At 32.2% G+C, this 40,378-nt stretch carries 45 protein-coding genes and 2 tRNA genes; 42 read left to right on the top strand and 5 right to left on the bottom strand.

From position 1 onward, the window contains the following. The first annotated feature begins 278 nt into the window (after positions 1 to 278). Positions 279 to 1,208, top strand: a complete 930-nt coding sequence (gene cysK / locus Q0F04_RS03915) for a cysteine synthase A (RefSeq protein WP_295750389.1) — start codon at positions 279 to 281, stop codon at positions 1,206 to 1,208. A 20-nt stretch (positions 1,209 to 1,228) separates the two neighbouring features. On the opposite strand, the gene metA is transcribed toward cysK, so the two are convergent. The 3 genes from metA to Q0F04_RS03930 all read right to left on the bottom strand — a co-directional run bounded on the left by metA (position 1,229) and on the right by Q0F04_RS03930 (position 4,062). Next, a complete protein-coding gene (metA, locus tag Q0F04_RS03920; RefSeq protein ID WP_295750390.1) occupies positions 1,229 to 2,209 on the bottom strand; it encodes a homoserine O-succinyltransferase in 981 nt (326 codons plus the stop codon). A gap of 79 nt (positions 2,210 to 2,288) precedes the next feature. Then, positions 2,289 to 3,566, bottom strand: coding sequence for a PLP-dependent transferase (locus Q0F04_RS03925; protein ID WP_117571368.1), 1,278 nt, complete (start codon positions 3,564 to 3,566; stop codon positions 2,289 to 2,291). Between the two features lie 67 nt (positions 3,567 to 3,633). Further along, positions 3,634 to 4,062 carry an Rrf2 family transcriptional regulator gene (locus Q0F04_RS03930; RefSeq protein WP_295750393.1) on the bottom strand — a complete coding sequence of 143 codons (429 nt, stop codon included), beginning with the start codon at positions 4,060 to 4,062 and terminating at the stop codon, positions 3,634 to 3,636. Between the two features lie 78 nt (positions 4,063 to 4,140). Here Q0F04_RS03930 and Q0F04_RS03935 point away from each other — a divergent pair, with 78 nt between their 5' ends. Then, entirely contained in the window at positions 4,141 to 4,953 is an 813-nt protein-coding gene (locus Q0F04_RS03935; protein WP_295750396.1) for an HAD family hydrolase, read from the top strand. Here the strand turns inward: Q0F04_RS03935 and Q0F04_RS03940 are convergent. Next, positions 4,931 to 5,452, bottom strand: coding sequence for a DUF308 domain-containing protein (locus Q0F04_RS03940; protein WP_295750399.1), 522 nt, complete (start codon positions 5,450 to 5,452; stop codon positions 4,931 to 4,933). The genes Q0F04_RS03935 and Q0F04_RS03940 overlap by 23 nt on opposite strands. 62 nt (positions 5,453 to 5,514) lie before the next feature. Here Q0F04_RS03940 and Q0F04_RS03945 point away from each other — a divergent pair, with 62 nt between their 5' ends. Beyond that, positions 5,515 to 6,060, top strand: coding sequence for a DJ-1/PfpI family protein (locus Q0F04_RS03945; protein WP_295750402.1), 546 nt, complete (start codon positions 5,515 to 5,517; stop codon positions 6,058 to 6,060). A 35-nt stretch (positions 6,061 to 6,095) separates the two neighbouring features. Here the strand turns inward: Q0F04_RS03945 and uraA are convergent, their stop codons facing one another. Next, positions 6,096 to 7,349 (bottom strand): uracil permease, encoded by a 1,254-nt coding sequence (gene uraA, locus Q0F04_RS03950; RefSeq protein ID WP_295750405.1) that lies wholly within the window; start codon positions 7,347 to 7,349, stop codon positions 6,096 to 6,098. A gap of 91 nt (positions 7,350 to 7,440) precedes the next feature. On the opposite strand from uraA, the gene Q0F04_RS03955 reads away from it, so the two are divergent. The 39 genes from Q0F04_RS03955 to Q0F04_RS04145 all read left to right on the top strand — a co-directional run bounded on the left by Q0F04_RS03955 (position 7,441) and on the right by Q0F04_RS04145 (position 40,022). Further along, a tRNA-Arg gene (locus tag Q0F04_RS03955) sits at positions 7,441 to 7,517 on the top strand. A 12-nt stretch (positions 7,518 to 7,529) separates the two neighbouring features. Further along, the gene (locus Q0F04_RS03960; protein WP_295750408.1) at positions 7,530 to 8,156 is read left to right on the top strand and encodes an HAD family phosphatase; all 627 of its coding nucleotides are present in this window, start codon (positions 7,530 to 7,532) and stop codon (positions 8,154 to 8,156) included. A gap of 97 nt (positions 8,157 to 8,253) precedes the next feature. After that, positions 8,254 to 8,329 (top strand) — tRNA-Arg (locus Q0F04_RS03965). A gap of 316 nt (positions 8,330 to 8,645) precedes the next feature. Further along, the gene (locus Q0F04_RS03970) at positions 8,646 to 9,464 is read left to right on the top strand and encodes an AAA family ATPase (protein ID WP_295750410.1); all 819 of its coding nucleotides are present in this window, start codon (positions 8,646 to 8,648) and stop codon (positions 9,462 to 9,464) included. Positions 9,465 to 9,476: 12 nt separating this feature from the next. After that, on the top strand, positions 9,477 to 9,782 hold the full coding sequence (locus Q0F04_RS03975) for a single-stranded DNA-binding protein (RefSeq protein ID WP_227991393.1): 306 nt from the start codon (positions 9,477 to 9,479) through the stop codon (positions 9,780 to 9,782). After that, positions 9,775 to 9,984: a Lar family restriction alleviation protein gene (locus Q0F04_RS03980; RefSeq protein WP_186999562.1), complete on the top strand. Its 210-nt coding sequence runs from the start codon at positions 9,775 to 9,777 to the stop codon at positions 9,982 to 9,984. The genes Q0F04_RS03975 and Q0F04_RS03980 overlap by 8 nt, the downstream gene beginning before the upstream one ends. A 6-nt stretch (positions 9,985 to 9,990) precedes the next feature. Continuing rightward, positions 9,991 to 10,980, top strand: a complete 990-nt coding sequence (locus Q0F04_RS03985) for a ParB/RepB/Spo0J family partition protein (protein WP_295750414.1) — start codon at positions 9,991 to 9,993, stop codon at positions 10,978 to 10,980. A gap of 260 nt (positions 10,981 to 11,240) precedes the next feature. Continuing rightward, positions 11,241 to 11,924, top strand: a complete 684-nt coding sequence (locus Q0F04_RS03990) for a hypothetical protein (protein ID WP_295750416.1) — start codon at positions 11,241 to 11,243, stop codon at positions 11,922 to 11,924. An 89-nt stretch (positions 11,925 to 12,013) separates the two neighbouring features. Further along, positions 12,014 to 15,031 (top strand): SpaA isopeptide-forming pilin-related protein, encoded by a 3,018-nt coding sequence (locus Q0F04_RS03995; RefSeq protein ID WP_295750419.1) that lies wholly within the window; start codon positions 12,014 to 12,016, stop codon positions 15,029 to 15,031. A 5-nt stretch (positions 15,032 to 15,036) separates the two neighbouring features. Continuing rightward, positions 15,037 to 15,786, top strand: a complete 750-nt coding sequence (locus Q0F04_RS04000) for a class B sortase (protein WP_295750422.1) — start codon at positions 15,037 to 15,039, stop codon at positions 15,784 to 15,786. A gap of 59 nt (positions 15,787 to 15,845) precedes the next feature. After that, a complete protein-coding gene (locus Q0F04_RS04005) occupies positions 15,846 to 16,460 on the top strand; it encodes a class I SAM-dependent methyltransferase (RefSeq protein WP_295750424.1) in 615 nt (204 codons plus the stop codon). 254 nt (positions 16,461 to 16,714) lie between these two features. After that, positions 16,715 to 16,939: a DUF3791 domain-containing protein gene (locus Q0F04_RS04010; RefSeq protein WP_295750426.1), complete on the top strand. Its 225-nt coding sequence runs from the start codon at positions 16,715 to 16,717 to the stop codon at positions 16,937 to 16,939. Beyond that, complete coding sequence (locus Q0F04_RS04015) at positions 16,932 to 17,498, top strand: DUF3990 domain-containing protein (RefSeq protein WP_295750430.1); 567 nt, start codon at positions 16,932 to 16,934, stop codon at positions 17,496 to 17,498. Before Q0F04_RS04010 ends, Q0F04_RS04015 begins: the two co-directional genes overlap by 8 nt. Continuing rightward, complete coding sequence (locus Q0F04_RS04020) at positions 17,486 to 17,716, top strand: hypothetical protein (protein ID WP_295750433.1); 231 nt, start codon at positions 17,486 to 17,488, stop codon at positions 17,714 to 17,716. Before Q0F04_RS04015 ends, Q0F04_RS04020 begins: the two co-directional genes overlap by 13 nt. A 72-nt stretch (positions 17,717 to 17,788) precedes the next feature. Further along, a complete protein-coding gene (locus tag Q0F04_RS04025) occupies positions 17,789 to 18,130 on the top strand; it encodes a hypothetical protein (protein WP_295750435.1) in 342 nt (113 codons plus the stop codon). A gap of 298 nt (positions 18,131 to 18,428) precedes the next feature. Further along, complete coding sequence (locus tag Q0F04_RS04030) at positions 18,429 to 20,108, top strand: ArdC-like ssDNA-binding domain-containing protein (RefSeq protein WP_295750438.1); 1,680 nt, start codon at positions 18,429 to 18,431, stop codon at positions 20,106 to 20,108. Continuing rightward, positions 20,105 to 21,046: a DUF3991 and TOPRIM domain-containing protein gene (locus tag Q0F04_RS04035; RefSeq protein ID WP_295750441.1), complete on the top strand. Its 942-nt coding sequence runs from the start codon at positions 20,105 to 20,107 to the stop codon at positions 21,044 to 21,046. Before Q0F04_RS04030 ends, Q0F04_RS04035 begins: the two co-directional genes overlap by 4 nt. A 125-nt stretch (positions 21,047 to 21,171) precedes the next feature. Then, positions 21,172 to 21,465 carry a type II toxin-antitoxin system RelB/DinJ family antitoxin gene (locus Q0F04_RS04040; RefSeq protein ID WP_117992559.1) on the top strand — a complete coding sequence of 98 codons (294 nt, stop codon included), beginning with the start codon at positions 21,172 to 21,174 and terminating at the stop codon, positions 21,463 to 21,465. Further along, positions 21,455 to 21,769 carry a type II toxin-antitoxin system RelE/ParE family toxin gene (locus Q0F04_RS04045; protein ID WP_295750444.1) on the top strand — a complete coding sequence of 105 codons (315 nt, stop codon included), beginning with the start codon at positions 21,455 to 21,457 and terminating at the stop codon, positions 21,767 to 21,769. Before Q0F04_RS04040 ends, Q0F04_RS04045 begins: the two co-directional genes overlap by 11 nt. A 66-nt stretch (positions 21,770 to 21,835) precedes the next feature. After that, the gene (locus Q0F04_RS04050) at positions 21,836 to 22,384 is read left to right on the top strand and encodes a hypothetical protein (protein WP_186999249.1); all 549 of its coding nucleotides are present in this window, start codon (positions 21,836 to 21,838) and stop codon (positions 22,382 to 22,384) included. Further along, positions 22,368 to 22,697, top strand: coding sequence for a hypothetical protein (locus Q0F04_RS04055; RefSeq protein ID WP_295750446.1), 330 nt, complete (start codon positions 22,368 to 22,370; stop codon positions 22,695 to 22,697). Before Q0F04_RS04050 ends, Q0F04_RS04055 begins: the two co-directional genes overlap by 17 nt. 86 nt (positions 22,698 to 22,783) lie before the next feature. Continuing rightward, on the top strand, positions 22,784 to 23,482 hold the full coding sequence (locus tag Q0F04_RS04060) for a DUF5688 family protein (protein WP_295750448.1): 699 nt from the start codon (positions 22,784 to 22,786) through the stop codon (positions 23,480 to 23,482). A 17-nt stretch (positions 23,483 to 23,499) separates the two neighbouring features. Then, positions 23,500 to 23,709, top strand: coding sequence for a hypothetical protein (locus tag Q0F04_RS04065; protein ID WP_117924936.1), 210 nt, complete (start codon positions 23,500 to 23,502; stop codon positions 23,707 to 23,709). 216 nt (positions 23,710 to 23,925) lie between these two features. Next, positions 23,926 to 24,285, top strand: coding sequence for a hypothetical protein (locus Q0F04_RS04070; protein ID WP_295750451.1), 360 nt, complete (start codon positions 23,926 to 23,928; stop codon positions 24,283 to 24,285). Then, the gene (locus tag Q0F04_RS04075; protein WP_295750454.1) at positions 24,258 to 25,595 is read left to right on the top strand and encodes a relaxase/mobilization nuclease domain-containing protein; all 1,338 of its coding nucleotides are present in this window, start codon (positions 24,258 to 24,260) and stop codon (positions 25,593 to 25,595) included. Before Q0F04_RS04070 ends, Q0F04_RS04075 begins: the two co-directional genes overlap by 28 nt. Next, entirely contained in the window at positions 25,592 to 26,314 is a 723-nt protein-coding gene (locus Q0F04_RS04080) for a PcfB family protein (protein ID WP_117992567.1), read from the top strand. Before Q0F04_RS04075 ends, Q0F04_RS04080 begins: the two co-directional genes overlap by 4 nt. A 5-nt stretch (positions 26,315 to 26,319) precedes the next feature. Beyond that, positions 26,320 to 26,526: a hypothetical protein gene (locus tag Q0F04_RS04085; protein ID WP_117924928.1), complete on the top strand. Its 207-nt coding sequence runs from the start codon at positions 26,320 to 26,322 to the stop codon at positions 26,524 to 26,526. Continuing rightward, on the top strand, positions 26,513 to 28,300 hold the full coding sequence (locus Q0F04_RS04090; RefSeq protein ID WP_295750459.1) for a VirD4-like conjugal transfer protein, CD1115 family: 1,788 nt from the start codon (positions 26,513 to 26,515) through the stop codon (positions 28,298 to 28,300). The genes Q0F04_RS04085 and Q0F04_RS04090 overlap by 14 nt, the downstream gene beginning before the upstream one ends. Continuing rightward, positions 28,293 to 28,583: a glutamyl-tRNA amidotransferase gene (locus tag Q0F04_RS04095; protein ID WP_295750462.1), complete on the top strand. Its 291-nt coding sequence runs from the start codon at positions 28,293 to 28,295 to the stop codon at positions 28,581 to 28,583. Before Q0F04_RS04090 ends, Q0F04_RS04095 begins: the two co-directional genes overlap by 8 nt. 14 nt (positions 28,584 to 28,597) lie before the next feature. After that, positions 28,598 to 29,428, top strand: coding sequence for a hypothetical protein (locus Q0F04_RS04100; RefSeq protein WP_117924922.1), 831 nt, complete (start codon positions 28,598 to 28,600; stop codon positions 29,426 to 29,428). A 164-nt stretch (positions 29,429 to 29,592) separates the two neighbouring features. Beyond that, a complete protein-coding gene (locus tag Q0F04_RS04105) occupies positions 29,593 to 30,708 on the top strand; it encodes an ATP-binding protein (protein WP_117924920.1) in 1,116 nt (371 codons plus the stop codon). Further along, complete coding sequence (locus Q0F04_RS04110; RefSeq protein ID WP_295644688.1) at positions 30,698 to 31,477, top strand: hypothetical protein; 780 nt, start codon at positions 30,698 to 30,700, stop codon at positions 31,475 to 31,477. The genes Q0F04_RS04105 and Q0F04_RS04110 overlap by 11 nt, the downstream gene beginning before the upstream one ends. Positions 31,478 to 31,519: 42 nt before the next feature. After that, on the top strand, positions 31,520 to 31,753 hold the full coding sequence (locus tag Q0F04_RS04115) for a hypothetical protein (RefSeq protein ID WP_117992571.1): 234 nt from the start codon (positions 31,520 to 31,522) through the stop codon (positions 31,751 to 31,753). After that, positions 31,740 to 32,168 (top strand): PrgI family protein, encoded by a 429-nt coding sequence (locus tag Q0F04_RS04120; protein WP_117992572.1) that lies wholly within the window; start codon positions 31,740 to 31,742, stop codon positions 32,166 to 32,168. Before Q0F04_RS04115 ends, Q0F04_RS04120 begins: the two co-directional genes overlap by 14 nt. Beyond that, positions 32,110 to 34,446 carry a VirB4-like conjugal transfer ATPase, CD1110 family gene (locus Q0F04_RS04125; RefSeq protein WP_295750468.1) on the top strand — a complete coding sequence of 779 codons (2,337 nt, stop codon included), beginning with the start codon at positions 32,110 to 32,112 and terminating at the stop codon, positions 34,444 to 34,446. Before Q0F04_RS04120 ends, Q0F04_RS04125 begins: the two co-directional genes overlap by 59 nt. Positions 34,447 to 34,607: 161 nt before the next feature. Beyond that, a complete protein-coding gene (locus tag Q0F04_RS04130; protein WP_295750471.1) occupies positions 34,608 to 36,089 on the top strand; it encodes a lysozyme family protein in 1,482 nt (493 codons plus the stop codon). A 768-nt stretch (positions 36,090 to 36,857) separates the two neighbouring features. Beyond that, positions 36,858 to 37,199 (top strand): hypothetical protein, encoded by a 342-nt coding sequence (locus Q0F04_RS04135; protein WP_295750474.1) that lies wholly within the window; start codon positions 36,858 to 36,860, stop codon positions 37,197 to 37,199. 55 nt (positions 37,200 to 37,254) lie between these two features. Next, positions 37,255 to 39,375, top strand: coding sequence for a hypothetical protein (locus Q0F04_RS04140; protein WP_295750477.1), 2,121 nt, complete (start codon positions 37,255 to 37,257; stop codon positions 39,373 to 39,375). Positions 39,376 to 39,377: 2 nt separating this feature from the next. After that, on the top strand, positions 39,378 to 40,022 hold the full coding sequence (locus tag Q0F04_RS04145; RefSeq protein WP_177852035.1) for a putative bacteriocin export ABC transporter: 645 nt from the start codon (positions 39,378 to 39,380) through the stop codon (positions 40,020 to 40,022). Positions 40,023 to 40,378 lie beyond the last annotated feature (356 nt).

The following is a 40,378-nucleotide window of genomic DNA, read 5'->3' on the forward strand; positions in this document are numbered from 1 at the left end:
TAAAAAAATACCCGTTGTGACAGCACAACGGGATGTTTATTTGTATAGATGTATAAATATTGCGGGAAGTTGACGATGAAGAGGATGGAGTTTCATATTTCATTCAAAAAAATTTGTGATGGATAAATTTCCATCACTTTTTTGTTGACTTTGAAAAAACAAACTCCTATAATACCTATAAAGTTACTAGGAATAGTAAGCGGAGGTACTGATTATGAAGCGATGTTGTAGCTCTTTAAATGAATAATATTGAATTTGTTTAATAGGAGGAAAAGAAAATGACAGTATATAAAGCGATTTCAGATTTAATTGGGAATACACCATTAGTAGAATTAACACATATCGAAGAAAAAGAAGGTTTAGAAGCTAGAGTTGTTGCGAAAGTAGAATTCTTTAATCCAGCTGGAAGTGTAAAGGATCGTATCGCAAAGAAAATGATTGAAGATGCAGAGAAAAAAGGCTTGATTAAACCTGGTGCTACATTGATTGAACCAACAAGTGGAAATACAGGTATTGGTATTGCGTCAGTTGCAGCAGCTAAAGGCTACAAAGCCATTATGACAATGCCAGAAACAATGAGTGTAGAGCGTCGTAATTTATTAAAGGCATATGGCGCAAAGGTTGTTTTGACAGATGGTAAAGCAGGTATGAAGGGGGCTATCGCAAAAGCACAGGAATTGGCTGCAGCTACACCAAATAGCTTTATTCCAAGTCAATTTGAAAATCCATCAAACCCTCAGGCTCATTATGAATCAACGGGTCCTGAAATTTGGAAGGATACAGAAGGAAAAGTTGATATTTTTGTTGCAGGTGTTGGAACGGGTGGTACTGTAAGTGGTACAGGTAAGTATTTGAAGGATCAAAATCCAAATGTGAAAGTGGTTGCGGTTGAACCTGCAACAAGTCCAGTACTTTCTGAGGGTCATGCAGGTCCTCATGGTATTCAAGGTATTGGTGCTGGTTTTGTTCCGAATACTTTGGATACTAGTGTATATGATGAAGTGTTTACAGTCACAAATGAACAAGCCTATGAAACAGGTCGCTTAATTGCACATAATGAAGGTATGTTAGTGGGTATTTCAAGTGGTGCTGCTACATATGCGGCTATTCAAATCGCAAAACGCTCAGAAAACAAGGGTAAGACAATTGTCGTATTATTACCAGATACAGGTGAGCGTTATTTATCCACTCCTATGTTTGCAGAATAAAAAATACGAAGTAAAATAAATTACTTCGTAAATGTCTTGGCATAGCCATGATCTTCTCTAGAACCCGTACCAATGGGTTCTTTTATTTTTCCAATTTCTTCAATTTCAAATGGCGTTAATTGATATACATAGTTTAGCCAGTTTCGATATAGAAGATTGGCGTGGCTTCTCCATTTTAAAATAGGTTCTTTTTCTGGATCATCATCCGGGAAATAGTTGAATGGGATATGGATGGGTTTATTGGCTTTTAAATCTCTAAAGTATTCATCTTTTAATGTTTCTTTTCCATATTCTAAATGACCTAGAATAAAAATTTGACGATAGTCCTTTGTGACAATGATGTTTGATCCAATCTCATCATTTTTAGATAGGATGGATAAGCATTTCACTTTTCTAACAGCCTCTTCATCAATGGCCGTATGTCTTGAGTGAGGGGTATAGTGAATTTCATCGAAGCCATTGGTTAAAAAGTCATATTCATCGACTAATTGTTCTGGGAAGATGCCGAATACTTTTTCTGGCAAGATATGTTTTTGAACTCCATAATGATAATACAGTCCAGCTTGGGCTCCCCAACAAATATGTAGCGTGGAATAGACATGTGTTTTAGACCATTCCATGATTTCTTCAAGTTCACTCCAATAATCGACATCTTCATATTCTAGATGTTCTACAGGAGCTCCTGTAATAATCATTCCGTCGTAATAATTATCTTTTAATTTTTCAAAGTATGTATAGAATTTGACTAAATGATCCTGACTTGTATTTTTAGAAACATGGTTTTTAACCATCATAAAATCGATATTAACTTGTAGTGCACTTTTAGAAATGAGTCGTAAGATTTGGGTTTCTGTTTCTATTTTTTTTGGCATTAGATTTAAAATTACGATTTTTAATGGACGAATTCTTTGACGATGGGCACTTTTATCTTCAATCGCAAAGATTTTTTCACTTTCTAATATGTCTTTTGCGGGTAAATCATCGGGTATGTTGATTGGCATATATGAACAACTCCTTTTTTTGTATATCTACTATTATACGCGAAAAAAAACAGAATGGAAATTTCCATTCTGTAAAAGACTAAGCTTTCATGGCGTCTAGAGCTTGTTGTAAATCATCAATGATGTCTTGTGCATCTTCAAGACCTACAGAGAAACGAATTAAATCTGGTGCAACACCAGCTTCTTTTAGTTGTTCTTCACTCATCTGACGGTGTGTGTGGCTTGCTGGGTGTAATAGACAAGTTTTAGCATCTGCAACATGGGTTACGATAGAAGCTAATTTTAAGCTGTCCATAAATTTTTCAGTTTGATCACGATCTGCCTTTAATCCAAATGACAATACACCACAAGTTCCATTTGGACAATATTTCTTAGCTAGTTCATGATGTGGATCACTTTCAAGATCGGCATATTTTACCCATGCCACATCTTCATTGGCTTCTAAGTATTTGGCTACAGCTAGTGCATTTGCACAATGTGCCTTCATACGTACAGCTAATGATTCTAGTCCTAAGTTTAGATAATATGCGTTTTGAGGTGCTTGAATCGAACCTAAATCACGCATCAATTGGCTTGTAGCTTTTGTGATATAGGCTAATTTACCGAATTTTTCAGCATATACAATTCCATGATACGATTCATCGGGTGTAGTTAGTCCTGGATATTTTTCTGCGTGTTCTAACCAGTTGAAGTTACCACTATCTACAATGGCCCCACCTACACAAGATGCATGTCCATCCATGTATTTTGTGGTAGAGTGAGTAACGATATCAGCTCCCCATTGGATTGGTTGACACATAATTGGTGTAGCGAATGTGTTATCGATAATTAATGGAACTCCATTCGCATGAGCCACTTTCGCAAATTTTTCAATATCGAAAATACGTACTGTTGGATTTGTGATTGTTTCTCCGAATACACATTTTGTGTTTGGCTTGAATTCTTTTTGAAGATCTTCTGCACTGATTTCTGGGTCAACAAATGTACAATCGATACCCATTTTCTTCATTGTCACACCAAATAGGTTGTAAGTTCCACCATAGATGGCACTAGAAGCAATTAAGTGATCTCCGGCTTCACAAATGTTGAATACCGCAAAGAAGTTAGCAGCTTGTCCACTTGATGTAAGCATTGCGGCAATTCCACCTTCTAAAGCAGCAATCTTACTTGCGACAATATCGTTTGTTGGGTTTTGAAGGCGTGAATAGAAATATCCACTGTCTTCTAAATCAAATAATCTTCCCATTTGAAGACTTGAGTCATATTTAAAAGTTGTACTTTGATAAATTGGAACTTCTCTTGGCTCGCCATTTTTTGGCTCATAACCAGCATGTAAACATTTAGTTTCTGTTTTCATAATTTATTACCCTCCGCTTTTCTAATCATTATTTTAAGCTTTTCTTTATAAAAAGTAAAAGAAAAGCTTAGATTACATAATCAAAGCTTTGTTCATGATTTAAAATGTCTTGTAGAGTGATTCCTTTTAGATAAGTTTCTATGACTTGATTCAATCCTTCGTAAATATAAAGTGTTGTGCAATCTTCTTTTCTTGGACATACATTGATTTCGGAATCTAGGCAGGCAACACATGATAAATTTCCTTCGGTTGCGACTAGTACATCATATACACAAATTTCATTTGTACTCTTTGCGAGTCTATATCCCCCTTGAAAGCCACGATTAGATTGTACCATCCCACCTTTAGTAAGAATGGGTACAATTTGTTCCAAATATTTTTTTGAAATATTTTGTCTTTCGGCAATGTCCTTTAGTGTAATAAATCCTGAATCATTATGCTGTGCTAAATCAATGAGCAAACGAAGTGCATAACGTCCTTTCGTTGATATTTTCATTTAAAAGTTCCCCTTTTCCGTATTCTATATTACTATAATAATATATATTTAGTAGGTTTTCTAGCAAAGAGGTAAAAAATGGTTAAAATTGTCGTTTTTGATTTAGACGGAACACTATATGATTCACATAAACATATTGATAAAGATACAGTTCATAAAATCATTGAACTTGAACAAAAGGGAATTTTAGTTGGAATTGTGACAGGAAGGTTTTATGAAGAATTAGGTGAAGTTATCGAAAAACTAAAATTAAGAGGATACAATGGCTTTGTGGCAAGTTCAAATGGTTTAGAAATCTATGATTTTTCAGATGGGGAAACAAAGAGTTTTACTCGTTTATCCAAGGATGAAGTAAAAGATATAGTAAAAGAAGCTAAGAAGTATCATTTGATTAGTTATGTCTGGCAAAATGGTGGATACACGATGTTTGGGGTTTCTGTTATGAATATTATTAAGAAGATATTTTCACTTATTCCCTTGAATTCGCATTATATAAAATCATTACAAAAAACGAAATTTGAAGCGGATGTTGTATTAAATGAAGCATTCTATGATAAGGTTTGTTTTGCAGGAATTCAAATTGATAAGTTAAAAAAACAACATCCTGAATATCGCTTTTATGATGTGGGAAGTTTTGGAACCGAACTGTGTAAGAAAGATGTGGGTAAGCTTGAAGCCATTCGATATATATGCCAAAAGAAGCATGTATCTATTTCTAGTGTAATGGCATTTGGAGATAATGGAAATGATGTAGATTTATTAGCGTCTTGTGGATATGGGGTTGCGATGAAAAATGGGAGTGCGCAGGCAAAAAAAGCCGCTAAATATATGAGCGACTATACAAATAATGAAAAGGGTGTACTTCAATTTATGAATTCGTTTTTTGAATAAAATATTGATCTAAAAAGATAAGAATTCCATTTAAAATTAAGAAGGACCCGGTTAATGAGAAAATAAAGTCTAAAGATTGAATGGGTTTCATAAGTAATACAATGCCAATGACTAGAATGAATATAGCTCCTGCAAGATTGACTTTCCATTGTTCAAATCCATTATCTTTTAAGAGTAATACTTTTTGAAAATGAGCTAGGGAATTAATAATTAATATAATTCCTACAAGCATAGGTAAAATACTGATAAATTTCTTAGGATCAAAACTCATATATAGGCCTGCGGATAATAGGAACAGGCTTAATATAAGTGTTGTGAGCGTTGTGCTATTTCTTTTCTTAAAATATGTATATAGAAATAGAATCGCAATGATTAAAAAGATCAATCCAATCACACGTGTAATTGTTGTTAATATGGATACGTTAAATATGCATAAGATTAAGCCAGATAAAATGCATAGAATGGCAGATGAGATGGCTTCTGTTTTTGTTTCTTTCATGAAATCACAACCTTTCACAATTATTATACTCTGTTGTATACTTATTTTAAGAGGTGATGAACGTGAAAGTTGCAGTTTTATTAGAAAATGGTTTTGAAGAATTAGAAGCGATGGGTCCAATTGCCCTACTTAGACGTGGTGGACTTGATGTGGATATGATTGGTGTCAACAATGAAGAACAAGTTACAGGTCGTTTTGGCGTAACTTACTCAAGTGTATTTCCAATGAATACGTATGACTTTAGTAATGTGGATTGTTTAGTATTACCGGGTGGTCCACATTATCAAAAGCTAGAAAAGAATGAGAAAGTATTAAAACTAGCTCATGAGTTTGCCGAAAATAAGGTGTTGGCAGCTATTTGTGCTTCTCCAACAATCTTAGGTCACGAAGGTATCTTAAAGGGTAAGAAATATACTTGTTTTAAAGATATGGATGAAGACTTTGGTGGGGAATACCAATATGAATATGCCGTTACAGATGGAAACATTATTACGGGTGTAAGTGCAGCTGCAAGTATTGAATTTGCGTTTGCGATTTTAGAAAAGCTTTGTGGTAAAGAACATACAGATAAAGTAAAAGCATCGATTTATTATGATGCAAGACATTAAAAAAATTGTCATCGTGAATGATGACAATTTTTATTTTATTCTTCTTCGTTTAATAAATGGAATTTTTCAAAGATATAGAATAGTAATGACATGATCATGCCTGTGATACAAGCTAGTACCATTCCGGATAAGGAAATGTTTCCTAAGTGAATGGTTACTCCACTTAATCCAACAACGAATACAACGGATGTTAAGATCATGTTTACGCTTTTTCCATAGTCAACCTTTTGGTCTACTAGAATTCTTAATCCACTTGTACCAATCATACCGTATAGTAAGAAGCTGATTCCACCAATAACTGGATTTGGGATTGTTTGAATCAAGGCAGATAATGGACCAATGAATGAACAGATGATGGATAGAATGGCAGCTCCGGCAATAACTTGTACGCTGTATACGCCAGTGATAGCCATAACTCCAATGTTTTCACCATAAGTTGTGGTTGGAACAGATCCAATTAAACCGGAAATCATTGTTGAGAAGTTATCTGCGAATAAAGAGCGGTGTAGTCCTGGATCTTCAATTAAGTTTCTTCCTACAACTTCACCTGTAACAATTTGGTGACCAATGTGTTCCGATGCGATAACTAATAATACGGGAAGCATCATTAGAATGGCGTCAATACTGAATTTTGGTGCTTGGAAGTTTGGAATTGAGATAAAGCTTGCCTGAAGGACTGGAGTAAAGTCAACAATACCTACGGCAACGGCAGTTAAATATCCTGTAACTACGGCAATCAAGATTGGGATGACGCTTAAGAATTTTTTGAAGCATACACTTCCAATTACAGCCATACCAAGTGTAACCGCAAAAACAATTACGTTTTTAGGGTCGATGTTATCGCCTAGAATTCCAGCTGTACTTGCAGCAGATGAAGATAGTTCTAGACCGATTAGTGCAACAACGGGTCCCATTGCAGCAGATGGTAGCACGATATCAATCCATTTTGTTCCAAATTTCTTGATGATCAATGCCAATAAACATCCACAAAAACCTACCGCAACGAATCCACCGCATGCGTATGGGTAACCAAATTTTGCGATAATGATATTTGCGGGAGCAATAAAGGCGAAGCTACTTCCTAAATAGGCAGGTGCTTTTCCTTTTGTGATAAAAATAAACAACAATGTTCCGATACCGTTCATGAATAGTACGATAGCTGGGTTAATACCGAATAAGAATGGTACTAATACACTGGCTCCAAACATTGCGAACATGTGTTGAATACTTAATGGTATCAGCAGATTTGCGGGTACTTTTTCTTCAACTTGAATAATTCGTTTTGCCATGAAAAATTTTCTCCTCCTAAAATGTACATTAACTTTTATACCACATTTTAATGGATTATGAAACTAATTTAGGCTATAATTATCAAGTGATGCGCCTGTAGCTCAACTGGATAGAGTATCAGATTCCGATTCTGGCGGTTGCAGGTTCGAGCCCTGTCAGGCGCGCCATTTAGGTGAAATATGGAAACAATACTTTTTGATTTAGATGATACATTAATTGAATCGATGCACGTATGGGAAGATGCCATCATTTATTTATTTAAAAAGATGGATTTGGATATGAGTATGGAAGAGGCCCGTCAAATCTTTTTTACAATGAAATTTTCAGAGGTTTTAACATACATCAAAGAAAGATTTCATACTAAACAAGATGAGGCTTGGATGTTTAATGAAGTAAATGAAGATATCATGAATCAATATGCGTATCATATTGAGGCAAAGAAGGGTGCTTTGGATTTTATTAAAAAGTGTGCTTCAAAAAATAAAAAAATGGCTGTATTAACATCCAATACAAGAGTATTGTCTGAAAAAGTACTAGATCGACTTGGAATGTTGGAATATATGGAAAATGTATATTCTGCGGATGAATTAAAGATGTCAAAAAGAGAAGTGGATATCTATGAGTATGTATTGAAAGATTTAAATACAACTGCAGAAAGTGCAATTGTATTTGAGGATTCGATGTATGCGATTAATACAGCTCGATCATTAAATATTGAGTGTATTGGTTTAGTAAATCCAAACAATCAAAAGGTGTTTGAAGAAAACCATGTAAAAACAATCGTTGATTTTACAGAATTGTGTTAAAATCATGATGTGTCCCAGTAGCTCAGTTGGATAGAGCATTCGCCTCCTAAGAGTTAAAAGTGAATGGCTAGAACTGTAAAAATTGAATAGAAAATATGCCTCCGTAGCTCAGTGGATAGAGCGTCGGTTTCCTAAACCGCAGGTCGAAGGTTCGACTCCTTTCGGGGGCACCATTTATTTATTAAACAAAGGGTTTTCAATACTTTGTAACCCATGTAACTAAGCGATAGAGTCTGTTGATTTTGTCGCTTTTTTCTTATCGGAAATTGGATGAATTTTACTGGTTTCTCAGAAAATAGAAAATAGCTTGATTCAAATATTTTGACTGCTTCCAGCTAATAAAAGTAGGCTCTCAGCTAATGTGCATCTTTTAAGAACACTTGATGAGTGGCCAAACATAAGAGTATTAGAAATATAAAACAAGACAATATGAACAAACTCCTTTTACATAGCCAGGAAATCCTGGTATATGAGAAAGGAGTTTTTATTATGCCAAAATGTAAAGTAATCGCAGTCACAAATCAAAAAGGTGGTGTCGGCAAAACTACAACTACAGAGAATGTGGCCATTGGTTTGGCTCGAAATGGATGCAATGTATTGATTGTGGATTTTGATCCTCAGGGCGATCTTACAAGCTGTCTTGGATGGAAAAACAATGATTCATTGGAACATTCTGTTTCATCTATGCTTGATGATTATATCAACGACAATGATATTAATTATGAATCGTTAATATTACATCATGAAGAACATGTGGATTTAATTCCGGCAAACATTGAATTAGCTGATTTTGAAATGCGTTTAGTAAGTGTGATCAACAGAGAACAGACTTTAAGTAATTGTATTGAGCCATTGAGAAATCAATATGATTACATCTTTATTGATTGTCCACCATCTTTAGGAATGTTAACTGTAAATGCTTTATCAGCTGCTGATGAAGTACTGATACCAGTACAGACGCAGTATCTTCCAGCAAAAGGAATGACTAAATTATTACAGACAGTTGGAAAAGTTCAACGTAAGATTAATAGTAATCTAAAAATCACCGGTATTGTGATGACGCTTGCGGATTTAAACACGAATCTAACAAAGAGTACGATTGAAACGATTCGAGAAAGTTTCGGAAAGAATATTCGTGTGTTTGATACAATCATTCCAAAAGCAACGAAAGCGAGTGAAGCAAGTATTTCCGGTAAGAGTATCTATGCGTATGCCAAAGACTCTAAAGTAGCTTTAGCTTATGCAAATCTTACAAAGGAATTAATCAACAATCAAAAAGTAAAGTACAAAGAAGAATTAAATAGATAGGAGAAAAAGAAAATGACAAACAATTATGTTTTATTGAATGGAAAACTCTCAAGAGATATTGAAGTTTCTAAAAATGATAAGGGCAATTCTTTTGTGAAGTTTTGTTTAATCTGTACAAGGGACGGTAATAGTTCGTATTCGGATTACGTTAACTGTATCGCATTTGGAGAAATTGCGAATGCCATCTGTAGAAAAGGAGAAAAGGATACAGCTTATCACATTGAAGGAAATATCCGAACAAACTCATATGAGAAAAATGGTAAAAAGAATTATTCCACAAATGTGGTCGTAGAATCTTTTAGATTGCTGGATGCCTAGAATCAAACGATGTCCATTTTGTCATTCAACTGCCCATGTAGTAATTGATTGGAACAGTAAAAGAATCAATGGATATTATGGTCAGTATGTTATCTGTACGTTATGCTCTAAAAGAACGAAAACTGAGCCAACATCAGATCAAGCGATTGAAGAATGGAATCATCATGTATTAAAAAAGAATATACAACTCACTTTATTTTAAAAGGAGGTGGCAAACTTGCCAAAATTAGACTTAGGATTGCCAAGCTATGACTCCTTATTTTCTACAGAAGAAGAAAGACAGGAAGCCAATACCGAAAAGGTAATGACAATCCCTATAAACAAAATTAAAGATTTTGAAGGACACCCATTTCATGTAACTATGGATGAAGATATGGCGAAGTTGATTGATTCAATCAAAGAAAACGATATGCTGATGCCTGCACTTGTACGACCTAAACCAGATGGAACTTATGAAATGATATCTGGTCACAGGCGTAGATTTGCCATGTCACAGCTAGGAAAAACCGAAATGAATGTTATCATACGAGATTTGGATGATGACCAGGCAACGATTCTGATGGTTGATTCAAATATTCAACGTGAAAACATTTATCCCAGCGAAAGAGGTTATGCCTATAAGATGCGCTTAGAAGCCATGAAACATCAAGGTAAAAAAGTGGATATTAATGTTGATGATGTTCATGTTGAATATGATAAGCCAACTTCGGCCCAACTTGGGCCGAAGTTAACAGGAACAAGAACTAATGAGATACTTGCTGAACAATTAGGCATAAGTAAGAATCAGATAAAACGATTTATTCGTTTAACCTATCTTGTTGAACCATTGCAGGAAATGGTTGATGGACGTAATGAGAATGAGATAAAAATTGCATTTAATCCCGCTGTTGAATTGTCATATTTAACGGAATCAGAACAATTTGATTTGGTGAATGCGATTATTGAAAATCAAAGGACTCCATCATTAGCTCAATGTCAGGAATTCAAGAGATTAAGCCATGATGGTGAGCTTACTGCAGACTTTATTGAAGATACGCTTTCTGAGGAAAAACCAAATCAAAGAGAAAAGCTATCTTTTCAAATGAAGGAAATTGATAAATATTTTCCCAAGGACTTTACACCAGGCAAAAAGAAGGATTTGATGATCCACTTGCTGGAAAGCTGGGCAAAGAAAAGATCACGCGAACAAGAGCGATAATTGAATGTAGAAATTGCTTTGTTCGTACTTGTGATTGTTCCAAACTGTTGGAGGGGCAGTTTGTCTTTGCGTGGTGAGGTGTGACTTTTACCTCCCCTAAAACCCCTCCTACCTACCGAAAGAATCTTATTACCTACCGAAAAAGAAAAAATGTTTGTTATATAGATAGAATTAATATTTGTATGTTGGTAAATAAAATTTATATTGAGTATTTTTAAATAAAGAGATGTTATTAAGAAATACAAATGGAGGTAAATCAAATGAAGAAGTTAATTATTTCTGTGATTAGTACTGTGATGATGATTGGAGCAGGAGCAGCAATTAGATCAGATCAAGATATTTCTGTTCCTACAGTGGAAAAGCCTTCTAAGGAAACAACGAGTGTTGAAAAGAAGAAATTTAAAGTTAATAAACATGAAGATATTGACAAAAAGGAATCAAAAACAAATGAAATTCAGGTTAAGGAAGAAAATACAGCTAATAAATGTGATTCAAAAAAAGAGAGCGTTTCTTCTGGCACAAAAAAACAAGATGCTCAAAGTAATGATACTTCAAAGAGTAATGTGAAATCTGATACAAAAGTAATTGATTCTAGCAATAACAATTCTTCTACTACGAATGATTCAGTACAACAAACCACCTCAAAAGAAGAAACTGTTGTTGAACCAGCACCTGCACCAGAAACAGTGCAACCAAGTTATGCATGTCCAGGAGGAGTTAATCAAAATGTTTCCTGTGATGTGATTTTAGATAGTAACTTCTATTATGCAACGTATGGTTCGATGTCTGAAGCAGAATCAGCAGGGGAATACTATATGAATGATGTGATGTATATTGGAAATGCTGAGGTAACAAATTATTCAGTACAGCCTGTATATCGGAATGATCATAGTATTGCCTATTATGGATTGAACCTTTGGAGCAATGGAAGTTTAATTCAGTAAGGATGTGATAAATGATAATTGGATAAATACTTTGGCGAGAGAAATCTCGTTTTTTTTGTTGCAACAACCTAAAGGAAAGGAAAAAGAATATGAAAAACATATTGAAGAAAGGTAGTAAATTCTTTCTAACAGCATTAGTTATTCTCAATTCATTGATGAATACTCTACCGGTACATGCTGAAGAAACGACTACAGATGAAAATGATTTAGATACGATTGTAGAACTTGGAAATGCAGAAGATGTATTTCCGGATTTGATGCCTCAGTCTGATGGAATCTCATTAACGGATACAACAGGAACAGGCAGTATTTATGCGATGATCCATATTGCCAATCAGTATGGATTTGATTATGTACAGCAATTGTATGTTGGGGATAAGACAGTATTCTGTATTGAACCTATGCAGCTTTTTACAGAAGGCTTGGATTATCATCAGGATACTGCAAAATGGGATGAATTATCTGAACAAACTCGTCAGAATATCTGGGAAATCAACTATTACGGATTCAGTTATTCTGGTCATCAAACAGAAAAATACTATGTCGCAACTCAGGTTATGATTTGGCAGGCAGTGACTGGAACATGGTATCAGCCTTACTATACAGATGGAACAACCGTTTATGATATTTCAAATGAGGTTGCAGTCATCAACAATTTACGTGCTCAGCCTCAAGGTAGACCTTCATTCAATAATCAAACAATCAAGATGGGATTGAATGCACCGGTAACATTGACGGATACAAAGGGTACTTTAGCAAACTATTCAATCACAAGCTCAAATGGAATTAGTGCTTCTGTAAATGGAAACAATCTTACAGTAGCTATCACATCTGAAAATTATGATAAGAGTATTACTTTTTCACGTAATTTTACAGCACGAGATGTAAATGTTATCTATGGATCAGGTGGATATCAAAGAGTTATTTATTTAGCATCGAGGCGAGATCCTTCTCCAAACTTCAATTTAAATTTCGATTTGATGTATGCAGATATTGAAGTTGAAAAACAGGATTCTCAAACAGGTACTAAGACTCAAGGAGATGCTACTTTCAATGGAGCTACATTTGCGATTAAAGATACAAGTGGAAATGTACTTGAAACAATCACGACAAATGGATCAAAAGCTAAATCTAAAAAATATCCAGTGGGAACAACTTTAAATGTATGTGAGGTTACTTCTCCTGAAGGATATTTAACTAACAGTTCTTGTAATACAGTAGAACTTAAATATTCAGGTGATAATACAACGAGTACATTCTCTACAACAGTTAAAGATCAGGTTATTAAGGGTCGCATTGAGATTGCGAAAACGATTGATAAAGAGAAATATGGATTATTCCAAAGCAATGTTCAAAAGCCTGGTGAAGGATTTAAATTTGATATTATTTTAAAATCGACAGGTAAAGTCGTATCAACATTGACTACGGATGAAGATGGTCGAGCTATTAGTGACTATCTTCCATATGGAACTTATATCGTTAAAGAACACGAAACAGCTGGTTATGATATTTTAGAACCGTTTGAAGTGAAAATCGACAAAGATCAAAAGACATATTTCTATAACATCTACAATGATACGATCAAAGCTGAATTGACTATCTATAAAACGGACAGTGAAACTGGAAAACGTATCCCAGCAGCTGGAGTAGAATTTAAAATCAAAGATGCAGATGGAAATTATGTAACACAAGAAGTAACATATCCTAAAAAATATACAACGGATGTATTTAAAACGGATGAAGATGGATCTGTACATTTGCCTTCTCCATTAAAGTATGGTGAATATAAATTGGTGGAGCTCAAAGCGCCTCATGGTTATGTATTAAAGGATACAGAGATTCCTATCAATGTAGATGGTTCTAGTACAGAAATCTTTATGAATTTTGACAATAAAACACAAAAAGGCCAGGTCTATGTGGAAAAGAGTGGTGAAATGTTGTCAGGAGCAAAAGAATCTAAAACAGATTATGGAACTTTGTATACTCCAGAATACAAAGAAAAATATTTATCAGGTGTTACGTATGAAATTACAGCACGTGAAGATATTGTAACTCCAGAAGGAACTGTGTGGTTCCACAAAGGAGATGTAGTTGATACATTTACAACAGGGGATGGTGTAACAACTTCAGCTTTACTTCAATTAGGTAAGTATTCTATTAAAGAAACAGCAACGCAAACTGGTTTTGTGTTAGATGGAAACACATATGACTTTGATATTGAATATGCTGGTCAGATGATTGATGTTGTTGAAATCAAACAATCTTATGTAAATGAAAGACAAAAATTAGATTTGCAGATTACTAAAACATTTGAAGATGAAGATAAGGATGCATATAAAGATGTTGTCTTTGGAGTATATTCTAAAAATGATATTACTTTAAACGACAAAGTAATTATTCCTGCAGATGGATTGGTTGGAACATTAACGATTGATGAAGATGGTAAGAATATTGAACAGTTGGATCTTCCAACAGGCGAATACTATGTTAAGGAATTGGAAACAAATGTAGGCTTCAAATTGGATGAAGAAAAGCATGACTTTACTTTCGATTATGACGAAGATACAACTAAATCTACTGTAACAGTTTCAATGAATCTTTATAATGAAAAACGCCGTTTAGAATTAGATGTCAATAAAGTGGATAAAGATCATCATGATCATTTCTTGAATGGAGCAATTTTTGAAGTATATGATAAGACAGCAGATGCTTATGTTACTACTTTAGCAAGTGGTCAATTGATGATTACTGGAGAAGAAAAAGATGAAGAGTATGAAATCTCTAAAAAAGAAGACTTCTCTAAAATTATCAAGACAGTAAAAACAGATGAAAACAAACAGATTGTTTTAGATATTGATGATGACATTTATTATTCAAGAAAAGTTGGAGATGACAAAGTAACAAAACATGTTGTAAAAGATGGAAAAGCAGTATTAGCGGATGCTATTTATGGACATGAATATGAGTTCAAAGAAATTAAAGCACCTACTTCTTATCAGTTAGCTGATAAGTCTAAAGCTTATAAAGTAGAGGCAGATGAGGAAACTGATACAATTATTTATTATTTTGAAAATGCACGTATCGTTGTTCCAAATACTGGGGTATAAATAGTATGAAATATAAAAGAATAAAAATAGCAGCTGCACTACTTGTAGTGGGATTGATTGGTGGAGTTATCTACAATCAGGTTACTGCAAAGAAATCTTATGATTATTCGGATTATTATGTAGAAACAAAAACGACTAAAAAAGAATCAATTAAAGGAAATGAGAAAGCTTCTGAAAAGGAGCTTTCTTTATCTTTGTTGAAAAAAACAAATAAAGATGTTGTGGGTATTTTAGAATTTGATGATCGAATTATTTATGAGCCGATTGTACAAGCCCCAAATAATGATTATTATGTTCGTAAGAATATCAACAAAGAATATGCCAATGCCGGAATACCATTTGTATCGGCAGATGGAAATATAGATTCAAAAAATGTTGTAATCTATGGCCATTCTAGTAAATGGGATAACATTATTTTTACACCTTTGATGAGTTATATAGATCAGAACTATTATAAAAAGCATGATACGTTTAAGTTTATTACTGAAGATGAAACTAGAACATATCAAATATTTGGAGTAATGAATGTTGATTTAAATGACTTGAACGATTCTTTAGAATTCACACAAACAGAATGGGATTCAACAAATTCATTTAATGCATTTATATCAGATTCCATTAATAGGGGATTGTATAAGACTGGTGTTTCAGTAAATAAAGATGATCGATTAATGACTTTGGTTACTTGTGATACAAGAGGTAACAATAAGAGAATTGTAATTCTAGCTAAATTGGTTAATATAGCAAATGTTTAAAAACTAAGGTGTATGATATTATTTAGCTAGATAAATTAGAAGTTATGGAGGGAGTAAATATGCTAGATAAAAAAGAGTTTGATCTTTGGGCAGATGGTTACGACAAAACTGTCGGCATTTCTGATGAGAAAAACACATATCCTTTTGCTGGTTACAAAAAGGTACTTGGATTCATTTTTCAGACTATAATGAAAACTGAAAATGCTATTGTTTTGGATATTGGGTTTGGGACAGGTACATTAACAACAAAGCTATATGAGCAAGGGTGTACCATATATGGACAGGACTTTTCATCTAGGATGATTGAGCTGGCATCTGAGAAAATGCCCAATGCACATTTATATCAGGGGGACTTTTCGAAAGAGCTTGTCGAACCATTACGTAACTTTCAATATGATTACATTGTTGCGACATACTCTTTGCATCATTTGACGGATAATCAAAAGAAAGATTTCTTTCTAGAATTGCGCAATCACTTAAAGGAAAACGGTAAAATTATAATCGGCGATGTTGCCTTTGAAACACAAAAGGATTTAGAACAGTGTAAATTGAAGGCAGGAGACACATGGGATAATGATGAAATCTACTTTGTCGTTGAAGAACTGAGAAAAGATTTTCCGGCTCTTTCATTTACACAAATGTCCGGTTGCGCTGGTGTCCTGGTTTTGGAATGACAACTTCAAGTATGTGAGAACTTGATGGATATTCGTAACATTGATTTTTGCGTGAATGCTAATAAATATGCTAGTTTTATCAAATGAAAGTAGTATTTAATATATTAGAAATGCTAAAATATTAATGTAACTTTTAAAGAGTATATTATACTTTGTCATCAATAAAGACAATGAGTTCTAACAATGTAAATTTATAATTTAAACATTTGATATTTTAGAACTAAATGCTGTTATTAAATTGGGAGGAATCTATAATGAGTGAAAAAGAAGAAATTACTTTTATGCAAACAAGAATTATTAGATTGGCTGCAGAAGAATGGCACATGACAATTGAACAAATTATAGATTTATTCCAGAAAGCCAATGTTCTTGAATATATAGAGAAATGTTATGGAATTTTTCATTGTGAAAGCGATGAAGTTGTTCTTGAGGATATCAAAGATTATCTTGAGAAAAAGGAGATGAAATTCTATGCTTGAATTGAAAAATGGGCTCATCCTTTATCATGGAAGTTATTGTGAAGTAAGACAACCTGATCTTTATAAATGTGCGAAAAGAAAAGATTTTGGACAAGGTTTTTATTTAACTACATCAAAAAAACAAGCAGAAAGCTTTTTGAAAACTTCTATAGTTAAAGCATTAGCAACAGGCATGATTAATGAAAATCAAAAATATGGATATATTTCAATTTATGAACTAAAACTATCCCCTCAGCTTAATACTCATGTTTTTGAAAAAGCAGATATAAATTGGTTGCATTGCATTGCTGCACATCGAAAAAAGAAATTTTTTATGGATGTAGAACAAAAAATGAAAAAATATGACGTGATTGTTGGTAAAATTGCAGATGATGCAACAAACGCTACCCTCACAGCTTACCTTGCGGGTGCATTTGGAATAGTAGGCGAAAAAGAAGCGGATGATTTTTGCATAAAACAATTATTACCTAACAAACTAGAAAATCAGTATTGTTTCAAAACGGAAGCAGCTATTGAGTGTCTAAAATTTGTGGGTGGTGAAAAGATATGGCTGAAGTAAAAATCTCGAAAGAAAAAATGGACTATACAATTGACTTATTAATAACTATGGTAATAGATGAAATTGTAGCTGATACAGGTAAAAACAGAAATGATGTACTAACAGATTTTTTATGTTCAAAGACAGGAAAAGCATTATATGATCCAGCAACAAGACTTTGGTGCAATGGACCTTCTTATATTGTTGAATTATATAAGGAAGAATTAAAGAAATCATGATGAATTAATTTGAGGCTTTTGTATGAAAGTTAAGCTTAAAATGAATATTTTCTGATTTTTATTATATCGACTGTGATGGGCGTAATAGGACAAACAATCCTTCCATGGTGGTCTACAAAACTAAACCTATATTACTTTGATTTTAGGTTCTTTAGTTCAAATATAGACATTTATCCATTCATTAAGTATTTACTTGGAACCATTCTTGAAGTCTACAAAGATTTTGAGAATCGTTTTTCCCTCGTTGAAACTGGACTTTCTGCTCTAGAAATGGTAAGAAAAGCAAGTATGTATAAAATAGGTCGTTTCAATAAGCGGGATATTCGGGAACTTTGCACCTCACTTAGCAATAGCTCAATAGAAAATGTGTTTAGAGATCTTATTTCATTAGGAGAAATAAAATTGGAAAATTAGTGCTATGTAAAAATTTAAAAAGTTAAAAGATTCTTAGTTTGAAAAGCATACAGTTTGTAAAATGAAAATACTATTGAAATGGAGGCTATATTTGCGTGAGTAAGGAAATAAAATTGGGATTCTCTGAAGAAGCAAAATAATATTGGATTGAAAAATCTCATGAAGTTTTTAAACCACGTTGATTAATGGAAGAAGAGAAAAGAAAAGTTGAAAAAATATTAAAAGAACAAGAGGAAAAGGAGCGTCTATATGAATAGATGCTTTTCTTTTTGCTTGATTTAGGGAGGATGGTGATGTAATGGCAGAATTTAAACCTCAAGATGAGAAAACTAAACAGGCTTTTTCGATGATTGAGCAGGGAGTAAAGGATGTTTATTCTTCTGAATCTTTTAAACGGTATCTATCCTGTTTAAGTAAGTTTCATAGTTATTCCTTGAATAACACATTATTAATATTGTCGCAGAAGCCGGAGGCTAGTTTGGTAGCTGGATATCGTGCCTGGCAGACAAACTTTAATCGTCATGTAAATAAGGGTGAAAAAGGATTGATGATTCTAGCTCCGGTTACAACGAAAGAAGATAGATTAATGAATAAACACGACGAGAATGGAAATGTGATTTTAGATGAATCTGGAAATCCAGTCCAGGAAATGCGTGTAGTTAATCTGACTCATTTTAAGACAACGACAGTCTTTGATATTTCACAAACTTCAGGAGATCCTCTTCCATCTTTAGTGCATGATTTGACAGGTTCTAGTAATGAAGTGAAAGCAATTATTCAAACTATACAGTCTGTATGTACAATACCAATTGAATTTAAAACAGAAACTGAAGATCTTAGTTTTATGACTGGGGCTAAAGGATATTATTCGCCAAGGAAAGATAAGATTGTCATTAATAAGGATTTAGAGGATTTACAAACCGCAAAAACATTAATACATGAGTATGCTCATAGCATACTTCATAAAGAAACTGATAAAAACCAAAGCCAACGAGAAATTGAAGCAGAATCGTTGGCTTTTGTTATTTGTGATCATTTTGGAATTGATACTTCTGAATATTCATTTGGCTATATCGCGTCTTATGCCAACAAGGATTACAGTGAATTGAAATCTATTTTAGTAAACATTCAGAGTAAAGCACACGAAATGATCGAACTAATAGAACCTGTGTTTAAGGAGAATTTGCATATGTTAGAAAAGGAAAATCAATATATTACTCCAGTGGAAATGGAAGAATTGAATCATGATATTGTACTTAAAATTGTATCCATGATGGAAAAGTATAAAGAAGTTATGTCAGATTCAAATATTACAACCTCAGATATTCATGAAACGATTGATCAAGAAATATCGAATCTTTTAACAGATAACAAAGAATATAGAGTACAAGATCATTTGTATCAGAATAATGAAGTCTATCAATTTGCTTTGCATAGTGCTTGTTATGATGCATTTATGAATGAAGAATTTGATCCAAAACAATCCTGGTTTATGGATCATTCGATTGAAAGAAGAAACTATGAGTTATTCGAAAAAATAGCCAGTCCGTTATTAACAAACAGTGCATATTATATGAAATATGGAACACCTAATTATATGGATTTAAATATCGAAATTATTGGTGATGATCGATTGGCTATGGCTCATAACTATGTTTTAAATGGTGATGTGATGGCTGATCCAGATGTCGAATTTACTGTCGATAAAAAGAACAGGATGCTATATCCACAGACCTATCAGCAGGATTCACTTCAATACTTTGAAAGAGTAGATGGAGATTCAACTCGTGCTCGAGAACTGAATCATTTTATGCATGAATGGCTCACAAATGTTGTTGATCAAAAGTATAAAGTACAAACTATTTATACGGAAGGCAAAGAACTTTCTATCAAAGAAAATCCAAATGCCGTAAGAAGCTTTTGTAAACAGAATGGTATTGGAATGGTGGCCCCTAAACTAAAGGAGTTGGAAAAATGAGCAAAAAGTTTATTCGGAAATCGGTTCTTGAAAATGTTAGGACACTATCGGCATTTGATTATTTAAATAACTATCATCCTTCACTATTAGTAAAAAATGGAAAGAAGGATTACTATCATAGAGAACATGAATCATTGCACTTTTCAAACGGTAAGTGGTATTGGTGGTCGCAAGGTGTAGGTGGTACGACTGCATTGGATTATTTGATTGCTGTAGAAGGATATGATTTTAAAGAAGCGTGTAACTATTTAGCAAGTTTAATGAATATTAGTGATCCAGTTGTTACGTATTATCATAAAAAAGAAACTAAACCATTCGAGCTTCCTGAGAAAGATAAAAACAATAATTTAGTGATTCGTTATTTGTGTGAAACACGAAAAATAGATAGAGAAATTGTTGATTATTTTATTTCTAAAGGGATGCTTTATCAGTCAGCAAATTTTCGAAATGCTGTGTTTGTTGGATACGATGGTGATATGCCTGCTTATGCATTTAAGCGAAATATATTTAAAGATTTTAAATTAGAACATACAGGAAGCAATAAGGCTTTTAGTTTTAATTATCAAAATAAAGAAAGCAATGTTCTTCATGTTTTTGAAGCAGTCATTGATTTGTTGTCTTATATGACACTATTAAAAATGGAGGATGTTGATTACAAGTCTTTTAATTACTTATCTTTAGGTGGAGCTTGTGAAAAGATAGCAGCAAAGACGGAAGCTGATATGCCAATAGCATTAAATGCCTTTTTAGAAAGAAATCCCAATGTTCAAATTATTGTTTTGCATTTGGATAATGATGAAGTAGGTAGAGGTGCAACACAAAAGATTATGATGATTGCAAGACGTAAATATCAATGTTTTGATAATCATCCTGTGAACTTTAAAGATGTAAATGAGGAATTAATTCATAAAAGTCTGTTGCTATCGACTGATTTATAAATTTGACAAATGAATCATTCAGATCCTATTGGATACAAAATAATGTAACTGTAATTAATAAGTAATACTTTTTATGTACAATAGCAATGAAATTGCATATAATTTAAATGTGGAGGTGATGCTGTATGTCTACTATTCAAGTAAGGGTGGATGATGATTTAAAGTCTAAGGCAGATGCATTATTTAAGGAATTAGGTACAGATACAACGAGTGCAATTCGCATGTTTTTAACTCAAGCAGTTGCTTATGATGGAATTCCTTTTGAAATTAAAAAATTCAATAAAACAAAAGAAATGAAAATTATGACAGAAGATGAGTTTTTGGATAGACTTGCTTCTTCTAGAGTTCAATCTAGAGAAGGCAAAGTAATAGATGCAGATATAGCAATAGATAGCATTAGAAATAAATATGGATTATAAAGTAATATTTACTGAAAATGCAATGGAAGATATGGATTCTATTGTAGAATATCTTCTTTTTCACTTGCGTAATATACAAGCGGCAAATCATTTTATCGATTCTGTTGAAAATGGAAAGTTCGTATTAAGTAATTCTGCTGAGTCATTTCAATTGTGTTTGAATCCGAGACTTCGAAGCAAGGGATATCGAAGATTGAATTTAGATAAAACTAAATATTTCTTATTGTACCGTACTGAAAATTCAATAGTTTTTATAGATGGTATTTATCATCAATTACAAGATTACGAAAATAAAATTAAATAATTTTTTTTTGAGAAAGTTTACGCTTTCTCTTTTTTATTACACAAATTTAGAAAGAGGTGGATTAATTTGAATAAACAATTTGATTTATTTCAAAAAATGAAGATCAAAGAGGTCTGTGAAAATATTAGTCGTATGACTTATGCATATATCAATCCAGACACAAAACAACCAACCGTAGTGCCATCAAAGCATTATAAAGATATTTTAGATCAGCCGGTTGAGGTACTAGTCAATGATCAGGTAAAAAAGCAATTTTTAAATATTATGTTTAAACAAATGAAAACATTAAAAGAGGAAGAACCCATCTTGTTTAATGAAACACTGTTGTTGATGGATTTGAATAAGACTCCAGATAGCTTGGAACTAAATGAAGAAGCAGCATTAAAGATAACGGCCACAGAATTAGTGGAAAGTGAGAAAACACAAAAGAAAAAATTCCATTTAGTTGATAATGCATATTTGGATTCATACGAAGCAACAAAGAATGATAGTGAATTGATGGCTCAGATATTTAAAGAGCAACAAAATGATCGTGTTTATTCTGTTGAATTAGATGAGATGGAAATGGAAAAACCTAAGTCAAAAGGAGGAAAAAAGAATGACTTACAACACTAGAATTTATAATTATTCAAATTTAAAAGCTGAAGACAAACAAATTGTCCAGGCACAATTGTTAATGTTTGAAACTGTAGAAGACGCAATTACAGAATATATGTATCGTAGAGAATCTTCTACAAATATTTTGGATGCAATTTCTTATGAAGAAGGAATTAAAGCTTTAGAACAAGTACAACAAAATATGTTTAGTGATATTGTAGAATATATTGTTTACGCAATTGACAGTTATGAAGAAGATGTGGACGAAGTTGATACACAGGATCCGCTTTTTGGCTTGTATCAAGAAGTTGAGGATATTGATAATGAATGATTTAGAAACGTGTGATTTTAATACAGTCAATCTTGAAAGATTGGCTTTTTATTTTGAAAAATTAGAAGAAGGAGAGGACGAATAATATGATTCACAATGATAAAGTTTTAGAAGATGTGAATGCATTACTTGATTATGATTCAGTAAAAGATTTTTTATTCATGAATGTAATTAATGCAGAAACTAATAAAGAAGAATTATCTATGGAGCCACATACAGTTATTGGAGATTTAGCGATTGTATATAGAGTGATGATTAAAACAACTGATGATCAATTTTGCTCAGCTAGAGTTACAAATGAAATGCTTGATCATTATGGTATTGATGTATCGCAATTGCACAATGATGCATTGATTTCATCACCAAATATGATGAAACCAGAAATTATTCCACTAGAAACATTGCTGATGGGAGTTCCAGAACAAGAAGCATGGCAAAATGAAGACAGGCATTTTGTAGTTTTGACAAATGAACATAGAACGGATGGAGCAGCAACAATTTTTTATTCCGGAGTTTTAAATAATCTGGCTGAAAAATTAGGACATGACCTTTATATTGTTCCTTCTTCAACAGATGAATGTTTAGCTTTATGTGATTCTCCAACATTGAATACGGATCGATTGAAAGAAATGCTTTTACTTATGAATGGTCCTAGTTTTATGGATCAAGATAAAAAGCTATCTGATATTTTATATCATTATGATAAGGATAATCATGTTTTAGAGAAATCAGATGATTATGAAAAGAGAATCAATAAGCAGAGATATTCACAATTACTTCATTAAGATTTGGAGAATTGAAAATGATTAAATACGAAGATATCGTTAAGCGAATTTCGTTTATTGAAAAAAGAAAAATTAAAAATGAGGAAAAGATAAAATTTCTAATAGAAGAAAATAATACCTTATCTTCAAATTTAAAATTACTAAATCAGAAAAAAGAAATGTTAGAAAAAATGAATCAGGATCTAGCAGATCTTATACCTGATAAGAAAAAGGCTGCAGACAATTAGTGTCTACAGTTGTAGCAAGCAACGTCTTTGGATATCCAAAGACAAGTATTTAGGGAACATCCCTAAGACCCTGAGCTATCAAAAGAGTTGGTAGCTCTTTTTTGAGGAGGTAAATTTAAATTATGAGTGCAATAACGATAAGTTTATTAAGTTTCCTTAGTGGTTTGATTATTGGAGTTTTCTACATTCTGTTTATTCAAGGTGCTTTTTATAAAGATGCGAAAAAGAAATAAACAATTTGTCATTCGCCTAACAGATAGTGAATGGAATCATCTTAATGAATTAGTGAAATATTCAGGACAATCAAGAGAATCCTATTTGCGTATGTGTATAAATGGCTTGATTCCTAGGCCGGCACCTAGTGTAGAACTAGTAGAAGTGATTCAAGTGCTAAGACAAATTGCAGAGAGTATAAACGGAATAGCTGGAGCAGTTTATAAACAAAATAAAATGGATGATTCAGTTTATATGGAAAATTATGAGGCGCTTCAAAAACAAATTAACGAAATTATGCTTTTGATTCGGCAACCTATCAATATGGAGGAATTATGGCAATCACAAAAATATGGGCAGTAAAGGATGATTTGAGAAGAGTTTTAAACTACATTGAAAATTCGGATAAGACAAAAGAAGAATTAAGCGATGGATTAAAAGAAGTGTTGGCATATACAACCCAGGGATATAAAACAAATGAGAAAGAATATATTACTGGAATTAATTGCGAACCTAGTACATCACTAAAGCAAATGATGAATACAAAGTTATCCTATAACAAGATGGATGGAAGACTAGCCTACCATGCAGTACAGTCTTTTAAGCCAGGTGAAGTAACGCCAGAAGAATGTCATTCATTAGGTGTGCAATTAGCGAAACAAATGTGGGGAAATCGATTTGAAGTCGTTGTATCTACACATTTAGATAAAGACCATTTGCACAACCATTTTGTTGTGAATTCAGTTTCCTGGGTAGATGGCATGAAGTATGATAACCGGAAAAAAGATATTGATCATTTTCGAGAATTGAATGATGCAATATGTAAACAGCATGGTTTGAATGTTATTGAAAAACCAGAAGGAAAAGCCATGAATTATGGAGAGTGGAATGCAGAAAAAAAGGATGGCATCTATTTTAGAAAAATTATTCGTTATGATGTGGATTCTGTATTAGCGTATGCCAGAACTTTAGATCAAATGAAATCAGGACTTGAAGATATTGGATATGTTGTTGATTTAACTGGCAAGCACTGGACTTTAAAACATCCACAGTCGCAAAGAAAGTTTCGATTTTATAAACTTGCTCGTGATGGTCGATATGACGAAGATCATATCATGGAACGAATCAACAACAATTATTTATTTCCAATGCAGCCAGTTAAGGATATTGTGCCATGTAAAGAATATCGTGGTGATCATACAAAATTAAAAGGAATCAAGGCTTTATATATTAGATATTGTTTTGAATTAGGAATTATTCGACCTAAAGGAAAACGACAGAAATATCCAAGTCCACAGTTAAGAAAGGATTTGATATACATGGATAAAATCACAAAGGAAAATACTTTTGTAGGCAAGCATAATCTAGAAACAATCGAAGATGTGCTTGCTTTTAAAGTATCTCTAAATAAAGAAATAGAATCTTGGATGAACCAAAGAAGATCCATCTACAATAAAATTAAAAGAACGCGTGATCCAAATTTGAAAAAACAATTAGAAATGGATCGTGATACGTTAACTTCTAAAATTGCACATGGGAAAAAGGAAATCAAAATATGCGAAGATATAGAAAAGAGAGTTCCCGATATTCAAGATAAATTAAAAATGGTGAATGCATTAGAAGATGAGCGTATTCAAACACAAAAAGAATATGAAAGGAGCTTGAATTTATGAACAGTGCAGATACTGCAGATCAAATGATGAAGATGACTTTAGAAGGTATACAGGTTGCTGCTGAAGTTGGTTTAAAAGCGGGCGGCATGGCAGCAAGATCTTTAGCTGTCACTTTATACGCTATTTTAAAAGACAATAAAAAAGTGAAAGGGAAAACCAATTTAAATAACTTATTAAAGTCGGATAAAGAGTTAAAGGTCTTTGCTATTCATCATTCGGATTTAAAAAAGTTTTGTGAAGAAGCAAAACATTACGGAGTTTTATATTCTGTATTGAAAGAAAAGAATAATACAGATGGAATTGTGGATATTATGGTAAAAGCAGAAGATGCTTCTAAAATCTCAAGGATGGTAGACAAGTTTGATTTAGCTACTATCGACACAAAAGCAATTCGTGAATCTGTATTATCACAACAGAGTATAGATGATGCTAAACCACTTAGTGATGAAGAGCATGATGCCTTATTGTCAAAGCTAATGGATGATAAGGAAAACCCCAACAAAGCTCGGACAAGCAAGGACGGTACTCCGTTCGAGCCATCTTCAAAAACATCGAAGAAAGAAAACAAGAAGAAAACCGTCGAAAGAAAAAGGTCAACAGCTACTACGGATAGGCCTTCTGTTCGCAAGGAATTGAAGGACATTAAACAGCAGCAAAATCTAAAATCTTCTGCACCTAAGTATCCAGTTAAGAAAAAATCAAAAAAGAAAGTGAGATAACGATTATGAGAAAATGGTTTAAGAAAAATGATGACGAAATAATTGAAATTCAGGTAGATGATACAGAGAGAAGAATTATTGTTAGGGCATTAGCTGATTTAAGAGATAAACAGCGATTAGCTCATAAGAACTATGATTTTTTAGATTCTCTTATTGTAAAGGTTTGTGATGCAGACCATCCATCAATAAAAGATCACTATGAGAGATGCTAAGAACGACGAATATTTATTTCTAGGCTTATTAATCATTCCTACAATATGGTTTGCAGTTTTGATTGCACCATATATGGATCAAGGACTCATTCATGCACTACCTTATCTAAGCGAAGCGTTGAATTATCCCTTTCAATTTCAATGGTGTGATAATTCTTTAAAAACGATTGGAATATTCCTGGTTATCTATGTTTTAGGAATTGGTATTTACTTATCCAATGAAAAGAATTACAGACAAAAAGAAGAGTATGGATCAGCTAGATGGGGATATATACGTTCTTTAGTGAAGAAACATTCGAATAAGGATTTCTTCGAAAATAAGTTGTTTACGCAAAAAACACGAATGGATATTCATGGAAAAATTAAAAACGTCAATCTTCATACGGTTGTGATTGGTGGTTCTGGTGCCGGTAAAACTCGATATTATGCTAAACCTAACATTATGCAGTGTAATACGAGTTATGTAGTATTAGATCCAAAAGGAGAAATTATCAAGAGCGTAGGTTATATGCTTGAAGATGAGGGGTATGAAATCAAAGTCATTGATTTAATTGATATGTCTAAATCATTGGGATATAATCCATTTCATTATATTCAAAGTGACAAGGATGTATTGAAATTGATCACGAATCTAATTCGTAATACAACTCCAAAAGGATCTTCTACAAATGATCCATTTTGGGAGAAAAGTGAAACAGCATTACTTGAAGCATTGATGCTATATTTATATCATTATGCGCCGGAGGATGAGCAAAACTTTACGATGGTAATGGAGATGCTGAATTATGCTGAAGTAAAAGAAGACGAAGATGATTATGAGAGTCCGTTGGATGAGTTATTTAAGCGTCTAGAAACGATAGATAGTAATTCTTTAGCACTTAAACAATATAAAATATATAAACAGGCAGCAGGTAAGACCGCTAAATCTATTTTGATTTCAGTAGGTGTAAGACTTGCTGCTTTTAACTTGGAAGAACTTGCATCACTTACTAGATATGATGAGATGAAGTTAGAGCAGATAGGCGAAAGAAAAACAGCCTTATTTGCGATTATTCCTGATAATGATTCAACATTTAATTTTGTCATCGGTATGTTGTATACTCAGTTATTTCAAATGTTATATTATCAAGCAGATTTTGTTCATGGCGGCCAGCTTCCAGTGCCAGTACATTTTATTATGGATGAATTTGCCAATGTTGCTTTACCAGACGAGTTTGATAAGTTGCTTTCGACAATGCGATCACGACTTATTTTTGTATCCATTATTTTACAGAACCTGGCACAGATCAAAGCGTTATATAAGGATACTTGGGAGTCAATTATGGGGAACTGTGATTCTAAATTGTATTTAGGCGGAAATGAACAAAGTACCCATGAATATATAAGTAAGGAGCTTGGAAAAGCAACGATTGATACAAATACGTATGGTAAATCAGAAGGAAGAAGTGGAAGTTTCACAACAAATTCTCAGAGAACTGGAAGAGAGTTGTTAACTTCTGATGAAGTTCGTCTATTGGACAATAATTATGCTGTTCTATTTTTGAAAGGTGAAAGGCCTGTTCGAGATAGAAAATTTAATTTGTTAAAACATCCTCGTATTAAACAAACAATGGATGGAGGTCGTGAACCGTACATTCATGGACAAGTGAATCATTTTATTGAGGATTGGCAAAATATTCTTCTTAGCAATAATGAGTATGAATTATTGGATGTAGAAGAAACAGAAAACTATTTAAAGGAGATTGAAGAAAATGAAGAAAATAAAAATGATTAGAAAAGTATTATTCTTTGCATATGTTGCATTGGTGATTGTAGGAAACTTTGCAACACCAGTTTATGCAGCAAATGATCCGGTTACTGTTGTAAACAACTTCAGTGAATTTATGTTTGGACTTATCCGAGCGATTGGAATGATTTTATTAGGCTTTGGAATTGTACAGGTTGGACTTTCTTTGAAAAGTCATGATCCGAGTCAAAGAGCGAATGGCTTTATGACGGTAGCCGGAGGAATTGTTATTACTTTTGCTAAAGAGATTTTGAATATTATTGTTGGATAGGGTGGTGATTTCTAGTGAGTGGAATCATAGATAACCTAACTAGTGCCATCAATACGTGGAATTCTAAATTAGCTGAAATATGGCTATTGTTAACAGAATCACCTGAAACATTTAAGGGTGGTGATATTTGGCAAATCATAGTTAAAATACATGGAGCTCTTCAAGCAATTGGATTAGCACTTCTTGTGCTATTCTTTGTTTGGGGATTGATTAGAACCTGCACAAGTTGGCAGGATGTAAAAAGGCCGGAACAGGCCTTTAAATTGTTTTTAAGATTTATTATTGCCAGGGGAATGGTGATGTATGGAATGGAATTAATGACAAAGATATTTGAGATAGTACAAGGCATTATTCAAGCAATCACTGAAACTGCAGGATTAGGTGTATCAAGTGAAACTGTATTGCCACAAGAAATCATTGATGCAGTAAGTAATACAGGATTTTTGGAATCTATTCCTTTGTGGGCAGTTACACTATTGGGATCTATATTCATTACAATACTATCGTTTGTGATGATTCTAACTGTATATGGAAGATTCTTTAAATTGTATATGTACACAGCTATCTCTCCAATACCCCTTGCAGCAGCAGCTGGAGAAAGTACACAAAACACAGCATTTACGTTTATTAAAAGTTATGCAGGAGTATGTTTAGAAGGAGCTATTATTGTTCTTGCTTGTATTATTTTTTCAGCTTTTGCGTCTAGTGCACCAGTAGTTGATACTACAGCATCTAGCGTATCTATGGTATGGAGCTATGTCGGTGAACTGATATTTAATATGCTGGTTTTAGTTGGTTCTATTAAAATGAGTGATCGTATAGTCAAAGAAATGATGGGTTTGTGATTTTTTACTTCTCAATAATTAAGATATAAATGAAATTGTGAAGAAATCTATTCAGAAGAAGATACCAAATACTAAAAATTGATAATGAATCTGATCTGTAAAAAAATTACAGTATCTATTGACCGTAAAAAAATTACGGTTATAATGAAGCTGAGGTGATACCAATGCTTAAACATTTCAGAGTTAATAATTTTAAGAATTTTAAAGATGACTTAGATATTGATTTTTCAGATGTGAATGGATATAAGTTTTCTCAAGATTGTATTACTAATGATTTGATTGGAAAAATGATTATTTATGGTAAAAATGGAAGTGGTAAAACAAATTTAAGTAAAGCTCTTTGTGATTTAAAAGAAACATTAACGATGTCTAATGATATGAAATCAAACCATTCTTTTATTTCAAATGCGAACTCTAATAACGAGATTACGACTTTTACTTATACCTTCCTATTCAATAATAAGAAAGACAAAGTGGTATATGAATATCAAAAAACAGATTTATTCAATTTAACCAATGAAGTATTAAATATAAATGGAAAAATCATCTATTCTTATGATTTTAATAAGAATAGATTTATAGAAAAAAGCGAAGACTATTTTCATAATTCAGATATTTTCTCAATTTATCAAAAAAATACTAATCCATCATTACCATTTGTACGCTGGTTAGTAAATAATGGTGCTGTAGAAAAGAGTTCGGTTTTTAACAAGATGTATGAGTATGCAGTAAAAATAACACAAATATTTACTCCTACAACTGCATTGATTCAATTATCAAGAAATGAATTAGACGAACTTGATCGTAATGTGAATGATTTAGAAGATTTTTTGAATTATATGGGTATTGAATGTAAATTGTCTATGGAAAAACTGCCAGATGGTAGTAAAGAGCTTTATTTTGTATTTAAAAATAGAAAAGTAGCCTTCTTAGAGAATGCATCTAGTGGAACATTGTCATTGTTTAATTTTTATATTCGGTTTTTAATGCCACATAAAGAAAGTTCTATTCTTTATTTTGATGAATTTGATGCCTTTTTTCATTTTGAATTATCTGAAAAAATCATCCAATATATTAAAGAAAAATATAAAGATTCTTTGGTTATCTTTACTACGCACAACACAAATTTAATGAGTAATAAAATTATGCGTCCTGATACATTGTTCATACTTTCAACAAGCGGAAAATTAACACCGTTATGCAAAGCGACGGATCGTGAGTTAAGAGAAGGTCATAATCTTGGTAAATTGTATATGAATGGTGAGTTTGATGAAGACTAAAAATATATTATTTATAGTCGAAGGTAAGAATGATGAGCCACGATTTATTGAGCAACTTTTATCAAAATGTTATCCAGCATCAAACTTTAAAATATATTCCTATGAAGCAAATTTGCATATGCTTGCAAGCAGGTTAGAAAATGATTATTTTGATTTTGAAGAAGATGAATTAGATATATTGCTATTTTTAAGGTCTTACGAAACAAAATATAAAAAAATCTTTGACTTAAAATATACAGATGTATTTCTAATATTCGACTTCGAGCCTCAGCATCCAGATTTGCATTTTGATACGATTCAAAAAATGATTCGGTACTTCAATCAATCTGATGAAAGGGGAAAGTTATTCATTAACTATCCGATGATGCAGTCTTATAGACATTTAAAAGCCCTACCTGATAATGTTTTTTTGCAGACTAGATTGTATAAACAAGATTTTAAACACTATAAAGAAATAGTATCAAATGAAAGCTTTAATAACGACATTTCAACATACGATTACACAACATTCGTAAGTTTAGCATTCCATCATTTAACTAAACTATTATTCATTCAAAATAAAGAGAATCGAGCACCGACAATGGATGATTATGATCATTTAAATTATGCAAAAATATTTGATATTCAATATGAAAACTTGAAAAACAATTTTATTTGGATAGTTAATACATGTATTTTAATTCTAATTGACTACAAACCAAAAAATTTCTTTGATCAAATCACAAAACATGAAACATCATTTAAATTACCCTATATCGAGCAGAGTTAATCTCTGCTTTTATTATGCCATTTTGGAGGAAAGGAAAATAACATGAAAGAATATATATTAAATACAATTGTACTAAAAACAGGAGATTCAATTGAAATAGTTGAACCTTCAACTTTACCTATGAAAGATAGGGTTATGTATAAGTTACAACATGAACAGGATCGAGTTGTGATTTCAAGAGAAAATGGGAAGATGGTGATTCCAATGGAGAATATTATGTTCTCATCATCTATCCCTTTGGACATTATTCATGAGGATTTTGATGATGAAGTCTAATTTTGAAATTAAGATCAATAAGGAAATACGGGATTATACGGAGAGTATATTTTTTGGCTTATCCCTTCGACAGAGCATATTCTCTATTATTGCTTGTGGGATAGCTTGTGGTATCTTCTTTTTGTTGAATGATACGCTAGGGACTGAAATAACTAGCTGGTTATGTATGCTTGGAGCAGCACCATTTGCTGCTTTTGGATTTATAAGATTTCAGGGTATGTATACAGAAGATATTGTTAAGACGGTATTTAATTCGTTGTTATTATCGTCTAGAGATTTAATCAATAAACCATTTAACTTGTATGATGAGGTTTTTGAGCCAATGATTAAACAATCAAGAAAGGAGTCAATTGTACATGATAAAAAGTTACGAAAGATTGAAAAAGCAGAACAAAGAAAGAATAAGAGTGCCTAGGACAGTGCAGGATACCATCCCAGTAGATTCAGTCTATAAGGATGGTATTTTTCGTTCTGGAAACAGATACACAAAGAGTTATAGGTTTTTGGATATTAATTATAAGATTGCATCAGGAGAAGATAAAAATAATTTATTTCTAACATATAGTGATCTACTAAATTCTTTTGATCCATCTGTAATGACGAAAATTACCATTAACAATCGAAAAGTGGATATTAAAAAATTTAAAGAAGATATTTTAATTCCATTAAAGGAAGATGGTTTGGATAAGTATAGAGTTGAGTACAACGATATGTTATTGTCCAAATTAGCTGAAGGTGATGATATTATCCAGGAAAAATATATTACTGTTACAGTTTTTAAAAGTAATATAGAAGAAGCCAGATTTACTTTTTCTCGTATAACTGCAGAATTTTCAACTTTATTTTCTAGACTAGGAAGTTCTTGTATTGAATTGGATGCAGAAGAACGGTTGAAGATATTGCATGACTTTTATCGTAAAGAAACGGAGGAATTCCAATTAGATCTATCCGATTTAGCTAGGAAAGGACATTCTTTTAAAGATTTAATTACTCCAAGAATGTGTAAATACCACAATAAGTATTTTGAATTTGATGGTAAATATGGTCGTGTTCTTTATTTAAATAATTATCCTGGTTTTTTGAAAGATGAATTTGTATCAGAGTTGTGTGACTTAAATAAAAACTTGATGTATTCAATGGATATTATTACAGTGCCAACAGATGAGGCAGTCCGAGAAGTAGAAAATAAATTCCTTGGTGTTGAAAAGAATATTACGGATTGGCAAATGAAGCAGAATCGTAATAATAACTTTTCAGCAATCATTCCATATGATATGGAATTGCAACGTAAAGAATGTAAGGAGTTCCTGGATGATTTGATTGTAAGAGATCAAAGAATGATGCTTTGTAACATTACGGTTGTGCATTTAGCTGATTCTATTGAAGAATTAAATAAGGATACAGAAACATTGAAGGCTGTAGCTCGTAAATATGTTTGTGAATTGGAAACATTGTATTTTTCAAAAAGGCAATTAGATGGTCTACAAACAGTATTGCCAATAGGGGTCAACAAATTAAATATCACGCGCACTTTATTAACCGAAAGTGCGGCTGTATTCATTCCTTTTAGAGCGCATGAGATTATGCAAAAGGGTGGGGTTTGGTTTGGCCAAAATGCGATTACAAACAATCCTATTCTTTGTAACAAGGCATTGCTTCAAAATCCTAACTCTTTCTTTTTTGGTATTCCAGGATCCGGGAAATCATTCTTAACAAAAGAAGAAATTGAATTCTTGATCTTATCTACAGATGATGACATTATCATTGCAGATCCAGAAGGAGAATATGATTCCATAATCAATGCTTTAGGTGGACAGATTATTCGTATTGGTACAAACAGTACAGATTATATTAATGCGATGGAAATGGTAGAGGGATATGGCGATAGTGGAAACTCAATTGCCGATAAATCTCAATTTTTGATGTCTGTATTTGAAAATTTAGATGCTAATCATGGCGGTATTACACCAATTGACAGATCTATTATCGATAGATGTGTAACGCTAGTTTACCAGGAAGCAAAAACCAATGGCTATGTACCAACGTTAAAACATCTTTATAAAAAGTTATTGGAGCAAAATGAACCAGAGGCTAAATCTTTAGCTATTAAACTAGAATTATTTACAAATGGATCATTAAATATATTTGCTCATGAAACGAATGTAGATATCAAGTCTAGAATTTTATCGTTTAATATTTTTAATTTGGGAAAACAATTAAAAACATTAGGCCTATTGGTAATTACAGATGCCATTATCAATCGTGTGAATGAAAACTGGAGAAAAGGGAAACGTACTCATATCTTCATTGATGAGATTCATGTTATTTTTGAAAATGAAGAAAGTGCAACATTCTTTGCCTCGGCCTGGAGACAATTCCGTAAAAGAGATGCATATCCTACAGGGATTACACAGAATGTTAAATATTTATTATCGTCTCAGCAAGGAATTAGTATGTTATCCAATTCTGAATTTATTGTCATGTTGAATCAATCGGCAAACGATAGAGAAGATTTAGCTAAATTATTGAATATTTCAGAAGAACAGATGAGCTATATTACAAATGCTCCTACCGGATGTGGATTGATTAAGTATGGTGGATCTATAGTTCCATTTGTAAATAAGATGCCAAGAGGACTATTGTATGATTTAAATACTACAAGGCCAGGAGATAAAAAAATAATTGTCCAATAAATACAAAAGACTCATTAAAAAATTAGATTTAATGAGTCTTGTTTATGTATAAAATGTTGAGGTATCAGCTAATTCAGAACAAGATATTTTCGAATACATCAACAAAGTTTTGGAACAATTAAAGTAAGCAAGTATTAAAGATGTTAAAGGGGTTGATGTAGATGAAAGATATAAAGACAAAACAGAAAGTACTATCCATAAAGACAAAGAATGTTAAAGGGAATGTGAATCATTTTATTAAGCAGCAAACGATTCATACAAGAAATAAGGAAGAAGATAAAAAGGTAGAACAGTCTGTTAAAACAAATCCGAATGTACAAGCTACGAATAACGTTAGTGAAGTCGCTAAGCAGACGTTTATAGAATCAAAGCAGCGTGCTACAAAATTTATTAAACATAAGCATAGAGAGTATAAGTTCAAAACTACAGATAAGAAGGCATTAAGTGAATCAATACCGGTGAGCCATCAAAGAATTACTTATGTATCTAAGGCAAAGCATCATGTTGTAAACAAAATAAATACTTCTAAGATTAAACAAACAGCGGATAAAGTAGTAACACAACCGGCTATTAAGAGTACAAATAGAGCAATAAAAACATCAATAGAAGTGGTCAAGAAGAGTGTATCAGCGATGAATACACTTTTTTCTTTTGGAACAGGATTGATTTTATTACTTGTTGTTACTTTGTTTATTGGAACATTTAGTGTGCTGGCACAAGATGGGGGATCAAATAGTGAAATTGTTTCTCTAAGTGATGAAGTTATTGCGTATGAAGATACAATTCGAAAATATGCAAAAGAATATGATATTGAGGATTATGTCACATTATTACAGGCAATTATGATGCAGGAGTCAGGAGGGAAAGGCAATGATCCAATGCAGGCAAGTGAGTCAGGGTATAATACAAAATATCCTAGAGTACCTAATGGAATTACGGATCCTGAATATTCTATTGAAGTAGGAACACACACTTTTTCTGATTGTTTAAAGAAAGCAAAAGTAAAAAATTCATCCGATACAGAACGTATATATTTGGCTTTGCAAGGATATAATTATGGCTCTGGCTATATTAAATGGGCAATTCGTAATTTTGGTGGATATTCCAAATATAATGCACAACAGTTTTCTGATAATAAAAAGCAAGAGTTAAATGTATCCGGCTATGGTGATCCTTCTTATGTTGATCACGTTATGAGATATGTAGGGATTACTTTTAGAGGAGGTACAAATCCTAATTTTAATAATTTAGAAGCCTGGGTGACAAGGAATCCTTATGCACAGGCTGGATTATATGGACAATGTACATGGTTTGCTTGGGGACGATTTTATGAATTATATGGATATGATCCAGGTTTTAGCGGTGATGGAAGTAGTTGTGTGAAGGAATTGGTGGCAGCACATCCTGATAAATTCGAACGATCTTCTTCGCCAAAAGCCGGTGCAGTGTTCTCTGCTATTGGACATAATCATGTTGGTATAGTCATTGCAGTAAAAGATAATACCATAACTGTTCAAGAAGGAAATCTTGATGGTATTACAAATACATTTCAAGATGCAAAAAAGGATTGGCAAACAAAATCCTATACGTTAGATCAATTAAGATCTATATATGGTGGAGTGGTGTTTGCTAACCCAAAGTAAAAGTGGCGGGAAATTATCATCTCCAAATATTTTATTTACAAGTATATTTTAAATGATGAAAAACTATTGTTACAAAAATTATTAACATTTTGAATATAACGAATGGTTTTGTTGCTTTGCACTTCGTACTCAATTAGCTAAAATCAAAAATGTAAAAAAACCTTATCTAAACAACGTTTGGCTATTTTACTATTGGAATGTTAAACTCCCAAAATGATTCATTTTAATGCTTTTTATCTTGACATTATTAGCATATCTATGTGAGAATTAATGTAAAGATAACGTTATCTAGCATTCTCATAATAATTTAAAAGAATATAGATTATTGAGCAGAAAGCAATAAAATTTTATGTATTAATATTTTTTATGATTGTAGCTTATTTGTGTATCAACTAATTTATGACTATATAAAACGAAAGATTTATATGAGGAATAGTTTATCTCAGAATGTAGTCATTGGTCCAAAAAATTGGTATTAAAATTCCACTGCTTACCAGTGTTAAGAAGTAGGCTTGGTTTTATAAAGATTATTACGATTGATATAAAATCAGTAGATATATTTTTCAGTCTCAAAATATATCGTATCTTCTGAGTTTATTATCGTTATAGCGTGCCAGATATAGGTAAAGTATAGAAAACATAATAGAATCAGAATCAACTGATTTAATCATCAAAATAAGCAGAAGATACTTAAATAAGAACTTAATGGTGAATTTTTGTCTATTGATTATGTAATACAAACTAAAGAAAGAATAACAGGAGGAGAAAATGAAAAAACTACAGAGACTTTCTATAATCATGCTTTCTATAATCGCACTTGCTTTCCCATTTTCAATATTAGCGGATTCTAAAAATATTTCTCACAATAGCAAAATCAGTTTACAATACGGAACTGCTGAAACTTCGTGTTTGGATTCAATTGGAAGTTATTGGCTATTTGGAAAAGCATACAATACTAATAATTATATAAGCGGTTCTATTATTTATAATGGTTCGATAATGGCATCTGGGCAAAACGGTAAATTTAGTACTGAATTCAGTGTAAATTGGAATCCAAAAACAGCTTATTCGCACTCACATATTGCCTCTTCAGGATTAAGAACTAGATAATCAAAAGAGTTCCCTTATCAATAAGGGACTCTTTTTTAGAAAGTTGAGATGAATTATGAAAAAATTATCATACTTGCTTGTTGCTATCCTAAGTGTATATATTTTTTATTCCGGATTCTCTTCCTTTTCTTCTGATCAGATAAACAGAATGGATTCTTTTGCCACTTCAATTGGACAAACAACTAATAAAAAAGTAACAGGATTAAACCTACAATTTAATGAAGATTTAGTTTCAACAATTCATGAATATTGTGAAAAGACAAACAGTACAGGAATTATAGCAGTTCATGAAAATACTGAGGGGTTTATAAAAAAGAATTTAATCTATATTTATTCTGCTGATCCACAGGATTTGAAATCCCTATATATACGGAATGATCAAAAACGAATTAATTTTAAAAAGGATTCAAAGAATTATTATTCTACAAATCTAAATGATAAGGATGCATATAATTATATTGATTATTTAAATCGAGGCTATTACGGAGATTATAATGACATATATGAATTTCACACTTTAAATGATTTGTTGAATCGCACTCCAGGTTCTGAAATTATTACACTTTACTCTATTTCAAATTCAAATAAAACTTCTACAAGTCAAATGAAAGATTATTTTAAAGAATTTATCCCTGAAAATAGCCAAGGACAAGGTATCTCAGATGTTGAAATTGTTCCTTACTCTATGCAAAAAGAAAAATTTTTGAATATGGTTTTTTTGAATGCAATATTAGGGACTGCATTGATTTTCGCTTTTATTTTTCTGAAAGATAGAAAAGAAATAGTGATACGTAAAATGCTAGGAAATTCAAACAAGAAAATTTTTATATCACTATATACAAAACATATCGCAATCTTATACGGTCTATTTCTTTTCTTAGAAATTATTTTATTCGCATTATTTGTTGGCCCTTATAGACCATGTGCTTCTTTATTCTTATACTATCTAATCAATGAGGGAATTAAGCTACTTTTCAGTTTAATTATGATAGGAATTATTTTGTTAATTTCAACGATAACCGTCAAATCAGTGAAGTATATAAAACAAAATGGTACTCAAGAAAATAAAACAGTTCTATCATTGGTCTTGAAAGGAATTCTGATTTTTGTTTTATTTCCTGTATTCTTAACAAACTGCGCGGATTGGATAGAATCAATACACTATCTCTATATTTTGAATTTGAATGAAAGTCAAATGTCGAATAAAATTATAACAAACGGCATATCTGTGTCTTTAAATGAGGACTTATTTTATTCATCTGAACTTGTTAATAAACTGTATTATTATATGCAGGAACATAATGGAATATATGAGGATTTCGATATAAACAAACAAATTGACTTCTTAAAAAATCATATGGACAGTGATTTAGAAATACCTGTTTCAAATGAAATACCATATATAGTTGTAAATAATAATTATTTAAAAGATTATACGATTCGCGATGAATTCGGAAATCCTTTAGATTTTAATCAGATAGAAGAATCTATTTTACTGATACCTGAAAATTATTCATTCAATCAAGATCAGATAAGCTATTATTCAAATTATGAAGATTGTAAGGTAATTCGAATCGAACCAAATCTTAGGTTTGTAAGACATATGCCTTATGTAGAAAATACGAAAGATTTAGAAAAAATAAATCCGGTAATTTTTATAGACCATAATTGGATGGAAAATGCAAGGGTTTCAACTGATAATTATTTTATCCCAATCGATACAAAAAAAAGTGTTTCAAATTTTAAAAGATTTTTAATTCAGAACAATATGGACAAAAAAGTAAATTTTTATTTAAGTGATTCTTATTTTGCACAGGTCAAGAACAAAAAAAAATATGAATTGATTTCATTAACTATACTAATCGTTTTAATAAGCATAATTTTATTTGTTTACCAACTTCAAGCGATTGTCATTTTCTTGTTTGAAAAAAGATACTATTTGTCTATTCAATATCTTTTAGGGAAATCTTTCTACGAAAGATATTCATTATACTTAAGTATAAATATATCTCTTTATCTATCGGTGATTATTTTCTATGCATTATATTCTAAAAGAATATTAGAATCTTTTGAAATTGGCCTTTTAATACTTGGAATAGATTTGATATTTACCATTTTAACGTTAAAGAAAAAAGAATATGCTGAATGTGTAGATTCATTGAAAGGAGCCAGATAGTTATGAAGAAAATTGTAGAATTAGATTCGATTCAAAAGAAATTTAAAGAGAAAGTAATCTTTGATTCATTTTCTTGTACCATATATGAAAATGAGTTTGTTGCAATAATTGGAAAATCCGGGTGTGGTAAATCAACATTGTTAAATATGATTGGCTTATTAGATAGTCCAGATTCAGGAGAAATCATTTTGTTTGGAGAAAAAGGAATTAAGCCATTTTCAAAGAAAGCCACTTTACTCTTAAAATCAAAAATAGGATATTTGTTCCAGAATTTTGCATTAATCGAAAATAAAACTGTATACGAAAATCTACAGATGGCAATAAATGAAAAAAATAATAAGACCGTAAATAAGTACATTGAAGACGCGTTAAAAAAAGTTGGCTTAAATGGATATTCAAAAAAATTCATTTATGAATGTTCTGGTGGAGAACAACAACGTATAGCCCTTGCTAGATTATTAGTTAAGCCATGTGAATTGATTTTAGCTGATGAACCAACCGGATCACTAGATGAAGAAAATAAACAAATTGTTATAAAACTACTCAAAGAATTTAAAAAAGAAGGATGTACAATTATAATGGTTACACATGATATACAATTAGCTGAAGAATGTGATCGCGTGATAGATTTGAATGGTTATATCTAAGGGTAATCCGCAATTAGATACCAGCTAGATTAAAAGTTGTAGGGTTTAAAATACTATGAGTGTTTTAAGGTTATTGCTTTCTAAAAGCAAAATCCCTATGACTTTTTTTATATATTCATAATAAAAGAGTATCACTTGTTTATGGTGATACTCTTTCGTAACTTTGGTTTAAGTGGGAAATAAGGTATAAAAAAAGCACCTGGCAAATGCTAGGTGCAATCTTTGACAAATGGTGGTCTCAGTCGGAATTGAAAAGCGCTTTTGTTTAGAGTGGATTATATTGTTGTTTCTGCTTTATATAAAGGTACAATAATTTAATGAAATGCATAAAATCCTATGACTTTTATCTGCTTTTG

This window comes from uncultured Holdemanella sp. (assembly GCF_934772795.1).
Lineage (GTDB): Bacteria > Bacillota_I > Bacilli_A > Erysipelotrichales > Erysipelotrichaceae > Holdemanella.

What these genes read in the sequence shown, in the direction of transcription:
- Q0F04_RS03935 (WP_295750396.1), top strand. Translation starts at nt 4,141, where the DNA reads ATGGTTAAAATTGTCGTTTTTGATTTAGACGGAACACTATATGATTCA.
- Q0F04_RS03975 (WP_227991393.1), top strand. Translation starts at nt 9,477, where the DNA reads ATGACAAACAATTATGTTTTATTGAATGGAAAACTCTCAAGAGATATT.
- Q0F04_RS03980 (WP_186999562.1), top strand. Translation starts at nt 9,775, where the DNA reads ATGCCTAGAATCAAACGATGTCCATTTTGTCATTCAACTGCCCATGTA.
- Q0F04_RS04125 (WP_295750468.1), top strand. Translation starts at nt 32,110, where the DNA reads ATGATAAAAAGTTACGAAAGATTGAAAAAGCAGAACAAAGAAAGAATA.
- Q0F04_RS04130 (WP_295750471.1), top strand. Translation starts at nt 34,608, where the DNA reads ATGAAAGATATAAAGACAAAACAGAAAGTACTATCCATAAAGACAAAG.
- Q0F04_RS04010 (WP_295750426.1), top strand. Translation starts at nt 16,715, where the DNA reads ATGAGTGAAAAAGAAGAAATTACTTTTATGCAAACAAGAATTATTAGA.
- Q0F04_RS04085 (WP_117924928.1), top strand. Translation starts at nt 26,320, where the DNA reads ATGAGAAAATGGTTTAAGAAAAATGATGACGAAATAATTGAAATTCAG.
- Q0F04_RS04080 (WP_117992567.1), top strand. Translation starts at nt 25,592, where the DNA reads ATGAACAGTGCAGATACTGCAGATCAAATGATGAAGATGACTTTAGAA.
- Q0F04_RS04140 (WP_295750477.1), top strand. Translation starts at nt 37,255, where the DNA reads ATGAAAAAATTATCATACTTGCTTGTTGCTATCCTAAGTGTATATATT.
- Q0F04_RS04005 (WP_295750424.1), top strand. Translation starts at nt 15,846, where the DNA reads ATGCTAGATAAAAAAGAGTTTGATCTTTGGGCAGATGGTTACGACAAA.
- Q0F04_RS04135 (WP_295750474.1), top strand. Translation starts at nt 36,858, where the DNA reads ATGAAAAAACTACAGAGACTTTCTATAATCATGCTTTCTATAATCGCA.
- Q0F04_RS04145 (WP_177852035.1), top strand. Translation starts at nt 39,378, where the DNA reads ATGAAGAAAATTGTAGAATTAGATTCGATTCAAAAGAAATTTAAAGAG.
- Q0F04_RS04115 (WP_117992571.1), top strand. Translation starts at nt 31,520, where the DNA reads ATGAAAGAATATATATTAAATACAATTGTACTAAAAACAGGAGATTCA.
- Q0F04_RS04045 (WP_295750444.1), top strand. Translation starts at nt 21,455, where the DNA reads ATGGATTATAAAGTAATATTTACTGAAAATGCAATGGAAGATATGGAT.
- Q0F04_RS04020 (WP_295750433.1), top strand. Translation starts at nt 17,486, where the DNA reads ATGGCTGAAGTAAAAATCTCGAAAGAAAAAATGGACTATACAATTGAC.
- Q0F04_RS03930 (WP_295750393.1), bottom strand. Translation starts at nt 4,062, where the DNA reads ATGAAAATATCAACGAAAGGACGTTATGCACTTCGTTTGCTCATTGAT.
- Q0F04_RS03995 (WP_295750419.1), top strand. Translation starts at nt 12,014, where the DNA reads ATGAAAAACATATTGAAGAAAGGTAGTAAATTCTTTCTAACAGCATTA.
- Q0F04_RS04055 (WP_295750446.1), top strand. Translation starts at nt 22,368, where the DNA reads ATGACTTACAACACTAGAATTTATAATTATTCAAATTTAAAAGCTGAA.
- Q0F04_RS04110 (WP_295644688.1), top strand. Translation starts at nt 30,698, where the DNA reads ATGAAGACTAAAAATATATTATTTATAGTCGAAGGTAAGAATGATGAG.
- Q0F04_RS04015 (WP_295750430.1), top strand. Translation starts at nt 16,932, where the DNA reads ATGCTTGAATTGAAAAATGGGCTCATCCTTTATCATGGAAGTTATTGT.
- Q0F04_RS04090 (WP_295750459.1), top strand. Translation starts at nt 26,513, where the DNA reads ATGAGAGATGCTAAGAACGACGAATATTTATTTCTAGGCTTATTAATC.
- metA (WP_295750390.1), bottom strand. Translation starts at nt 2,209, where the DNA reads ATGCCAATCAACATACCCGATGATTTACCCGCAAAAGACATATTAGAA.
- Q0F04_RS04070 (WP_295750451.1), top strand. Translation starts at nt 23,926, where the DNA reads ATGCGAAAAAGAAATAAACAATTTGTCATTCGCCTAACAGATAGTGAA.
- Q0F04_RS04035 (WP_295750441.1), top strand. Translation starts at nt 20,105, where the DNA reads ATGAGCAAAAAGTTTATTCGGAAATCGGTTCTTGAAAATGTTAGGACA.
- Q0F04_RS03970 (WP_295750410.1), top strand. Translation starts at nt 8,646, where the DNA reads ATGCCAAAATGTAAAGTAATCGCAGTCACAAATCAAAAAGGTGGTGTC.
- Q0F04_RS03925 (WP_117571368.1), bottom strand. Translation starts at nt 3,566, where the DNA reads ATGAAAACAGAAACTAAATGTTTACATGCTGGTTATGAGCCAAAAAAT.
- Q0F04_RS04000 (WP_295750422.1), top strand. Translation starts at nt 15,037, where the DNA reads ATGAAATATAAAAGAATAAAAATAGCAGCTGCACTACTTGTAGTGGGA.
- Q0F04_RS04075 (WP_295750454.1), top strand. Translation starts at nt 24,258, where the DNA reads ATGGCAATCACAAAAATATGGGCAGTAAAGGATGATTTGAGAAGAGTT.
- Q0F04_RS04060 (WP_295750448.1), top strand. Translation starts at nt 22,784, where the DNA reads ATGATTCACAATGATAAAGTTTTAGAAGATGTGAATGCATTACTTGAT.
- Q0F04_RS04030 (WP_295750438.1), top strand. Translation starts at nt 18,429, where the DNA reads ATGGCAGAATTTAAACCTCAAGATGAGAAAACTAAACAGGCTTTTTCG.
- Q0F04_RS04105 (WP_117924920.1), top strand. Translation starts at nt 29,593, where the DNA reads ATGCTTAAACATTTCAGAGTTAATAATTTTAAGAATTTTAAAGATGAC.
- Q0F04_RS03990 (WP_295750416.1), top strand. Translation starts at nt 11,241, where the DNA reads ATGAAGAAGTTAATTATTTCTGTGATTAGTACTGTGATGATGATTGGA.
- uraA (WP_295750405.1), bottom strand. Translation starts at nt 7,349, where the DNA reads ATGGCAAAACGAATTATTCAAGTTGAAGAAAAAGTACCCGCAAATCTG.
- Q0F04_RS04095 (WP_295750462.1), top strand. Translation starts at nt 28,293, where the DNA reads ATGATTAGAAAAGTATTATTCTTTGCATATGTTGCATTGGTGATTGTA.
- cysK (WP_295750389.1), top strand. Translation starts at nt 279, where the DNA reads ATGACAGTATATAAAGCGATTTCAGATTTAATTGGGAATACACCATTA.
- Q0F04_RS04065 (WP_117924936.1), top strand. Translation starts at nt 23,500, where the DNA reads ATGATTAAATACGAAGATATCGTTAAGCGAATTTCGTTTATTGAAAAA.
- Q0F04_RS04120 (WP_117992572.1), top strand. Translation starts at nt 31,740, where the DNA reads ATGATGAAGTCTAATTTTGAAATTAAGATCAATAAGGAAATACGGGAT.
- Q0F04_RS04040 (WP_117992559.1), top strand. Translation starts at nt 21,172, where the DNA reads ATGTCTACTATTCAAGTAAGGGTGGATGATGATTTAAAGTCTAAGGCA.
- Q0F04_RS03960 (WP_295750408.1), top strand. Translation starts at nt 7,530, where the DNA reads ATGGAAACAATACTTTTTGATTTAGATGATACATTAATTGAATCGATG.
- Q0F04_RS03940 (WP_295750399.1), bottom strand. Translation starts at nt 5,452, where the DNA reads ATGAAAGAAACAAAAACAGAAGCCATCTCATCTGCCATTCTATGCATT.